Origin of the sequence: Phycicoccus flavus (genome assembly GCF_004025965.2) — a bacterium.
Classification (GTDB): Bacteria; Actinomycetota; Actinomycetes; order Actinomycetales; family Dermatophilaceae; genus Phycicoccus; species Phycicoccus flavus.
In genome coordinates this window covers 1-56,492 of the sequence record NZ_SAYU02000012.1, presented here as the reverse complement: position 1 = coordinate 56,492, position 56,492 = coordinate 1, and the positions used below count along the sequence as shown (strand labels likewise).

The following is a 56,492-nucleotide window of genomic DNA, read 5'->3' as shown; positions in this document are numbered from 1 at the left end:
CGCACCGACCTGCTGGAGGTCGACGTCGACGGCGAGCGCACCGAGCTCCCCGCCCTCGTCGGCCGGCCGCAGCCGGACCTGCTCCTCGTCAACGACGACGACCTCGCCTACGCGAAGATCCGGCTCGACGAGCGGTCGCTGGCCACCGCCCTCGCGCACCCGCGGGGCTTCACCTCCTCGCTGCCGCGCACCCTCGTCCTCGCGTCCGCGTGGGACATGACCCGCGAGGCCGAGATGGGTGCGCGCGCGTTCGCCGAGCTCGTCCTCGCGACCGTCCCCGGCGAGACCGACTCCACCCTGCTGCGCACCCTGCTCGGTCAGCTGCGGACCGCCGTGCACTTCTACTGCGCGCCCGAGCACCGGGAGGCGACGCGCTGCTCCACCCGCGACCGGCTCTGGGAGGCCGCGCGGTCCGCCGCCCCGGGCAGCGACGCCCAGCTGCAGCTCGTGACCGCCGTCGCCGGCTTCAGCAGCGCCGGTGACGACCCCACCCCGATGCGCGCCCTGCTCGACGGCAGCGGACCCCTCGAGGGGCTCCGGGTCGACTTCGAGGTGCGCTGGACCCTGCTCACCGGGCTGGCCGCGGCCGGCGACGTCGACGTCGCCGAGATCGACGCCGAGCTCGCCCGCGAGGACACCGTCACCGGACGCGAGCGCGCCGCCCGGACCCGGGCCGCGATCCCGACCGCCGAGGCCAAGGCCGCCGCCTGGCACACCGCCGTCGAGCAGCGCGGCACGACGAACGCCGTCGTCCAGATGACCGGGCTCGGCTTCGCCCGGCCCGGCACGCCCGCGGACCTGCTCCGCCCCTACGTCGAGCGCTACCACGCGATGCTCGACACCGTCGACGACATCGGCTCCTCGGCGCTCGTCGAGTCCGTCGTCGTCGGCCTCTACCCCCTGCCCCTGGCCGACCGCGAGCTCCTCGACGCGACGGAGCGCTGGCTGGCCGACCACCCGACCGCACCCGCAGCGCTGCGCCGGCTCGTCGCCGAGAACCGCGACCCGGTGCGGCGCGCCCTGACCGCCCAGGAGCGTGATGCCCGTGACTGAGGCCGTGACCGCCCTCACCACCCTGCCCGACCTGTCCGTCCTCGACGCCCGCGTCGTCATGTCCGCGGCGCAGCGCGCCCAGGAGTGGCTGCTGTCCGACGGGCTGCGGGTCCTCGCGACGATCGCCATTGCCCTCGTGGCCCGGTGGGCCCTGCACCGGGTCGTCGGCCGCACCGTCGCCCGGATGACCGAGCGCTCCACCCAGCGGGCCGGCGAGACCGACGCCGAGGGGAACCTGCTGAAGACGACGACCGGCCTGTCCGGCGAGCGGCACCGCGCCCGGGTCCAGACCGTCGGCTCGCTGCTGCGCAGCGTCGGGACCTTCGTCATCGGGATCGTCGCCGGGCTCACCGTCATGGGCCTCATCGGCCTCCCCCTCGGGCCGCTGCTCGCCTCGGCCGGCGTCGGCGGGGTCGCCATCGGCTTCGGCGCCCAGAGCCTCGTCAAGGACTTCCTCTCCGGGATCTTCATGATCTTCGAGGACCAGTACGGCGTCGGCGACGTCGTCGACACCGGCGAGGCCATCGGGACCATCGAGGAGGTCACGCTGCGCATCACCCGGCTGCGGGACGTCGACGGCGTCGTCTGGTACGTCCGCAACGGCGAGATCGTCCGGATCGGCAACCGCTCGCAGGGCTACGGCGCGGCCTGGGTCGAGCTGCCGGTGTCCTACCGCGAGGACATCTCGCGCGTCCTCGGCGTCGTCCGCGGGGTGTGCGAGACGTTCGCGGCCGACCCCGAGTGGGAGCCCAAGCTCATCGAGCCGCCGACCGTGCTCGGCGTCGACTCCATCACCGGGCAGACGGTGACGATCAAGGTGCTCGCCAAGTGCCTGGCCGGCGAGCAGTTCGCCGTCCAGCGCGAGCTGCGCGCCCGGGCCAAGGAGGCCTTCGACGCCGAGGGCATCCAGGGCCCGCCGCTGCCGCCCTTCGCACCCGGGACCCAGCCGTGAGCCTGTACGAGGAGGTCGGCGGCGCCCCGACGTTCGAGCGTCTCGTCCGCGCGTTCTACGAGGGCGTCGCCGACGACGAGCCGCTGCGCGCGCTGTACCCGGAGGAGGACCTCGGCCCGGCCGAGCGCCGGCTGCGGATGTTCCTCACCCAGTACTTCGGCGGTCCGGGCACCTACAGCGAGGAGCGCGGCCACCCCCGGCTGCGGATGCGGCACGCGCCGTTCCCGGTGACCCTCGACATGCGCGACCGGTGGATGCGGCACATGCTGCACGCCGTCGAGGTCGCCGCGATTCCGGAGCCGCAGGCCGAGCAGATGCGCGACTACTTCCTGCGCGCCGCCCACATGCTCGTCAACACCGCCGACGACCCCCACGCCGGCCACCCGCCCCTCACCCCCTGAACTTTCTCGCCTGATCCCGGAACCTTCACCTTCGCCGCCCCACCGAACCCCCGCGAACCCGAACTTCCTCGCCTGATCCCGGAACCTTCACCTTCGCCGCCCCACCGAACCCCCGCGAACCTGAACTTCCTCGCCTGATCCCGGAACCTTCACCTCCGCCGCCCCACCGAACCCCCGCGAACCCGAGCTTCCTCGCCTGACCCCGGAACCTTCACCGTCCTCGGACGACGCCCCGCGTCGGGCGTCAGCCCACGAACGCCACCGCGGCGAGGACGTGGACGACGACGACCGCGAGCACCGACGTCCCCACGAGCACGCGCCCGAGGACCGGCCCGGTCCGCCGCCGCAGCGCCCCCGCGCCGGAGAGCTGCCCGAGGGCCAGCAGGGCCGTGAGCACGAGCCCCGTTCCGGTCCCCCAGTACTGCTCGCCGTCGTTCCATGTCGGGTCCCCCCGGCCGACGGCGACGCCCACGCCGGTCCACAGGAGGAACGCCGCGGGCACCGAGAGGACGACGAGGGCGCCGGTGCCGACGAGCGCGGCGACGACGGCCCACACCGCCGTCCGCCGGGTCGTCCCGCCCCGTGGGCTCGCCCCCCGCGCCATGCACCCATGCTCACACCGCACACGTGCCACCGGCACGGCGCCCACCCTCCACGACCCGTTTCCGACGACGCCGGAGCAGCCACCGACCGGGTGCTGAGAGCACCCCGGCGCCGGTTTCCCCCACGGGCCGCGGATAGGCAACGATGGGGCGGGTGACCGCTGCGACCACGCCGCCCCTGACCGCCGCCGGAACCCTCGTCCACCCCGCCGACTCCCCGGACGCGGAGTGGTGGCGCGACGCGGTCATCTACCAGATCTACCCGCGCTCCTGGGCCGACGCCGACGGCGACGGCATCGGGGACCTGCCGGGCATCACCGCACGGCTCGGCTACCTCGCCGAGCTGGGCGTCGACGCCGTCTGGCTCAGCCCCTTCTACGTCTCGCCGATGAACGACGCCGGCTACGACGTCGCCGACTACCGCGACATCGACCCCCGCTTCGGCACCCTCGAGGACGCAGACGCGATGCTCGCGCGTGCCCACGAGCTCGGCCTGAAGGTGCTCGTCGACCTCGTCCCGAACCACACGAGCAGCGAGCACGAGTGGTTCCGGGCCGCCCTCGCCGCCGGCCCGGGCAGCCCGGAGCGTGCGCGGTACGTCTTCCGCGACGGCCGCGGGACCGACGGCGAGCAGCCCCCGAACAACTGGCCGTCGGTCTTCGGCGGCCGCGGCTGGTCGCGGGTCACCGAGGCCGACGGGACGCCCGGGCAGTGGTACCTCCACCTCTTCGACGTCACCCAGCCGGACCTGGACTGGACGAACCCGGAGGTCCACGCCGAGTTCGAGTCCGTCCTGCGCTTCTGGTGCGACCGCGGGGTCGACGGGTTCCGCGTCGACGTCGCCCACGGGCTGGTCAAGCGCGACGGCCTGCCCGACTGGCACGGCAAGGTCGGCCTCTACGACGACGTCGTCACCGACGACGGCCCGCAGGAGGAGGGGTCGCCGCCCGAGGAGAGCGGGGTGCTCGACCACAACGCCACCTCGGACTCCCCCATGTGGGACCAGGACGGCGTCCACGACATCTACCGCGCGTGGCGCACGGTCCTTGACTCCTACGGCCGCCCCGACCGCATCCTCTGCGCCGAGGCCTGGGTCACCCCCGACACCCGCCTGGCCCTGTACGTCCGCGACGACGAGATGCACCAGGCGTTCAACTTCGCCTTCCTCGAGACGCCGTGGGACGCCGCGCCGCTCGCGGCCGTCGTCGAGTCCTCGCTGCGGGTCAACGACGACGTCGGCGCCCCGACGACGTGGGTGCTGTCCAACCACGACGTCGTCCGGCACGCCTCCCGCCTCGGGCTGGACCAGTCCGGCCCCCGCCCCAACGGCGTCGCGGCGGACGACCCGCAGCCGGACGCCGAGCTCGGCCTGCGCCGGGCCCGGGCGGCGACGGCCATGATGCTCGCGCTGCCCGGCGGTGCGTACGTCTACCAGGGCGAGGAGCTCGGCCTGCCCGAACACACGACGATGCCGGACGAGGTCCGCCAGGACCCCACCTTCCACCACACCCACGGCGAGGTGACCGGCCGCGACGGCTGCCGGGTGCCCATCCCGTGGACCAAGGGCGCGCCGTCGATGGGCTTCGGGCCGGGCGACCACCCGTGGCTGCCGCAGCCCGAGGCCTACGACGACCTCGCGGTCGACCAGCAGGAGGGCGTGCCCGGCTCCACCCTCGAGCTGTACCGCACGCTGCTCCGCCTGCGCCGCGAGCACCGGCTGGGGCGCGCGTCGCTGGCCTGGGACGAGCTGTGCTCCGAGCACGTCGTCGCCTTCCGGGTGTCCGCGCGGGACGGCGACGAGGTCCTCGTCGTCACGACCGTCGGTGGCGACCCCGTGCCGCTGCCGGCCGGCGAGGTGCTTCTCGCCTCGGGCCCGCTCGGCGAGGACGGCACCCTGGGCCCGGACACGACGGTCTGGCTGCGCCCCGCGACGGCCTGAGGTGCGTGCCGCCGACGTCCCCTACCTCGCCGGCGACGGCCCGGTCGGGCTCGCCCACCGCGGCGGGCCCGGGCTGGCCGCGAACGCCGGCGTCGAGAACACCCTCGCCGCCTTCGGGCGGGCCGTCGCGCTCGGCTACCGGTACCTCGAGACCGACGTCCACGTGACGGCCGACGGGCACGTCGTCGCCTTCCACGACGACGTGCTCGACCGGGTCACCGACGCCCGCGGCCGGATCGCCGACCTGCCCTGGTCGCGGGTCCGTGAAGCCCGGGTCGCCGGGACGGAGCCGGTGCCGCTGCTCGCGGACCTGCTGACCGCCTTCCCCGACACCTTCGTCAACATCGACGTCAAGGCCGACGCGGCGCTCGAGCCCACCCTGGCGGTCCTGCGCGCCCACGACGCCCTGGCCCGGGTGTGCCTCGGGTCGTTCTCCGAGCGCCGGATCCGCGCCGCCCGCCGGGCGCTCGGCCCCCGCGTGGCCACGGCCGCCGGGCCGGTCGGCGTCGCCCTGCTGCGCTTCTCCCCCGGCCCGCTCGCCCACCTGCTGCACACGCCCGCCCCGGTGCTGCAGATCCCGGCCGAGCACGTCGTCGCCGGGCGGCGCGTCGCCCTCGTCACGCCGGGTCTGGTCCGCCGGGCCCACGCGCTCGGCAAGCACGTGCACGTGTGGTTCCACGCCGGCGCCAGGGAGGACGCCGCCGAGTTCCACCGGCTGCTCGACCTGGGCGTCGACGGCCTCGTCGCCGACCGCATCGACGTCCTGGCCGCCGTGCTCGCCGAGCGCGGCCACCCGCTCGCTCCCAGGTCGGCGGTCTAGATTGGCGACGATGCGACAGGAGGCGACGCCCGCGGCCACCGGCCCCCTGGATCGCCCCTACCTCGAGGTCACCCTGGCCGCCCTGGCCCTCGTGACCATCGTCGCGTTCGAGTCGATGGCCGTCTCGACGGCGATGCCCGACGTGGCCCGCGAGCTGGACGCCGTCCGGTCCTACGGGTTCGCGTTCTCGGTGATGCTCACGGCGCAGCTGCTCGGCATCGTCGTCGCCGGGGTGTGGAGCGACCGGTCCGGCCCGCTGCCCGGCGCCTTCGTCGGCCAGCTGCTGCTCGGCGCCGGGTCCCTGACGTGCGGGCTCGCCGGGCGGCTCGACGTCTTCCTCGTCGGCCGGGCCCTCACCGGGCTCGGCGGCGGGCTGCTCGTCGTCATGCTCTACGTCATCGCCGGACGGGTCTACCCCGAGACGATCCGGCCGCGCCTGTTCACGTACGTCTCCGCGGCGTGGGTGCTGCCCGCGCTCGCCGGCCCGCCGATCTCGGCCTGGGTCACCGAGACCCTGTCCTGGCGCTGGGTGTTCCTCGGCGTCGTCGTCCCGGTGCTCGTGACGATGGTCGGGCTCTGGCACGCCCAGAAGCGGGTGGACACCTCGGGGCTGCGGGCGGCCGTCAGCTCGCGCGACCACCGCACCCACGTCCGGACGGCCTGGGCGGGGCTCGGGGTCGCCGTCGCGGCCGGCGCGCTGCAGTACGGCACCCACGAGCTCGAGCTGCAGTGGTCGGCGAAGACGCTGCTCGCGGTGCTCGGGCTCGTCGGGGTGGCCGCGGTCGTCCCCGTCCTGCTGCCGCGCGCGACGTGGGTCATGGGCCGTGGGCTGCCGAGCGTCGTCCTCGCCCGGGCGCTGCTCTGCGCCGCCTTCTACGCGGGCATCACCTACGTGCCGCTCTTCCTCGTCGGGCAGCGGGGCGCGAGCCTGCGGACGGCGGGCCTGGCCCTGGCCGTCGGGTCGGTCGGCTGGGCCGTGGGCGCCTGGTACCAGGGGCACGACGCCCTGCACCTGCCGCGGCACCGGCTCGTCGAGGTCGGCGGCGCGCTGCTCGCGCTGGGGATGGGCTGGCTGGCCCTCGTCGCCTGGGCCAACCTCCCGGCGTGGCTCAGCGTCCTGGCGCTGCTGCTCGCCGGGCTCGCCATGGGCACCGGGGTGACGACGACGACCGTCCTCGCCCTCGAGCTCGCGCCCGTCCACGACCACGGCGAGACCTCGTCGGCGCTGCAGCTGTCCGACGTGCTCGGCAGCGTCCTCGGCATCGCCGGCGCCACGGCGGCCTTCGCGGCGGCGCACCACCCGGGCCGGGACAACCCGCTGTTCGGCGCCATCTTCCTCGGGCTCGCGGTGACCGCGGCCGTCGTCGTCCCGGCGGGTCAGCGCATCAGGACGTGACCGCCGACGGCGGTGAGGCGGGTCCACCGGTTCGCCCGGTGCACCCGCACCGGGCTACCGGGGGCGAGGAAGCCGAGCGAGAACGCGGCGAACGCCCCGCCGGCGCGCACGCCGGGCGCCACCTCCTGCGCCCAGACCCGGTCGCGCACCAGCCCGGCGGCGGCGCCGCGCTCCCGGACGGCCGTGCTCACCGTCGCGAGACCGGACCGGGCGGCACGCACGAGGTCGTCCGAGGCGATCTCGCCCGCGACCTCCCACCCGGACCGCGGCGGGGTCACGGCGGACCAGGCCGCGAGCGCGCGGGTGGGCGGCACCGGGAGGTCGGCCGAGCCGGCCGCCCGCGTCGTGCGGTCGGTGACGGCGCCGAGCGGGACGACGGCGTCGCAGTCGGCGGGCTCCAGCAGCCCGAAGGTCCGCAGCCCGAGGACGGTCCCCTCGGCGAGGATGCCGCTGCCCGGCACGACCCCCACCCAGGCGGCGAGGACGTCGCCCGACGCCTGCAGCCGCATCGCGCCCCCCTCGTCGAGGGCCCGGGCCCGGGCGGCGTAGCGACCGAGGTCGTCCAGCGACGCGGCGTCCGCCAGCCGCAGGACGGGGGTCACCGGCGCTCCCACCGGAACGCGACCGGCTCGCCGCGGTGGCGGTCGAGCACGGCGGTCACCTCCCGCGACAGCCGGCGGGGACGCCCGGCGGCGAAGTCGTAGAGGACCAGGCCGGTCTCGGCGACGGCGTAGACGGTCTCCCCGAGGTCCTCCGGGTCGCGCACGACGTAGCCGAGGTCGAACCCGGCGCCGTGGGTGCGGGTCACCCACATGTCGACCCGCACCGGGGCGGGACGGAAGGACAGCGGCGCGCGGTACTCGATGGCGTGCCGGGAGACGACGATGCCCTCGTCGAGCATCGAGGGTCCGTCGCCACCCCACTCGGCGATGCCGATGACGCGGGCGTCCTCGAGCAGCCGCAGGAACTGGACGTTGTTCACGTGGCCGTAGGCGTCCATGTCGGACCAGCGCAGCGGGACCAGGGCGACGTAGGGCTCGGCCATGGCCTCATCCTCGCAGCGATCGCGCAGCGTCCGGACCTAGGGTGGCCCGCGTGACCATCGCCCCCAGGACCGCCGCCCTGCTCGAGCACCGTCTCGCCACCGCCCAGCACGACGGACGCCTGCCGTCCGTCGTCGCCGGGCTCGTGCGCGACGGGGGCCTGGTCTGGAGCGGCGCCGCGGGGACGCTGGACGGCCGGGCCGGAGGGGAGCCCGCGGACGACGACACCCAGTACCGGATGGGGTCGATCACGAAGACCTTCGTCGCCGTGTGCGTCCTGCGGCTGCGCGACGCCGGCCGGCTCGACCTCACCGACCGCTTCGAGCAGCACGTCCCCGGCTCCGACCTCGGCCCCGCGACCCTGGAGCAGCTGCTGAGCCACGCCGCCGGCGCCCAGGCCGAGACCAACGGCCCGTGGTGGGAGCGCACGCCGGGCGGCGACTGGGACGCCCTCGCCGGGTCCCCGGTGGGGCGGCGCTTCCGGCAGGGCCGCCGCTTCCACTACTCCAACGTCGGCTACGGGGCGCTCGGCCGGCTGCTCGAGGTGCACCACGGCACCTCGTGGTCGGAGGTCGTACGCACCGAGCTGCTCGAGCCGCTGGGGATGCGCCGCACGACGACCCGTCCGAGCGGCCGGGCGGCGCAGGGCCTGGCCGTCCACCCCTTCGCCGACGTCCTGCTGCGCGAGCCCGAGCACGACGGCGGCGCGATGGCGCCGGCCGGGCAGCTGTGGACCACGGTGGCGGACCTGGCCCGCTGGGCGACCTTCCTGGCCGGCGACACGGCCGGCCTCCTCGACGCCGCGACGCTCGCCGAGATGTGCGAGCCGCACCACGTCGTCGACGAGCCCGGCCAGCCCTGGACCGGGGCCCACGGGCTCGGCTTCCAGGTCTGGAACGTCGCCGGGGTGCGCTACGCCGGGCACGGCGGGTCGATGCCGGGCTTCCTCGCCGGGCTGCGGGTACGGCTCGACACCGGCGACGGGGTCGTCGGGATGACGAACACGACGTCCTCCCCCGCCCTGCGCGCACTCGACGACGACCTCCTGTCGACGCTGGAGTCCGAGGAGCCGCGAACGGTGACGCCGTGGAGCGCCACCGGCGACGCCGGGCTGCTGGACCTCGTCGGCACCTGGCACTGGGGCGCGTCGACGACGGCCGCCACCCTGCGCGGGGGCCACCTCGTCCTCGGCGAGCCGGGCACCGGCCGCGGCGCCCGCTTCCGCCCCACCGGCGAGGACGCCTGGGTCGGGCTCGACGGCTACCTCACCGGCGAGCCCCTGACCGTCGTACGGCGCCCCGACGGCACGGTGTCGCACCTCGACGTCGCGTCCTTCCGGTTCACCCGGACGCCCTACGACCCCGACGCCGACGTCCCCGGCGGCGTCGACGACCTCGGCTGGCACTGACCCTCCCCGAGGCTGTGGACACCGGGCTCCGGGTGTCGGAGCGCGTGCGTACGGTGGGCGGACCATGACGACACCGCTCGACGCCCCCGCCCCGCCCTCCCCCGAGGTCACCGAGCGCGCCCGCACGGCGCTGCGACGGCTCGTCGGCCGCGACGACGTCGACTTCCGCGACGGTCAGCTCGAGGCCGTCTCGGCCCTGGTCGCCGACCACGCCCGCGTCCTCGTGGTCCAGCGCACCGGCTGGGGCAAGTCGGCCGTGTACTTCGTCGCCACGGCGCTGCGCCGGGCCGAGGGCGCGGGTCCCACCGTCATCATCAGCCCGCTGCTCGCGCTCATGCGCGACCAGATCGCCGCCGCCGGACGCGCCGGCATCCGCGCGGTGACGATGAACTCGGCCAACGCCCAGGACTGGGACGAGGTCCGTCGCGCCCTCGCGGACGACGAGGTCGACGTCCTGCTCGTCAGCCCCGAGCGGCTCAACAACCCCCGCTTCCGCGACGAGCAGCTGCCCGACCTCGCCCGCCGCTGCGGGCTGCTCGTCGTCGACGAGGCGCACTGCGTCAGCGACTGGGGCCACGACTTCCGGCCCGACTACCGCCGCATCCGCGACCTGCTCACCGAGCTCCCCGACGACGTGCCGGTCCTCGCGACGACGGCCACCGCCAACGCCCGGGTCGTCGCGGACGTCGAGGAGCAGCTCGGCGTCGGCGGCCGGCCGGTGCTCACCGTGCGCGGCGGGCTGGCGCGGGACTCGCTGCGGCTCGGCGTGCTGCGCTCGATGTCCCCGGAGCAGCGGCTCGGCTGGCTGCTCGCGCACCTCGACGAGCTGCCGGGCTCCGGGATCGTCTACGCCCTCACCGTCTCGACCGCCGAGGACGTCGCCGCGTCCCTGGCCGAGGCCGGGCACCCCGTCGCCGCGTACACCGGCCGCACCGACCCCGCCGACCGCGAGCGGCTCGAGGGCATGCTGCGCCGCAACGAGGTCAAGGCCCTCGTCGCCACCTCGGCGCTCGGCATGGGCTTCGACAAGCCCGACCTCGGCTTCGTCGTCCACCTCGGCGCCCCGAACAGCCCCGTCGCCTACTACCAGCAGGTGGGCCGCGCCGGCCGCGCCACCGACCGCGCCGACGTCCTGCTCCTCCCCGGGCCGGAGGACCGTGACATCTGGCAGTACTTCGCCTCGGTGTCGATGCCCCGCGAGGAGCAGGCCACCGCCGTGCTCACCGCCCTGGCCGAGGCCGGGCGTCCGCTGTCGACCGCCGCCCTGGAGACCGCGGTCGACGTGCGCCGCACCCGCCTCGAGCTGCTGCTCAAGGTGCTCGACGTCGACGGCGCGGTCCAGCGGGTCTCCGGCGGGTGGACCTCCACCGGCCGGCCCTGGGAGTACGACGCCGAGCGCTACGACCGGGTCGCCGCCACCCGACGCGACGAGCAGCAGCTCATGGTCGACTACGAGCGCACCGAGGACTGCCGCATGGCCTTCCTGCAACGGACCCTCGACGACGACTCCGCCGTGCCGTGCGGCCGCTGCGACGGCTGCGCCGGCCCCTGGTACCCCACCGACGTCCCCGACCGGGTCGTCGGCGCCGCCCGGGAGCGGCTGCAGCGGGTCGGGGTCGCCGTCGACGCCCGCGCGCAGTGGCCCACCGGCATGGACCGCATCGGCGTGCCGGTCAAGGGGAAGATCGCCCCGGGCGAACAGGCCGAACCGGGCCGCGCGCTCGCCCGGCTGTCCGACCTCGGCTGGGGGCAGCGGCTGCGCGAGGTCCTCCGCGAGGACGGACCCGCCTCCCCCGAGCTGCTCCGGGCCTGCGTCCCGGTCCTCGCCGAGTGGGGGTGGGCGGAGCGCCCGGTGGCGGTCGTCGCCATGCCGTCCCGCACCCATCCGCAGCTCGTGCAGTCGCTCGCCGCCGGGCTCGCCGAGATGGGCCGGCTCCGCCCGCTCGGGTCCCTCTCCTACGCGCACGACGGCCCCACCGGCGAGATGGGCGGCAACAGCGCCTACCGGCTGGCCGGCGTCTGGGACCGGGTCGTCGCCGGCCCGGACCTCGCCGCGGCGCTCGACGGGTGCCCGGGGCCGGTGCTGCTCGTCGACGACGTCGTGTCCTCGCGCTGGACCCTCACCGTCGCCGCCCGGGCCCTGCGCCTCGCGGGCGCACCGGGCGTGCTGCCGTTCGCCCTCGCCGTCGACGGCTGAGCCGCCGGTAACCACCGCCGCCGAACACCGCCGCGGAGACCGGCGGGTCGTCGGTCAGACGTCGCCGCCGAGGTAGGCGGCCTTGACCGAGTCGTCACCCGACAGCTCCGCGCCGGTCCCGGACCGGACGATCTCCCCGGTCTCGAGGATGTGCGCGGTGTCGGCGAGCTTGAGGGCCTGGGCGGCGTTCTGCTCCACGACCAGGACCGTCGTCCCCTGCTCGTTGATCTCCTTGATGATGGAGAAGATCTGCTGGATGAGCTTGGGCGCCAAGCCCATCGACGGCTCGTCGAGCAGCAGCAGGCGCGGCCGGGCCATGAGGGCACGGCCGATGGCGAGCATCTGCTGCTCGCCGCCGGACATGGTCCCGGCGATCTGCCGCTCGCGCTCCTTGAGCCGCGGGAAGAGGTCGAAGACGCGGTCGAGGTCCTCGCGGTAGGCGGGCGTCTTGACGTCCTTGCGGACGTAGGCACCCATGTCGAGGTTCTCGCGCACCGACATCCCGACGAACACGCCGCGTCCCTCGGGCGACTGGCTGAGCCGCAGCGCCACCCGCTCGTAGGCCGGGACGTTCGTGATGTCCTGGCCGTCGAAGCGGACCTGGCCCTCGCGCACGGTCCGCAGCCCGGAGATGGTCTTCAGCGTCGTCGTCTTCCCCGCGCCGTTGGCGCCGATGAGGCAGACGATCTCGCCCTCCTGCACCCCGAACGAGATGTCCCGGATGGCCTCGATGTGCCCGTAGTTGACGCAGAGGCCCTCGACCTCAAGAAGCATCCTCATCCACTCCCAGGTAGGCGGCGATGACCGCCGGGTCGTCGCGGATCTCGGCGGGGGTGCCCTCGGCGATCTTCTTGCCGAACTCGAGGACGACGATGCGGTCGGTGACGCCCATGACCAGGCGCATGTCGTGCTCGATGAGCAGGACGGTGAAGCCGCGGTCGCGGACCCGCCGGATCAGCTCCATCAGCTGGACCTTCTCCTGCGGGTTGAACCCGGCGGCCGGCTCGTCGAGGCACAGCAGCTTCGGACCGGTGGCCATGGCCCGGGCGATCTCGAGCCGCCGCTGGTCGCCGTAGGAGAGGTTGGCCGCGAGCTCGTCGGCGCGCGAGGCCAGGCCCATGAACTCCAGCAGCTCCATGCCGACGGTGTGCGCCTCGTCCTCCTCGCGGCGGTGCTTCGGCGTCCTAAACAGCGCGGAGAGCACGCCGGCGGAGTGGTTGGAGTCGGCGCCGACCAGCACGTTCTCCAGGGCCGTCATCGACCGGAACAGCCGGATGTTCTGGAAGGTGCGGGCGATGCCGCGCTTGGTGATGGCGTGGCGCTTGAGCCCGGCCAGGCTCTGGTCCAGGAAGCGCACCTGCCCCGACGTCGGCTGGTACACGCCGGTGATGGCGTTGAAGGCCGTCGTCTTGCCGGCCCCGTTGGGGCCGATCATCCCGAGGATCTCGCCCTCCTCGATGTGGAACGTCACCGAGTCCAGGGCGGTGAGCCCGCCGAAGCGGAGCGTCACGTCGTCGAACTCGAGGATGCGGCGACCGTGCTCGTTCGTCGTCTCCACCTCAGACCACCTGCCTCGGTGCCTCGTCGCGTCCCTCGAGATGCTCGATCTCCTTGTCGGCGGCCCGGGCCCGCAGCGTGCGGCGGGCCGGGACGAGCCCCTCGGGCCGGTACACCGGCAGGATCATCAGGGCCAGGCCGAAGACGAGCAGGCGCCAGTCGGCGAACTCGCGGAAGCGCTCGGGCAGGTAGGCGACGAGGGTGCCGCCGACGACCGCGCCCCACCGGCTGCCCGCGCCGCCGACGAAGACGGCGGCGACGAAGAGGATGGACAGGAGCAGCGGGAAGCTCTGCGGGTTGATGTAGCCGCTCTGGCTGCTGGCGTACAGCGACCCGGACAGCCCGCCGATGGCGGCGCCGAGCGCGAACGCGAGGAGCTTGAAGCGGAAGGTGGGGACGCCCATGAGCTCGGCGGCGTCCTCGTCCTCGCGGGTGGCCTCCCAGGCCCGGCCCACCCGGCTGTCCTTGACGAGCCGGTCGGCGAAGAGGATGAGGATGAGGAAGCTGAGGACGAGCCAGTAGTACGGCACGGCACTGACGGCACCGAACACGAGGAACGGGGTCTCGCGGCCGGTGTCGAGGGAGGGCACGAGGCCGTCCCACTGCAGGGCGGGGATGTTGAACAGCCCGCCGGTGCCGAACGGCGGCTCGGGGTCCGGTCCGATGTTCGGCGGGTGCGGGATGTCCTTGATGCCGCGGGCGGCGCCGACCCAGCCGAGGTTGGTGACGGCCAGCCGGATGATCTCCCCGAAGCCCAGGGTGACGATGGCCAGGTAGTCGCCGCGGACCCGTAGGGTCGGCCAGCCGAGCAGCAGACCGCTGAACATCGTCACGCCGACGGCGACCGGCAGGGCGAGGAAGAACGGCCAGGACGCGTGCAGCGAGGTGAGGACGCCCGTCGTGTACGCGCCGATGGCGTAGAACCCGACGTAGCCGAGGTCCAGGAGGCCGGCGTAGCCGATGACGATGTTGAGCCCGACGGCCACGAGGGCGAGGGCGGCGACACCGAACATCACCCCGCCGAAGTCGATCTGCTGGGTCGTGATGACCGGCGGCCGGATGAGGGGCAGGAGGTACACGAGGATGACGAGCAGCACGGTGAGCGCGATGCGCGCGCCGCGCGGCAGCCTCGCCCACCCGTCGTGCATCCGCTCCAGGCCGGTGCGCACCCCGCGGCCGGCCGTGGCGCCCCCCTCACGCAGACGAGCGGCGGCGCCGGACGACGCGGCGTTCTGCCGGAGGTTCTCCACGACGCCCATCACGCACGCGCCTTTCCGAGCGACTCACCGAGGATGCCGGTGGGTCGGACCAGGAGGATGAGGACGAGCAGGACGAAGGCCACGACGTCCTTCCACTGCGAGCCGAAGATGGCGGCGCCGTAGTTCTCGGTGACGCCGAGGACGAGGCCGCCGACGAGGGCGCCGCGCAGGTTGCCGATGCCGCCGAGCACGGCGGCGGTGAAGGCCTTGACGCCGAAGATGAACCCGGTGTTCTGCCGGGTGGAGCCGACCTTGAGCATGTAGAACGCGGCCGCCGCGCCGGCCATGATGCCGCCGAGGACGAACGTGCCGCGGATGACCCGGGTGGCGTTGACGCCCATGAGGGCCGCCGACTCCGGGTCCTGCGCCACCGCGCGGATGCCGCGCCCGAACCGGGTGCGGCGCACGAACTGGTCGAGCGCGAGCATCATGAGGAGCGAGGCCACGATGACGAGCAGGTCGACGTCCTTGACCCCGTAGCCGCCGATCGTGAAGACCGTCTGCGGCTGGATGGTCACCGGGTTGGGGTAGATGTCCCGGGCGTTGGCGACGTACGGCCCGAGGGCCTCGCGCAGGCCGAACCAGCCGGCGACCCGGTCACGCAGGCCCATGAGCTCGGAGAGCGCGAAGGAGGCGCCGATGGCCGAGATCAGGGCCATGAGCCGTGGTGCCTTGCGCTTCAGCAGCGGCCGGTAGGCGACCCGCTCCAGGAGCAGGGCGATGAGGGCCGACATCGCCATGGCCGCGAGGATCGCCACGACGAGGAGCCCGGCGGTGCCGCCGAGGGTCTGGGTGGCCGGCTCGGTGCCGTGCAGCAGGACGAACACCCAGGCCACGGCGAAGGTGCCGTACATGAAGACCTCGGAGTGCGCGAAGTTAATGAGCTGCAGCACGCCGTAGACCATCGTGTAGCCGAGCGCCACGAGGGCGTAGATCGCGCCGAGCGCCAGGCCCGTGATGCTCAGCTCGATGATGTTGTTGAACAGGAACGAGAAGTTCACCGCACTCCCCTACGAGGGCAGCGACGGCGGCCGAGGGCGGGGCGCGCCCCCGGCCGCTGTCGACGGTCGGATCAGAGCCGGTCGGTCACTCGATGGCGGTCGGGTTCTCGACGTCCATCTTGCCGTTCTTGACCTCGTAGGCGTAGATCTTCGAGGTCTTGATGTCGCCCTTCTCGTCGAACGAGATCGGACCGCTGACGCCCTCGCTGTCGTAGGAGCCGATGAAGTCGTTGATGTCCTTCGGCTCGGTCTTCCCGTCCTTGATGGCCTGGAGGAAGATGTTCGCCGCGTCGTAGGACTGCGTCGTGTAGAGGCCCGCGTCGTTGCCGGTGGCCTCCTTGACCTTGGCGGCGAAGTCGGCCGGGGCCGGGGCGGCGGGGGCGGAGAGGACCGCCCCGTTGGCGGCCTGGCCGGCGACCTTGACGAACGCCGGGTCCTGCGAGCCGTCGCCGGACATGAAGGTGCCCTTCCAGCCCGCCTGGCGCAGCTGCTTCACGAGCAGGCCGGCCTCGGTGTAGTACCCGCCGTAGAAGACCGCGTCGGCCTTGGCCGCGGTCACCTTGGTGACGACCGCGGACATGTCGGTCTGGCCGACCTGGATCTGGTCGGAGCCGGTGACGGCGCTGCCGAGGCTGTCCTTGACGACGGTCGAGAGGCCGACGCTGTAGTCCTGGGCGTCGTCGACGACGTAGACCTTCTTGGCCTTGACCGTGTCCATGAGGTACTTCGCGTCGGCCTCGCCCTGGGCGTTGTCGTTGCCGATGACGCGGTGCCACGTGGTCCAGCCCTGGTCGGTGATCGTCACGTTGGTCGCCGAGGGCGAGACCGACGGCATGCCGGCCTCGAAGAAGGTCTTGCCCGTGGCGAGGGACTCACCGGAGAAGCCGGGGCCCACGAGGCCGATGATCGTGTCGTCGCCGACGATCTGGGTGGCGAGCGCGGGCGCCTTGTCGGGGCTGCCCTGGGAGTCGAACTTCTTCAGGCCCACCTTGCACTCGGCGTCCTTGTTGTACTCGTCGACCGCGAGCTGGATGCCGTTGGTCATGTTGACGCCGAGGGCGCCGGCGTCGCCGGTGAGGGCGCCGAGGAAGGCGAGGTTCTGCTCGGTGCAGTCGCTGCCCCCTCCGCCGCTGCTGCTGCTGTCGCCCGAGCCGCCGCCGTCGTCGCTGCTGCCGCAGGCGGTGAGCGCCAGGCCGGCCGCCATCGCGACGGCCCCGACGCGCCAGGTGCGGGTGGTGCGGTTCATCTGCCCTCCGAGGGGTGTCCTTGCGTGGGAACGCTGTGGGTCCGGCTGCGTCGGTGCAACCGCGGTGGCCGGAAGTTAGCACGACGGACGGCGGCGGCAGCAGAGGTCCGGGAGTGTCGGTGGGCGACGTGACGACATTGTGACCGGCCGGTAGGCGCTCACCGGCGCGGGGGCGTCCGTCCCGGCGTCCCCCGAGGGCCCTGTCGAGGGTCGGGGGTGTGGGCACGGAGGCGTGGGGACGCGGCGTAGCGTGGATGGGTGAGCCAGGAGACCGAGGAACGGGCGTCCACGACGCCGTCGACGCCCGACCCGCAGCGGTGGCGGGTCCTCGGGGTCACCCTGACCGTCGGCTTCATGGTCCTGCTCGACGTGACCATCGTCAACGTCGCCATCCCCTCGATGCGCACCGGGCTGGACACGTCGGCGGGCGCGATCCAGTGGGTGGTCTCGGGGTACGCGCTCGCCCTCGGGCTCGTCCTCGTCATGGGCGGCCGCCTCGGGGACGCCTACGGCCGGCGCCGGATGATGTCCCTGGGCCTGATCGGGTTCGTGCTGGCCAGCGCCACCGCGGGGCTCGCACCGCACGTCGTGGTGCTCGTCGCCGCCCGGCTCGTCCAGGGGTTCGCCGCGGGGCTGCTCACCCCGCAGAGCTCGGGGCTCATCCAGTCCCTCTTCAGCGGCCGCGAGCGCGGCATCGCCTTCGGCCTGTTCGGCCTCACCGTCTCGATCTCCTCCGCCATCGGGCCCATCGCCGGTGGGCTGCTCATCGCCGCCTTCGGCGAGGAGAACGGCTGGCGCTGGATCTTCCTCGTCAACGTGCCGATCGGCGCCGTGCTGCTCGTCGCCATCGCCAGGCTCGTGCCGGGACGCGTCGACGACGACGGCCCGCCCGACACCCGCCTCGACGTCCGCGGCGCGCTGCTGCTCGGCGGCACCGTCCTCGCGCTGCTCTACCCGGTGGTGAGCATCGAGACCGGGCAGCGCTGGCCGCTCGTGCTGCTCGTGCTCGTCCCGGTCCTCGGGGTCGCGTTCGTCCGGCACGAGCGTGCCGTGGTCGCCGACGACGGCGCCCCGCTGCTCGACCTGTCGCTGCTGCGCACGACGCCGGGGTACGCGAGCGGCATCATCATCGGCAGCCTGTACTTCACCGGCTTCACCGGCATCTTCCTCGTGCTCAGCGTGTACTTCCAGGACGGACTCGGGTACTCGCCGCTGCACGCGGGCCTGCTGCTCACGCCGTTCGCCGTGGGGTCGGCGGTGGCCTCGCCGCTGGCCGGGCGGCTCGTCAGCAAGGTCGGCCGCCCCCTCACCGTGGGCTCGCTGGCCGTGATGATCTCCGGCATCGTCGTCCTCGCCGTCCTCGGCCCGGCCTCGGAGGGCAGCCCGTGGATGTGGCTGCTCGTCGCGGCCCCCCTGCTCGTCGCCGGGCTCGGCGGCGGCGCCACCGTGTCGCCGAACATCACCCTCTCGCTCGACGAGGTCCCGACGCGGATGGGCGGCGCGGCGGGCGGCGCCCTCCAGACCGGACAGCGGATCGGGGCCGCCATCGGGGCCGCGGTCATCATGACCGCCTACCAGGTGGCGGTCTCCCGGGTGTCCGACCCCGGGTCGGCGCTGCGCTGGGCGCTCGCGGTGTCGTTGGTGCTGCTGACCTCCGCGCTCGCGGCGGCGGTGTGGTCCTGGCGGCACGAGCCGGACGCCCGCAAGCTCGACGACTCCGACTGACGCGGCGCCGGCGGGTCGACGGGCACCGTGAGCAGCGGGAGGAACGCCTGCACCACCGGCCCGACGAGCAGGGCGTAGACGACCGTGCCGACACCGAGCACCCCGCCGAGGAGCCAGCCGACGGCCACGACGGTGACCTCCAGGGCGGTGCGCACGAGCCGCACCGAGCGCCCGGTGCGGCGGTGCAGGCCGGTCATCAGTCCGTCGCGCGGGCCGGGCCCCAGCTGGCTGCCGATGTACAGGGCCCCCGCGACCCCGTTGCCGACGACACCGAGCAGCATGAGCGGCACCTGCCGCGCGAGCCCCTCGACCGGGGGCACGAGCGCCAGCGTCGCGTCGGTCGCCAGCCCGACGACGAGCGCGTTCGCCACGGTGCCGAGCCCCGGCCACTGCCGCAGGGGGATCCACAGGAGCAGGACGACGAACGAGCTGATGACCACCATCGCGCCGTAGGAGACCGGCACGTGCTGGATGAGGCCGTAGGTGAGGACGCCCCACGGCTCTAGGCCGAGACCGGCCCGCAGGATGAGCGCCATCGTCGCGCCGAAGAGCACGAGGCCGACGACGAGCTGGACGAGCCGGCGCGGCAGACGCCCGGCCCGGACCTGCTGGAGCGGCGTCATCGGGACGAGGGGGACCCGCCGGGCGGTGCCGTGGCGGAGCAGCTGCATCGGGGTCACGCGCTCCAGCATGCGCGCCGGTGGTCTGGTAATCGAGGGCCACTTCTGGGACGGTGGCCTTCGTGTCCGCCCCCGCCTCGGTCAGCGCCGCCCGCACCGCCCGCCTCGTCGGCGACGTGTCCGCGTCGCGTCCCGCCTACCGCGCCCTCGCCGACGCGCTGCGCCGTGCCGTCGCCGACGGCCGGATCCCCGTCGGCGCGAAGGTGCCGAGCGAGCGCGACCTCACCACCGCGCTCGAGGTCAGCCGGACCACGGTCACCCGCGCCTACGACCTGCTCCGGGAGAGCGGCTACCTCGTCTCGCGCCGCGGCAGCGGCTCGGTGACCGCGCTCCCCCACGGCGAGCGTGACCGCGCGAGCGGCGGGCTCTACCACCGCGAGGTCGCCGAGGGCGTCCTCGACCTCACCTGCGCCGCGGGCCGGGCGCCGGCGGGGATCCTCGAGGCGTACGAGCGGGCCCTCGAGCGGCTGCCCGCCTTCCTCGCCGGCACCGGCTACCTCACCGTCGGGGTCCCGGAGCTGCGGGAGGTCATCGCGGCGCGGTACACCGCTCGCGGGCTGCCGACCACCGCCGACCAGGTGCTCGTCACGAGCGGGTCGCTCGCGGCCGTCGGGATCGCGGTCCGCGCCGTCGTCGGCCGCGCGGACCGGGTGCTCGTCGAGAACCCGTCCTTCCCCAACACCGTCGACGCCCTGCGCGGGGCGGGCGCCCGCCTCACGACGCTCGCCGTCGACCCCGAGGGCTGGGACCTGGAGGAGGCGCAGGTCGTCGTCCGGCGCACCGCGGCCCGAGCGGCCTTCCTCATCCCCGACTTCCACAACCCGACCGGGGCCCTGCTGGACGACGCCGGGCGCGCCCACCTGGCCGCGTCGCTCGACCGCGTCGGCACGGTCGCCGTCGTCGACGAGTCCGTCGTCGACATCGACCTCTCCGGGGGCGAGCCCCTGCCGCTGCCGTTCGCGGCGCACTCCCCCTCGGCGCTGCTCGTCGGCGGGGCGTCGAAGTCGCACTGGGGCGGCCTGCGCACCGGGTGGCTGCGCGTCCCCCGGGGCGCGCTCACCCGGCACGTCGAGGCCCGGGTCACCGGCGACCTCGGGGCGCCGGTGCTCGAGCAGCTCGTCCTCCTCGAGCTGCTGCGCGAACGCCCGACCCCCGCCCCCGAGCACCTCGACGCCCTGCGCACCTCGCGGACCGCGCTGGCGCAGGCGCTGCGCCGCGAGCTCCCGGACCTCGCCTTCACGGTCCCCCGCGGCGGGCTCTCGCTGTGGTGCGCGCTGCCCGACGACCTCGGCGCCACCGCCCTGGCCGCCGCCGCCGAGGACGAGGGGCTCGTCCTCGCCCCGGGCCCCCGGTTCGCCGTCCACGGCGGCCTCGACGGGCGGCTGCGGCTGCCGCACGCCCTGCCGCCGGAGACGATGACGGAGGTGGTGACGCGCCTGGCGCGGGCCGCGGCGCGGCTGCGCACCGGGGGGCGGCGACCCGTCGGCCGGGGCGGTGTCCGGGCCGCCTCCGGGCCCCGTCCGATCGTCGCGTAGCCGGGCGGGCCGGCCTGGATAGGGTGACGCGCGTGACCCCCGACCCGCCCTCCTCCCTCGTCGACCTGCTCGCGACGCTCGACCTCGAGCAGCTCGGGTCGGCCCAGGTCCGCGTCGAGCCCCGGCACGTCGACTCCGACCCGGGGATCACGCTGCCGGAGACCTTCGCCGAGGACATCACGCTCTTCCGGGGGGCCAGCCAGAAGCAGCCGCACGGGCGCGTGTTCGGCGGCCAGGTCCTGGCCCAGGGGGTGGTGGCGTCCGGGCGCACCCTCGAGTCCCTCCCGGGTGAGCGACGCCGCCTGCACTCGATCCACGCCTACTTCATGCGCCCCGGTGACGACACCCGGCCGATCACCTTCAGCGTCGAGCGGATGCGCGACGGCCGGTCCTTCTCGACCCGCCGGGTCCACGCCATCCAGCACGGGAAGCCGATCCTGTCGATGAGCGCGTCGTTCCAGGTGCCGGACGACGGTCTGGACCACCAGGACCCGATGCCCGAGGTCCCGGCGCCGGAGTCCGTGCCGTCGCTCAAGGAGGCCCTCGGGTCGGTGGACGACGCGCGGGCCCGGCACATCGCCGACCGCGCCGTCGAGCTGCGGCACGTCGAGGGCAACCTCTACACCGGCGTCGGCGAGCCGGTGGCGGAGCAGCACGTGTGGATGCGCACCGTCGGCGCCCTCCCGGACGACCCGCTGGTGCACGAGGCCGTCCTCGCCTACGCCTCCGACTACAGCCTGCTCGAGCCGGTCATGCGCAAGCACGGCATCCCGTGGACGACCCGGGGCCTGAAGATGGCGAGCCTGGACCACGCGATGTGGTTCCACCGGGCCGCCCGCGCCGACGACTGGGTGCTGTACGCCCAGCGCTCACCGTCGGCGCAGAGCGGCCGCGGGCTCGGGCTGGGCCGGATGTTCGGCGCCGACGGCACGCTCGTCGCCACCGTCGCCCAGGAGGGCATGGTCCGCGTTCCGACCTGACCCAGGCGCGCGCTGGGAGCGCTCCGGGAGCGCTCCGCAAGGGAAACCCGGGGTTCGCGTGGTCGGTCTTCCCTTGCGAACCCCGGCGTTCCCGGATGGGGCGGGAAAGTCGGGACGGGGGTGGGGGTCGGGGGGCGGGGGGGTCAGGGGGTGGGGGGTCGGGGGGCGGGGGGGTCAGGGGGTGAGGGAGACGACTGCGGCGCCGGGGCCGTCGAGGGTCACGGCGCCGTCGGCGACCGAGGCCTCGCCCCACGCCAGCAGCACGTCGGCGGCACCGGGGACCGGCACGTCCAGCCGGCCCTCGTCCAGCGCCACGACGACGGCGTACGGGGCGGAGTCGGCGGGGGCGTGCCGCAGCACGAGGGTCCGGGCCCCCTCGTCGACGGCCACGGTGACGTCGTCGAGGCGGGTGGGTCCACCCGGGAGCAGCCGCGTGCGCAGCCCGATGAGGTCGGCGTACCAGCGCAGCATCCGGGCGTGGTCGGCGTCCTCGACCTCGGACCAGTCGAGGACCGAGCGGTCGCGGGTGGCGGGGTCCTGCGGGTCGGGGACCTCGTCGGCGGACCACCCGTGGCCCCCGAACTCGGCCCGCCGGCCCTCGCGCACGGCGTCGGCCAGCCAGTCCTCGGCGAAGCTCGTGAAGAACTGCCACGGGGTGGACGCGGCCCACTCCTCGCCCATGAAGAGCATCGGCGTCGTCGGGGCCAGCAGGTACAGCGCGGCCCCGGCGGCCTGGAGCCCGGGGTCGGTGACGAGGGCGGAGATGCGCTCCCCCGTCGCCCGGTTGCCGACCTGGTCGTGCGTCTGGAGGTAGCCGAGCAGCCGCCGGGCGTCCAGCGTCGCGGTGTCGACCGGGGCACCCCAGTCGCGGCCGCGGAAGGAGGAGTAGGTGCCGTCGTGGAGGAACCCGCGGGTCAGCACCTTCGCCAGCACCGCGAGCGGTGTCGTCCCGCCGCTGCCGGGGGTCCCGCCGAAGTCGGTGTAGTAGCCCTGGGTCTCGCCGGTCAGGGTGACGTGCAGGGCGTGGTGCACGTCGTCGTCCCACTGCGCCGTCATCCCGCGGCCGCCGTCGGCGGTGGGCGTGACCATGACGGTGTCGTTGAGGTCGGACTCGGCGACGAGGTCCAGCGGCCGCCCGAGCTCGGCGGCGAGCGCGGCGACCTCGTCGGACAGCTCGGCCAGGTAGTGCCGGGGCGAGTCGTCCTTGAGCTCGTGGACGGCGTCGAGCCGCAGCACGTCGACGTGGAAGTCGCGGAACCAGCGGCGCACGCCGTCGAGGAGGAAGGCCCGGACGACGTCGGAGCCGTCGTGGTCGAGGTTGACCGCCGGCCCCCACGGCGTCTCGTGGGCCTGCGTGAAGTAGGGGCCGAAGCGCGCCAGGTAGTTCCCGGAGGCCCCGAGGTGGTTGTGGACGACGTCGAGGCAGACCCCGAGCCCGCGGGCGTGGCAGGCGTCGACGAACCGGGCGAAGCCCGCCGGGCCGCCGGTGGAGTCCTGCACCGCGTACAGGCCGACGCCGTCGTAGCCCCAGCCCCGGTCGGTGGGGAACGCGGCGACCGGCATGACCTCGACGACGTCGACGCCGAGGGCCGCGAGGTGGTCCAGCCGGGCGACGGCGGCGTCGAACGTGCCCTCGGCCGTGAAGGTGCCGACGTGCAGCTCGTAGAACACAGCGCCGAGGCTGCCCGCGCCCTCGCGGGGGCCGCGCCAGGCGTCGTCGGTCCAGGGGAAGGCGCCGGTGTCGACGGTGCGGCTCGGGCCGTGGACGGTGCCGGGCTGCCAGGCGCTGCGCGGGTCCGGCAGCGGCGGGTCCTCGCCGTCGAGGACGAAGGCGTAGTCGACCTCGCCGCTCCCCTCCGGCAGCTCGTGGCGCCACCAGCCGTCACCGGCGGGCGTCATCGGCTCGCGCCGGGGGTCCTCGCCGGACCCGGCCGGGGCCCACTCGAGCTCGACCCGTTCCGGCAGCGGCGCCCAGACCTCGACGACGCGGCTCACGCGGCGTCCTCGTCGTCGGCCCGCACGAGCAGGGCCACCGGGCGCTCGGCGAGCAGGTCGGTGAGGGCGACGGACGACCCGCCGGTCACCTCGCGACCCGAGAGCACCTCGTGCCACGTCCCGGGGGGGACCTCGAGGGCGGCGTCGCCGAACCCGCCGGCCTCCGCCAGCCGGCCGGCCGCCCGCGTGACGACGGTGAGGGCGCGCGGCCCGTCGTCGTCGCCGCGGGCGAAGGCCAGCGCGTGCTCGCTGCCGGTGTCGACCGGCGTGTAGGTGGCGTGCTCGCCGACGAAGGCCCCGGGGTGCGCCCGCCGCAGACGCAGCGTGAGGGCGACGAGCCGCAGCTTGTGGTCGTCGAGGTCGAAGCACGGCTCGTCGTCGTCGACGCGGGAGAGCCGCAGGGCGCGGTCGGCCCAGTCGACGGGACGACGGTTGTCGGGGTCGACGAGCGCGAGCCGGCCGATCTCGCAGCCCTGGAAGACGTCCGGCACTCCCGGCATCGTCAGCTGGACGAGCTTCTGGCCGAGGATGTTCGCGACGACCGACGCCTCGTGCGGCTCGGTCCACGCGTCGAGGTGGGCGTGCACCTCGGGGTCGCGCCCGAGGGCCCGGGCGAAGGCCACGACCTCGTCCTCGTAGTCGGTGTCGCCGTCGATCCATGCGGTGTGCACCTTCGCCTCGCGCACGGCCTTGAGCAGGTACTCCTCCAGCCGGGCGCCGGAGATGGGCCAGGTGCCGACGAAGGTCTGCCAGACGAGGTACTCGGTGGGTGCGTCGACCCGCTCGGTCCGGTGCGGCGCCGCGAGCGCGCGGGCCTGCTCCAGCCACGCCTCCCAGCCGGGCGCGTCCTCGGCGAGGACCATGAGCCGGGCCCGGGTGTCCTCGGACCGCTTGGTGTCGTGCGTCGTCAGCGTCGTCATCGACGTCGGCCAGTCGGCCTGCTGGCGGGCGCACCACTCGTGGAAGGCGGCGGTGTCGATGGCGAGCACCTCGGGGTGCCCGCCCACCTCGTTGGCCCCGGCGAGCCGGAACCAGCGGTAGAACGCGGTGTCCTCGATGCCCTTGGCCATGACCGGCCCGCAGGTCTGCTGGAAGCGCACCCGGAACTCGTCGGCCACCCGTCCGGTGTCGGAGGCGGCCTCGGACACCTCCCGGTCGAGCACGAGCCGGACGACGAGGTCGAGGGCGTCCTCGTCGCTCGGGGCGAGGACTCCGCGGGCCCGGGCGGCAGCGTCGTCGACGACGGCGGCCTGCTCGGGCTCGACCCCACGGCCGGGCACGAGGTAGGCCCGGTAGCGGTCCATCGAGACCAGCAGCGCCTCCAAGGCGCGCCGCAGCGCGGAGGCGTCGGCGTCCGGGACGACCCGGCGCACGAGCCGCATGAGGCGGTCGACCTCGGCGGCCTGGACGTCGTCGACGACGAGCCGCTTGCTGTCGGCGACGACGTCGTCGAGGTCGGTGAGGTCGGGCGCCACCTGCGCCCACAGCCGGTCGAGGGTGCCGGTGGTCTCGGGCGGGGTGAGCACCTGCTGCACCCGCAGCAGGGCGTCGTACCCGGTGGTGCCGGCGCAGCGCCAGGCGTCGGGCAGGCGCTCCTCGCCCTCGAGGATCTTCTCGACGACGACCCAGGCGTCGCCGGTGGACTCCGCGAGGCGCTCGAGGTAGCCGCCGGGGTCGGCGAGGCCGTCGGGATGGTCGATGCGGAAGCCGTCGACCTCGCCGTGCCCGAACAGCGCCAGGAGCAGCGCGTGGGTGGCGGTGAAGACGACGGGGTCCTCGACGCGCACGGCGACGAGCGAGGTGACGTCGAAGAAGCGCCGGTAGTTGAGCGCCTCGCCCTCGCGCCAGCTCGTGAGCCGGTAGCCCTGCGCCTCGACCAGCTGGGGCAGGGGCAGGGTCTCGGTGCCGGACGCCACCGGGAACTCGTGGTCGTAGTAGCGCAGGACGTGGTCGGCGCCGCTCGGGCCGCCGTCGTCGGCGAGGACCAGCTCACCGCGGTCGAGCACCTGCTCGAGGCTGCCGCCGAGCACCGGCATGAGGATCCGCTCGTCCTCGGCGACCCAGTCGACGTCGAACCAGCCGGCGTACGGCGAGCGTGCTCCCTCGCGCAGCAGCGACCAGAAGGGGGCGTTGAGGTGCTCGGGCGACGGCACCGCCATGTGGTTCGGCACGACGTCGACGACGATGCCGAGCCCCGCTTCACGGCAGGCGGCGACGAGCCGCTCGAAGGACCCGCGGCCCCCCGCCTCGGTGAAGACCCGGGTGTGGTCGAGCACGTCGTAGCCGTGCGTCGACCCGGGCGCCGCCTGGAGGATCGGGCTGAGGTAGACGTGCGAGACCCCGAGCGAGGCGAGGTAGGGCACGTGGTCGGCGGCGTCGTCGAAGGTGAAGCCGCCGTGCACCTGGAGGCGGTAGGTGGCCGTCGGGACGACGCGGCCGGGGCCGGGGCGGTGGACCGTCACGTGGCGTCAGCTCCTCGTCGCGCCGGCCGCTCCCGAGGCCGGGGTGGGCGTCTCGCGGGGGTTGCGCAGGACGATGACCGAGCGGGCGGTGACCCGGACGGTGCTGCCCGCCTCGTGCCACTCCGGGTCGACGTGGTCGGCCGCGGTGTCGACCTCGGTGCACCACCGCTCGCCCCACTCGGCGGGCGGCAGCTGGAACTCGTTGTCCTCGTGGTGGGCGTTGAAGAGGACGAGGAAGTCGTCGTCCTGCACCTTGCGGCCCCGCACGTCCGGGCCGGGGATGGCGTCGCCGTTGAGGAAGACCGCCATGGCCCGGGCGGCGCCGTCGGACCAGTCGGACTCGGTCATCGCCTCGCCGCTCGGCTGGAGCCAGGCGATGTCGCCCATGTCCGACTCTCCGCCGTGGTCGGCGCTGCCGGCGAAGAACCGGCGCCGGCGGAACACGGGGTGGTCGTGGCGGATGCGGGCCATCGCGGCGGTGAAGGCGTAGAGGTCGCGCTGGGTCTCGTCGAGGTCCCAGTCCATCCAGGAGATCTCGTTGTCCTGGCAGTAGACGTTGTTGTTGCCGTCCTGGGTGCGGCCCATCTCGTCGCCGTGGGCGATCATCGGCACGCCCTGGCTCAGCAGCAGCGTGGCGAGGAAGTTGCGCTGCTGGCGGCGCCGCAGCTCGATGACCTCGGGGTCGTCGGTCGGGCCCTCCGCGCCGCAGTTCCACGAGCGGTTGTGGCTCTCGCCGTCGCGGCCGTCCTCGCCGTTGGCGTCGTTGTGCTTCTCGTTGTAGGAGACGAGGTCGCGCAGGGTGAAGCCGTCGTGGGCGGTGACGAAGTTGATGGACGCGATCGGCTTTCGGCCGTTGTGCTCGTACAGGTCGCTGCTGCCGGTGAGGCGCGAGGCGAACTCGCCGAGGGTGCTCGGCTCGCCGCGCCAGAAGTCGCGCACGGTGTCGCGGTACTGGCCGTTCCACTCCGTCCACAGGGGCGGGAAGCCGCCGACCTGGTAGCCGCCGTCCCCGACGTCCCAGGGCTCGGCGATGAGCTTGACCTGGCTGATCACCGGGTCCTGCTGGATGAGGTCGAAGAAGGCCGAGAGCTTGTCGACCTCGTGGAACTGGCGGGCGAGCGTGGCCGCGAGGTCGAAGCGGAAGCCGTCGACGTGCATCTCGGTGACCCAGTACCGCAGGCTGTCCATGATGAGCTGGAGCACGTGCGGGTTGCGCATGAGCAGGCTGTTGCCGGTGCCCGTCGTGTCGTAGTAGTGCTCCTTGCGGTCGTCGACGAGCCGGTAGTACGCGGCGTTGTCGATGCCCCGGAAGCAGATGGTCGGGCCCATCTCGTTGCCCTCGGCGGTGTGGTTGTAGACGACGTCGAGGATGACCTCGATGTTCGCCTCGTGCAGCGCCTTGACCATGGCCTTGAACTCGGTGACCTGCTCGCCGCGGTCGGAGCGGGCGTACCCGTTGTGCGGCGCGAGGAAGCCGATGGTGTTGTAACCCCAGTAGTTGCTGAGGCCCTTGGCCTGGAGCGAGGTGTCCTGGACGAACTGGTGCACCGGCATGAGCTCGATGGCGGTGACCCCGAGCTCGGTGAGGTGCTCGATGATCGCCGGGTGGGCGATGGCCGAGTACGTGCCGCGGATCTCCTCGGGGATCTCGGGGTGGGTCATCGTCAGGCCCTTGACGTGGGCCTCGTAGATGACGCTCTCGTGGTACTCGTGCCGCGGCGGGCGGTCGTGGCCCCAGTCGAAGTACGGGTTGGTGACGACGCCGTACATCGTCTTGCCGAGGCTGTCGTCGGTGTTGCGCTTCTTGGGGTTGCTGAACCGGTAGCTGAAGAGCGCCTGGTCGTTCTCGATCTGCCCCTCGACGGCCTTCGCGTAGGGGTCCAGCAGCAGCTTGCTGGGGTCGCAGCGGTGGCCGTTCTCGGGCTCGTACGGCCCGTGGACGCGGTAGCCGTACCGCTGGCCGGGCTGCATGCCGGGCACGTAGCCGTGCCAGACGAAGCCGTCGACCTCGGGCAGGTCGATGCGCGTCTCCTCGCCGTCGTCGTCGACGAGGCAGAGCTCGACGCGGTCGGCGACCTCGCTGAACAACGCGAAGTTGACGCCACTGCCGTCGTAGGTGGCGCCCAAGGGGTACGCCGTCCCGGGCCAGATCTCCACTGCGTGCCTTTCGAGGGGTGTCCGTGCAGGCCAGCCACGCTGCCGGCGCCGCGTCCGCCGGTCGGCCGGACGCGAGGCACCAACCTACCTGCACGAACGTCGCGGCCGTGCCGCCCTCGACAGCACACCCCCCCATCGCGCCCGGAGAGGGCCGGAGGCGCATCGGCGAAACGGCCGACGGTCGGCGCCAGCGCCGTCTACGGTGACCGCCGGACGGGTGGACAGGTGGGCGGGAGGCCGGATGGACGCGGACGCAGCGGGCGGATCGAGCACCCCCGTGACGCGCGAGGTCGTCGTCGACCGAGCCGTACGTCGCCGGTGCCTGCGCGCGGCCAGCCCGGTCGGCGTGCTGGGCGCGGTAGTCCTGGTTCCTGTCGTCGGGCTTCTGCTCGGAGCGCTTCTCGCGCTGGCGTTGCCGGGGGTGTCGTTCCTCGTCGGCCTGGTCGCCGGTCTCGTCGTCGCACCGCTGGTCGTCGGGGCCCTGGTGCTCTCGGCTGTCCTCGACGCCCGACGCTCCCTCCCCCTCGGGACGACCTTCAGGGCCAGGGTCGGCATCGACGCCCTCGCCTTCGGTCCAGTGGGCCAGGAGCTCCCCTACGCCTACGCCGAGATGAGGGCCGTGAAGGCGCAGCGCGGCATGCTGACGTTCTCGACACCGGGAGCCGCGCAGCTGCGGGTGATCCCGGCCGAGCTCCTGGGGGACGGTGATGCCTCGTTCGTCGAGGGGCGGGCCACCGGACGTATCGTGCCCCTGGACCGGCTCGACCCGCAGGCGCGCGAGTCCCTGCTCACCGCGCACGGGTGGACGCCGTCCGAGCACCCGCCGGGACCGGTCGGCGACCCCCCCGCTGCACCGGCGGTCCTCGACGTCACGCTCGCCGACCGGGTCGCGAACGACGCCGCGGCGCTCCTCGCCCGGCGCCGGCTGCCCTGGCTCCTCGCGGCTCCCGGCCTGGTCCTCGCCATCGGCCTCCTCGTCGGAGGCGGCTGGCTCCGCTGGCTCACCAGCGCGACGTTCCTCGTCACGGTGGCGGCCCGGCTCCTCGTGCCGCGGCTGACCCGGCGCGCGGTCCGCAGGGAGCTGCTGCCCCCGGGTCGGGCACCGCACCTCGTGCACCTCGCGCTCGACGACGCCGGTCTGCTCCTGGAGAAGGACGGCACGCCTACCCGGGTGCCGTGGGGGCAGGTGCGCCGGGCGCTGCGGCGCGAGCACGCGCTGGTCCTTCTGGGCCGGGACGTCCGGCATCGACTCGTCGTTCCGGCGGCTGCCGTCGACCCCGACGTGCTCGTCGCCCTCCGCGAGCGCTCCCTCCTGCGCTGAGGGTTCCGGCGGGTCGGAGCCCGAGCACGTGCCCACCGGGCTTGCCGGCCGGCTGAGGATGCGACGTCAGGGCTTGGTCCGCGTCTGCCACCTCGACGTCCGGGGTCTCACGCAGGAGGTCGCTGCCCGGGTGCTCTCGGACCAGCGGGGAGCGCAGTCAGAGGCCGAGGTCGCGGCCGATGAGCTCCTTCATGATCTCGTTCGAGCCGGCCCAGATCTTCGACACCCGGGCGTCCCGCCAGGCGCGGGCGACGCGGTACTCGTTCATGAAGCCGTAGCCGCCGTGCAGCTGCACGCACTCGTCGAGGACCTGGTTCTGCACCTGGGCGCTGAACCACTTGGCCTTGGCGGCGTCGACCGGGGTCAGCCTGCCCTCGACGTGGGCGGCAACGCAGTCGTCGACGTAGGCCTGGGTGACCTCGAGCTGGGTCAGCAGCTCGGCCATCTTGAACTTGTTGTGCTGGAAGGACCCGACCGCCTGGCCGAACGCCTTGCGCTCCTTGGTGTACTCGACCGTCTCGCGGAAGATCTGGAAGGCGTGCGCGGTGTTGGCGACGGCGGCGCCGATGCGCTCCTGGGGCAGGCGCTGCATCATCGCGACGAAGCCCATCCCCTCCTCGCCGAGCCGGTTGGCGTCCGGGACGCGGACGTCCTCGAAGAACAGCTCGGAGGTGTCGGCCTCCTCCTGCCCGACCTTGTCGAGCTTGCGGCCGCGGCTGAAGCCCTCCATGCCGTCCTCGACGACGAGCAGCGTGATGCCCTTGGCACCCTTGGACGGGTCGGTCCGGGCGGCGACGATGACGAGGTCGGCCTGGTAGCCGTTGGTGATGAAGGTCTTGGACCCGTTGAGGACCCAGTCCTCGCCGTCGCGGACGGCGGTGGTCTTCAGCGCCGCGAGGTCGGAGCCGCCGGACGGCTCGGTCATGGCGATGGCCGCGATGAGCTCGCCGTTGGCCATGCCCGGCAGCCAGCGCTCCTTCTGCTCCTGGGTGCCGAGGTCGACGATGTACGGCGGGCAGACGTCGCTGTGGATGCCGAAGCAGGAGGAGACGGCGAAGTTGAAGCCGGCGATGACCTCGGCGGCGATGGCGTTGAAGCGGTAGTCCTCGGCGCCCATGCCCCCGAACTCCTCGGGGATGTCGAGGCCGAACAGGCCCTGCGCGCCGGCCTCCTTCCACAGATCGCGCTCGACCTGCTTGACCTCGAGCATCTGCTCGGCGCGCGGCTTCAGGGTGCGCTCGACGAACTCCTGCACGGAGGCGCGGAAGTCCTCGTGCTCGCTCTCGTACAGGTTGCGCGGCATGGTGCTCCTCGATCTGCTCCGGGTTCGGCGGTGCGCCGGGGTCGACGGCTCGGCCACAGTGTGACTAAGCGCTTGCTTAGTGTGACTCGGGTGAGGCATGCTGTCAACCGTGCCGGGTACCGCTCCGCTGTCCGAGAGCGCCGTCCTCGCCGCCATCGCCCCCGAGGGCGGGCGCGCCGACGGTGGCGCCGGCGACGCCTCCGACACCGCGGTGCGGATCATGCTCGCCGCGGCGGACGCCTTCGCCGCCCGGGGCTTCCCGGCGACGACGACCCGCGACATCGCCTCCCGGGCCGGCCTCTCCCCCGCCGGCGTCTACGTGCACTTCGCGTCCAAGGAGGTCCTGCTCTTCGAGCTGAGCCGCCGCGGCCACGCCCGGGCCCGCGACCTGCTCGTCGCCGCCGCCCGGGACGCCGACAGCCCCACCGCGGCGCTGCGGGCCATCGTCGGCGGGTTCTCGCGCTGGCACGCCGAGCACCACCAGCTCGGGCGGATCGTGCAGTTCGAGTTCCGCCACCTCAGCGACGAGCACCAGGCCGAGGTGCTCGACCTGCGCAAGGAGATCGACCACGTCGTCGCCGACGTGCTGTCGGCGGGTGTCGCCACCGGCGAGTTCGCCGTCGACGACGTGCGCACCACCGCGCTCGCGCTGCTGTCGATGGCCATCGACGTCGCCCGCTGGTACTCCCCGGGGTCCCGGCGCACCCCGGAGGCCATCGAGGCCGCGTACGGCGAGCTCGCCGTCCGGCTCGTCCGCGCCTGAGCCCCGGCGCACGCCCGCCGCCGCCGGACCCGACTGCCCCGACGCGCCCCCGGGTCCCCGTCACCGCGACTACAGTGGCGGCCGGGTCCGCCGCCGGCGGCGCCCACGGCTCGCGTCCCCGAGGTGTCCGACATGTCCGCGCCCCCCCGCATCGCCGGCCCGGCCGCGCCGGTGCGCTCGCGGGCCGACCTGCTCGGCGTCCTGCGCGACCCCGGTGCCGAGCCCACCCGGCTCGTCGACCTGCTGCTCGGCGCGCTCGTGCTCCTGGCCTGGATCCCGCCGCGGATGCCGAGCGGGGTGTCCGTCGGCCTCATCGCCGGCGCCGCCCTCGTCGTGCTCGGCCTCTCCCGGCGACCCGCGTTCACCCTGTCGGGCCCGCAGTCGCGACTCGGCTGGCTGGTCCCGGCGATGTCCCTCGTCCTCGTCTACGCGGTGGCGGTGTCCATCGCGAGCCCGGACACGTCCCTCAACGGCTGGCCCCGCCGGCTCTCCCGGCTCCTCCTCGTCCTCCTGCTCTTCGTCGTCCTCGCGCAGGGGCGGATCCACTACCCCTCGCTCGTGCGCGGGATGGGCCTCGGCCTCGTGGCCAACGCCGTCCTGTTCGAGGTCGGCCTCGCCCCCCGGCCCTACGGCGACTACCTCTCGGGGTTCCTCCTCGACAAGAACGTCGCCGGGCTCGTCTGCGCCGTCGTCGGGCTGCTGCTCGCCGGGCTGGCCCGCACCCCGCCCCGGGCCGCCCTCGTGCTCGGGGTCACCGTGGTCCTGCTGTGGCTCACCGGGTCGCGCACGTCGCTGGCCGCGCTGGGCTGCGGCATCGCCTGGTTGTGGCTGCGCCCGCGGCTCGGGGTGCTCGGGCGCATCGTCCTCGTCGCGGCCCTCGCCTTCGTCGTCGAGTTCGTCGAGGCCAACTACGCCCGGATCGGCGTGTTCGCCGGCCGGTTCGGGTCCGACCAGCTCCGCGAGCGGATCGACGACGCCTCCTACGAGAAGGTGCGGGAGACCCCCTGGACGGGGTCGGGGCTCGGCGAGGCGTACGTGCGCGTCGACGGCGACACCTTCTTCTTCCACAACTCGTACTGGGCCGCCTTCGTCGAGGGCGGCTGGGTCCTCGTCGTCGCCTACGCCGCGGTGACCCTGCTCGTCGGCGTCGGCCTCCTCCGCGCGGGCCGGACGACGCGCCCCTGGGCCGCGGCCGAGGCGGCCAACCTCGCCGTCCTCGTCTGCGCGCTGCGGCTCGGCGAGGTCTTCGGCACCACCGTGGCGATGACGGCCCTGGCCGCCGGTGTCCTCGGCCTGCTCGCGACGCGCACGGGGGCCGACGGGCCGCCCGTCCCCGAGGAGGCCCCACCGCCGGTCGCCTCTACGCTGACGCGGTGACTGCGACTCCCGGACACGGCGGCTCGGCCTCGATCGCGACCCCGGACTACTGGTGGTACGTCGCGCGGTCCGACCTGCTCGAGACCGCGCTCGGTGAGCACGCCGGGTCGCCCGCGCTGGCCCTCGACCTCGGCAGCGCGGACGGACCGAGCGCGTCCTGGTTCCGCGAGGCCGCGGTCCGCACGGTGTCGCTGGACATCGACCCCCGGGGCCTCGACGCCGCGGGGGTGTGCGGGTCGGCACTGGCGCTGCCCTTCGCCGACGAGACCTTCGACGCCGTGGCCGCCTTCGACGTCCTCGAGCACTGCGCGCCGGAGGCCGACGCCCTGGCCGAGATCCGCCGGGTGCTGCGGCCCGGCGGGCGTCTGCTGCTGTCGGTCCCCGCGTACTCGTGGGCCTGGAGCGACTTCGACGTCGCCAACGGCCACCACCGTCGCTACACGCGGCGGCGGACGGTCGCCGCGCTGCGCCGCGCGGGCTTCGCCGTCGAGCGCGCGACCTACGGCTTCACGACCGTCTTCCCGCTCTTCGTGGCCGAACGCCTGGTCCGCAAGGTCTCGCGACGCGGGGCCCGTGGTCCGGTCGACATCGTCGAGGTGCCCCGGGTCCCGCGGGCCCTCAACACGGCGCTCACCGCGATGTGCCGGGTGGACCGCGGCGCCCTGGCCCGGCGTGACCTGCCGTTCGGCTCCTCGGTCTTCGCGGCGGCCACCCGCCGGCCCTGACCCGGCCGGCCGCCGTCAGGCGCCGGGGTCGAGCGGCCCGCCCGAGGTGACCCGGGCGCGGACGTCGGCGGCGGTGGCGGCCAGGCCGGCGACGAGGGTCGTCGCGGCGAGCGACTGCACCTGCGGCCAGCGCACCGAACGCAGGCGCAGGTCGAGCACCTGCCCCCGGCCTCCCGGCGCGGTCACCGTGCGCAACGGACGGTGGAAGGCCCGCCGGGCCTCGCCGACGAGGTGACCGACGGTGACCGGGCGTCCCGAGGCCAGCACCTTCGGCACCGCCGTGCCCGGGGGCTCGCGGCGGACGAGCTCGGTGCACCGCAGCACCATGGCGGCGAGGTCGGCGGCGTAGACGTAGTCCCGGATGGTGTCGAGCGAGACGAAGACCGGCAACGGGCGCCCCGTCGCGTCGGAGAGGCACAGCTGCGAGAGCAGGCCCTGCGGCTTGGCCAGGGTCTGGCCCGGGCCGTAGACGTTGGCCAGCCGGCCGAGGACCGCCCGCAGCCCGGTGGCGGCGATCGCCTCCGTGAGCGCGGCCTCCATGGCGAGCTTGGTCCGTCCGTAGGCGACGAGCGGCGCCGGCTCGGTGTCCTCGTCGAAGGGCGGGTGGGACGACCCGGCGTAGAGGCCGCCGGCCGAGGAGGCGAGGAAGACGACGCCGTCCTCGCCGGGGACCGCGGTCTCCGCCAGCCCGGCCACGAACCGCTCGAAGACCCGCTGCTCGGCCAGCAGGTCCTCCTCCGGGGTGGCGACGACGCCCGCCCCGGCGCACCAGGCGAGCAGCCACGGCCGTCCGGCGCGGACGGCCCCGAAGTCCGCGAGGTCGCGCTCCAGGGTCGCCGCGGCGTCGTCCTCCTCCGACCACGGGACGACCGAGGTGCGCACCTCCCAGCCCCGCTCGTGCAGCAGCGCGACGAGGTGCCGGCCGACGAGCCCCCGGGACCCCAGGACCCAGGCGACCGGCTCGCTCACCCGGTCCCCGCGGGGGCGTCCCGGGTCTCCGGAGCGGGGTGATGCGCGGTCGGCGGCGCGGACGGCGGGGCCGACGCGACTGCGGCCCGGGGGTCCGTCGCCGCCGGGACGTCGGCCCCGGACCGGGTCTCGCGCCCGAGCGGGCCGTCCATCCGGTCCCGCACGGGCAGGTAGAGCGGCTTGCCCATCGCCATGTTCACCGACATGCCGACGTACTCGGCGATGACGCCGAGGGCGAAGAGGATCGCCCCGGTGGCCGCCATGAGCAGCACCATCGTCGAGGTCCACCCGGGCGCCTGCCACCAGCGGGCGGCCTTGCCGGCCACGAGCACGACCGCGATGAGCGGGGCGAGGACGACCGCCCCGATGCCGGTGACGCTGACCCACCGCAGCGGGGTCGTGCCGCTGGACAGGACGAGCCGCCAGAAGTGGGAGAGCAGGCGGCGCAGGTCGTAGCCGGAGGGCCGGTCCCCCTCGTCGCGCATCCGCACCGGCGCGGTGGTCACCCGGCGCGCGACCCAGGAGATGGCGACGTCGAGGTAGATGCCGGGGCCGGCGTAGGCCGCCACGGAGCGGGCGACCTCGCCGAGGACGAGCCGGAAGCTGTTGAAGTCGGCGGCCGGTGCGCCGCGCGCCATCTTCGTGACGAACCACTTCGCGCCCCGTGAGGCCAGGTTGCGCCGGAACCCGTGCGGCGGCGGGTTGCTCGGGCGGGCGTACACGACGTCGGCCTGGGCGTCCAGGGCGCGGTCCAGCAGGACCCCGATCGCGCCCGGGTCGTGCTGGCCGTCCTCGTCCATCGTCACGACCCACTCACCGCCGGACGCGGAGATGCCGGCCAGCGTCGCCGCGTGCTGGCCGAAGTTGCGGCTCAGCCAGACCGGACGCACCCACGGGTGACGGGCCGCGAGGTCGCGGATGACCGTGTCCGAGCCGTCCGGGCCGCAGTCGTCGACGAGGACGACCTCGTCGACGACGAAGAGCCGGCCGCCCGGCGTGCGGCCCTGCTCGCGGAGCACGGCGATCTCGCCGACGACGTCGGCGAGGGTGCGCGCGCCCTGGTAGACGGGCACGACGACCGACACGCGGTGCGGCGCCGCGGCGCCGGTCGGGGTCTCCACGCCGCACACCCTAACGGCGCGCCCCGCCGCCGGAGGTCAGTCCCGGGTGAGCTTGCGGTAGGTCACCCGGTGCGGGCGCGCGGCGTCCTCGCCGAGCCGCTCGACCTTGTTCTTCTCGTAGGCCTCGAAGTTGCCCTCGAACCAGTACCAGGCGGCCGGGTCCTTCTCCGTGCCCTCGTAGGCGAGGATGTGCGTCGCGACCCGGTCGAGGAACCACCGGTCGTGGCTGATGACGACGGCGCAGCCGGGGAAGTCCAGCAGCGCGTTCTCCAGCGACCCCAGCGTCTCGACGTCGAGGTCGTTGGTCGGCTCGTCGAGCAGGAGGAGGTTGCCGCCCTCCTTGAGGGTGAGCGCGAGGTTGAGCCGGTTGCGCTCGCCCCCGGAGAGGACGCCGGCCTTCTTCTGCTGGTCCGGGCCCTTGAAGCCGAACTGGCTGACGTAGGCGCGGCTCGGGATCTCGACGTTGCCGACCTGGATGTAGTCGTGGCCGCCGGAGACGGTCTCCCACAGGTTCTTGCTCGGGTCCAGACCGCCGCGGCTCTGGTCGACGTAGGAGATCTTCACGGTGTCGCCGACGTCGACCGAGCCGGCGTCCGCGTCCTCGAGGCCGACGATGGTCTTGAAGAGCGTCGTCTTGCCGACGCCGTTGGGGCCGATGACGCCGACGATGCCGTTGCGCGGCAGGGTGAAGGACAGCCCGTCGATGAGGACCCGCTCGCCGAAGCCCTTGCGCAGGTCCTTGACCTCGATGACCTTGCTGCCCAGGCGCGGGCCCGGCGGGATCTGGATCTCCTCGAAGTCCAGCTTGCGGGTGCGCTCGGCCTCGGCGGCCATCTCCTCGTACCGGGCGAGGCGGGCCTTGGACTTGGTCTGCTTGGCGCGGGCGTTCGAGCGCACCCACTCCAGCTCCTCGGCGAGGCGCTTGGCGAGCTTGGCGTCCTTCTTGCCCTGGACCTCCAGCCGGGCCTGCTTCTTCTCCAGGTAGGTCGAGTAGTTGCCCTCGTAGGGGTAGGCCCGGCCGCGGTCGAGCTCGAGGATCCACTGCGCGACGTTGTCCATGAAGTAGCGGTCGTGCGTCACGGCGACGACGGCGCCCGGGTAGGCGGCGAGGTGCTGCTCGAGCCAGAGGACGGACTCGGCGTCGAGGTGGTTGGTGGGCTCGTCGAGCAGCAGCAGGTCCGGCTTCTGGAGCAGCAGCTTGCACAGGGCGACCCGGCGGCGCTCACCACCGGAGAGGACGCTGACGTCGGCGTCCGGCGGCGGGCAGCGCAGCGCATCCATGGCCTGCTCCAGCTGAGAGTCCAGGTCCCAAGCGTCGGCGGCGTCGATGGCCTCCTGGAGCTGGCCCATCTCGGCCATGAGGGCGTCGAAGTCGGCGTCCGGCTCGGCCATCTCGGCCGAGATCTCGTTGTAGCGGTCGAGCTTGGCCTTGATCTCGCCCGCGCCCTCCTCGACGTTGCCGAGGACGGTCTTGTCCTCGTTGAGCTCCGGCTCCTGCATGAGGATGCCCACCGAGTAACCCGGCGTGAGCCGCGCCTCGCCGTTCGAGGGCTGGTCCAGGCCCGCCATGATCTTCAGGACCGAGGACTTGCCGGCGCCGTTCGGGCCGACGACGCCGATCTTGGCGCCGGGCAGAAACGAGAGCGTGACGTCGTCGAGGATGACCTTGTCGCCGTGCGCCTTGCGGGCACGCGACATCACGTAGATGAACTCGGGCATGGAGCCCAGCCTATCGACGGCCGTCCACGGCTCCGAATCCGTCGCGGCCGCTGCCGGATGCGCCGCGCCGGCGCCGGTGTCGCAGGACGGGGACGGCGACGAGGAGCAGGAGCCCCAGCACCCAGGGCAGGGACCACAGCACCCACAGCGGGCGGGGCGCCGTGACGGCGGGCGTCCCCTCGCCGACCGGGCGGGTGCGGGCCCAGAGGAGGAACGCGTCGCCGACCGGCAGGACCCCCGCGGCGTAGCGCCGCTGGCCCGCCGCCTGGACCGGCAGGCCCGCGACCTCGGCCTGGGCCAGGAGGTCGCGCGCCAGCCGCTCGTCGCCCGCGCGCCGGGCCGCCGCGAGGGCGACGGCGGTCGCGGACAGCGAGACCCCCGCGACGAGGGGTCCGGAGTCGACGTCCCCACCCCCGGGGGTCCCGCGCGGGTACTCCCGCACCCCGATCGCCCCGACCACGCGGGTGACGAAGGTCGCGACGAAGCGCGGGTAGTCCGCCGCCGCCGCCTCGGGGTCGGCGTCCGGCCAGAACACCTGCGCCAGTGCCGACGAGCTGCCGCGCGGCCCCTCCAGGCCCGTCCCGTCCGGCGCGACCCGGTGCGGCAGCAGCCGCGTCACCGGGTCCCGGTGGAGCTCGACCCGGGCGACCCACCGCCGCAGGGTGCCGGCGGTGCCGGGCACCGGCTCCACGCGGTCGGCCCGGGCCAGGGCCGCCGCGGCGACGACCGTGTCGACCGGCCACGCCTGCCCCGGGTAGGCCTGGAGGAAGCCGCCGGCGGACCGGTCGAGGGCGTCCCGCAGCCGGGTGGCCCGCGCCCGCATCGCGTCGCGCTCCGCCGGCGTGCCGTCGAGCCCGGCCACGTCGGCCTCGAGCAGCAGCGTCCAGGCCTCGGCGAAGACCCCGTGCGGGAGCTCGGCCGTGGCCGGGAACGTCGCGAGCAGGTCCCGTGACCGCAGGTCGGCCAGACGGCGTCGGGCCACCTCGAGCGCCGCGGTCCGCTCCGGTCCGGAGGCGCCCTGCGCCGTCGCCGTGCGGGCCAGGCCGTCCAGCACGGTCGTGAAGAACGCGCCCTCGGGGAACAGCCCCTGCATCCGCCCCGCCGCGTCGTGGTGGTCCAGCTCGGAGCCCAGCCACCGCAGCTGGCCGCTCACCCGGGCCGCCTCGCTCCCGGACCCCGTCGCGTACCAGGCGGTCCGGCCCAGCCCGGCGACGAGCACCACGACCAGCGCCCACCACACCGCGCGACGGACGACCCCTCCCCCCGACCGTGGCACCCGGCCAGGGTAGGCCCGAGGTCGGGCCCTGGGGCCCGGGTGCCCAGCACGGTTCGCCGCTAGCGTGCCGGTCATGCTCCGGAGGGGAGAAACCGTGACCCGTCGACGAAGGACCGCCGCCGCGACCGCGAGGCCCGCGGGCGTCGGTGCGGCCGAGCGCGGCGGATCGTGCGAGCGGGGTGGCGCGAGCGTCGAGTTCGTGGGGATGGCTCTCGTCGCCGGCGTCTGCGTCGCGGCGATCGTCGGCGTCGTCGGCGTCGGCCCGGTCACCTCGGCCATCGGCTGCGCGTGGCAGCAGGTGACCGGCGGCGGGTCGTGCACGACGTCGAGCATCACCGGTCCGGTGGGCGCGAGCGCGGACGACGGCGACCGCCGCGACGCCGAGCGCGACACCCGCGGCAACCGCCGCGACGACGCGCGCGGCGACCGCCCGAGCGACGAGGACCCCGGCACCCCGCCCGAGGGCGGCACCGAGGGCAGCGACGCCTATCCCGGTGGCCTCGGCCCTGGCGTTCCGGGGACCACCGTGCCCGGCGGGCAGCAGCCGCCGCCCTGGACCCCACCGGACCAGGGGGCCGGCCCCTACGCCGGGGAGGACCCCTCGATCCGTGACCGCGCGACCCTGGCCGCGGCCGAGGCGGCCGCGAACGCGCTGTCCGGGACCTGGCCGGACGCCGCCCGCAACCTCCTTCACTTCCTTGGCAACTCCGGCGAGACCTACGAGCAGGACGTCGACTCGATGCTGGAGTCGAGCAGTGCGCTGACGGAGGCCGTCGACGCCCAGCAGCTGAACCTCGCCGCGCTCGCCGTCGAGCAGGCCCGGGCGGCCGGCGCCACCGGACCGATGACCTTCCCGGTGAACACCCCGTGGAACGGGGTCTACATCACGAAGGACGACTCGGCGAACTGGTTCTACGCCCTCGGCGGCATCTCGTACAACCAGACCGGGTCGGTCACCGTCACCCCACCGGCCTCCCCCGGGGAGCCGTGGACGTACACGACGACCACCCAGGTGAACATCCGCGACCGGTACAACTGGGACGGCGGGAAGTCCACGCGGATCGGGCCGCTGACCATCACCGACGAGCAGCTGGCCCGGCTGCACCGGGTGGGCCTGGCCCAGGAGTTCACCGCCGTGGGAACCTCGTCGACCCAGAACTCGTCAGGAGAGGTGCCATGACCCGTCTCCGCCCCGGCCCCGCCCTCGTCGTCGCGACCTGCGTGGCCCTCACCCTCGCCACCGGGGCCTGCGGGCTGTCCGACGACGCGGCAGGCGCCCGCCCGGACGCCGCCGGCAGCACCCCGACCTCGGAGTCACCCTCCGCCTCCCGGTCCTCGTCCGCGGCGGACTCGCCCGAGGCGGTCCTCGGGCTCGCCGGCCTCCAGCTGCCGCCGGGCGCCGGTGGCGCCCAGGTCGAGACCCGCACCGGACTCCCGGAGAACGTCGAGGAGGCCTACCGGGTCACCTTCGTCGTCGACCGGGGGGCCGCGCTCGGCTTCTGCGCCAGCGGCGGCCTGGGCGGCGACCTCCCCGCGGTGGCGCTGACCGCGGACCAGACCGAGGCCCTCGGTGTCGAGGGCACGCCGGCGCAGGGGTCGCGGATCTGCGCCTCGCAGTGGCCCGAGAACCCCGCGTGGCAGCGCACGGTCCTCATCGAGCCGGACGACCCGACCACGGTGCACGTCGGCCTGGAGCGCTGGAGCCGCTGACCCGCCGGGCTCAGGCGGCCTCGGTGGGCCGGGTGAGCGGCCCGGAGTCGCCGACGCCGGTCGCGGCGGGCCCGCTGGCGTCGACGACGTACACGTCGCGCTCGGGGTCGCCGAACCCGCCGCCGGCCGCTCCCCCGCCGCCACCGGCGGCCGCGGGTGCGAGGTCGCCGTTGCGGGTGTAGGCCGTGACGCCCCACCGCAGGTCGTGCCCGAGGCCGGAGGCGTCGAGCTCGACCGAGGCGCCGTACGAGCCGTCCTCGCGCCGGAACTGCCGGACCCGCTGCTTGCCGGTGACGACCACCGGGTGGCCCTTGCGCAGGCTGCGGGCGGCGTTCTCGCCCATCCCGCGGAACACCGAGACCTCGTAGAAGCTCGGGTCGGAGTCGACCCAGCGGCCGGGCTCGGCGCGGTCGGGGTGGCGCTCGGACTGGGCGATCCGGAAGCTGGTGAACGGGCCGTTGCGGCTCGGCTTGACGACGGGGTCGGCGACGAGCCGCCCCTGGACCGTCACGTGGGTCTCGTACATCTCGGTCTCCCTCCCGCGGGCCGTCCCTCGGCCCGCAGGGTCCACGCTGCGCCCCGGCGGCGGCCCGCGGAACGGGGCACCACCGATCTGTGGACGACCGACCGCGTCCCGGCCGCCTGTGGACGAGCGCGCCCGGGCCGGGTCGCGGTCCGCGGCGACGACGCACCGGCGACCGCCTCACCTGTCGGGTCGCGGAAACCGGCGCGGGTCGCGGCAGTCTCCGCGACGGGCGACGACATCCGCGACCTCACAACGCGAAACCGGGGCTCCGCCGGCGCCCACCGCCGCCGCGCGAGCGCTCAGACGTCGGCGGCGTGCCGCAGCGCCTCGCGGGTGGCGGCGTGCCGGTCCAGGACCCGGCGCACCGGGGCGAGGATCTCGTCGTCGGCCACCGTCTCGATGGAGGAGCGCAGCCGCGCGTCCATGACCGCGCCGCGCCGGCGGGCCCCGATCCGGGCGAGCCAGGCCGACAGCGCGGCGAGCAGGGGACCGAGCACGAGCCCGCCGAGCAGGAGCAGGAACGGCACCGGCAGCACCCCGACGGCCGGGGCGTCGGGCAGCAGCGCGTCCAGCTGGAGCCAGCCCGCGACGGCGTACGCGACCAGCCACAGCGCCCCGGCGATGGCGGCCCAGGCGAGGACGAGCTGGACGAGCCCCACGACCCGCCACCACACCGGCCGCCGGGCGTGCAGCGAGGTCCCGACGACCGCCTGGTCGAGGGCGTCGCCGAGCTCCGGTCCCGGCGGGGTGGCGGCGCGCTGCACGGCCTCGGCCCACGGGGTCGGCAGGTCGGCGCCCGCCCCGTCCGCCACGCGCCGTGTCGCGAGCTCGACCGCCGCGCGGGCGGCGGGTGAGGGCGGCGGCAGCGAGGAGCGGCCGAGCACCGAGCGCACGTCGGACTCGGTGACGCCCACGTCCCGGCCGTCGAGCCGCAGCCGCCGCAGCGGCCGGGCACGCAGCCGGTGCACCCAGCGGGTGAAGGGCCAGCTGGTGTCTGCGGCCGCCTCCATGCGGTAGTCGCGTCGCACGGCCTCGACGACGGCCGGCACGCCGGCGCTGCGGGCCAGGGCGTCCAGCAGCTCGGACCGGGAGGCCTTCGCCACCCCGCCCTCGCCGGTCGCGACGTGACCGGACAGCGTCCCGGCCGCGGTGCGGACGTCCGCGGCGAGCCGGGCGCGGGCCATCGCCCGGCCGGCGACGGCGTTGGCCAGGCGCTGGCGCAGCTCGTCGACACCGGCTCCCGTGCGGGCCGACGTCGCGAGCACGGTGGCGCCGGGCAGCCCGTCGCGCTCCATGAGGCGGACGAGGTCGGTGCGCAACCGGCCGAGGTCCTCGGGGGCCAGCCGGTCGGACTGGTTGAGCACGGCCATGGTCACGACCTCGTGCGAGGACAGCGTCGCGACGTGGTCGTCGTGGAGCCGGGAGTCGGCGTACTTCTGCGGGTCGGCCACCCAGACGAACAGGTCGACGAGCTCGAGGACGCGCTGGGCCTCGTCGCGGTTGGCGGTCTCCCGCGAGTCGACGTCGGGCAGGTCGAGGAGGACGAGCCCGTCGAGCGAGCCCACCTGGGGACCAGAGTCGTCCGCCCCCAGGAGGTGCCGCGACCCGACGCCCAGCCAGTCGAGCAGCTCGCCGGCGGGCTCCGTGCCCCAGACCGCCGCCGTTGGCGTGCTGGTGGTCGGACGCCGCACCCCGACCTTGGCGACGTCGGTGCCGACGAGGGCGTTGAAGAGCGAGGACTTGCCGCTGCCGGTGGCCCCGGCCAGCGCGACGACGGTGTGGCCCCCGGCGATCGAGGTGCGCCGCTCGACCTTGGCGACGACGTCCCGGGCGCGGGCGCGCTGCGGCTCCGGGAGCTCCTCGCCCCCGGCGTCGACGGCCGCGGCCAACGACGCCGACGCCGCCGCGAGCCGCTCCGGCGACACCGCGGCACCGCCGCGGGCGGTGCCCGTCCGCACCGGGCTCACGAGGCCACCCGTGCGAGCCGGGTGGCGGCGGACTCGATCCGGGACGCCTGGTCCTGCGGGGCGGTGTGCTCGGCGAGGGCCGCGGTGAAGCGGGCCCGCTCGTCGTCGTAGAGCTCGTCGACGAGGGTGAGCAGCCGGTCGCGGGCCTTCGCGGCCATGTCGCGGACGGCCTGGTCGCCGAAGATCGCCTCCAGGACCCGCTGCGCGAGGATCGCGGTGCCGCCGGCGATGCCGACCTCGGCGCCGACCAGCCCGCCGGTCTGGGCGAACGCGACGAGCATGAGGAACAGCCCGATGGCGTTGACGCCGTACGCGGCGACCCGGGCGTTGGTGCGGCGGCCCTGGCCCTCGGTGCGGACGAGGTCGAACACCTCGCCCTGCCAGGCCCGCACGAGCCGCTCGACCCCCGCGGTGGAGGCGGAGGTCGTCGCGCCGAGGCCGTCGCCGGACGCGAGCACCGCCGGGCCCCCGGGCATCCGGCGCCAGGCGCGGGCGGTGTCGGAGGTGGCGGCCTCGAGGTTGGCGAGCACGAGCGCCGCGACCCCGGTGTGCAGGGCCTCGCCGAGGGTGTCGACCGGCGCCGGGGTGCCCTTGATGGCGGCGCTGATCCGGTCCCGCCAGCGGGCGATGGTCGACTCGACCTGCTTGAAGAACTCGCCGGTGCCGACGAACTCCTGCCACCGGGCCAGCACCTCGCCCCGGAGCAGGGTGCCGTCGGTCATCCCGTCCGACACCCGGCGGCGGGCGAGGTCGAAGGACTCCTGGGCCGCGGCGGCCAGGGCAGCGGCGGCGGCGTCCTGCGCCCGGCTGGCCGTGGCGAGCTCGTCGGCCCGGCTGCCGAGCGAGGCGACCGCCCCGCGCAGGGTCTGGCTGACGACGATGTCGCGGGCCCGCGCGTCCCCGGCGAGCGCCTGCAGCCAGTCCCGCAGGCGGGTGAACGTCCAGGCCGGCAGCCGGCCGTCCTCGAGCGCGACCTCGGGGACGCTGAAGATCGGCGAGGTCGACAGGCCCTGCTCGCGGAGCATGGACGCCAGGTGCGGTCGGATCTCGTCGACGGCCTCGGGCGGCACCCGGTCCAGGACGATGGCGACGGCGGTCCCGCGCTCGGAGGCGGTCCGCAGCAGGTCCCAGGGCACGGCGTCGGCGTAGCGCGCGGCGGTGGTGACGAAGATCCACAGGTCGGCCGCCGCGAGCAGCTGGTTCGCGAGCTCCCGGTTGGCGGAGACGACGGAGTCGATGTCCGGGGCGTCCAGCAGGGCCAGACCGGACGGCAGCGCCGCCGACGCGGTGAGGCGGACCGTGCCGGGCTGGTCCTCCCCCGTGTCGTGGCCGGACAGCCGCGCGAGGCCGGGGAGGACCCGGTCGCCCTCGAACCAGTGCCCGTCGTCGGGGTGGTGGACGAGGACCGGGGAGGTCGTCGTCGGACGGAGCACCCCGGAGCGGCTCACGGGCTCGCCGACGACGGAGTTGACGAGGGTCGACTTCCCGGCGCCCGTCGACCCGCCGACGACGGCGAGCAGCGGGGCGTCGAGGGAGCGCAGTCGGGGCAGCACGTAGTCGTCGAGCTGGCCGAGCAGGCGGCGGCGGGTGGTCTCGGCCGCGTCCCGTCCGGGGACGTCGAGAGGCAGCCCCGCCGCCTCGACCTGCGCCCGCAGGGCCTCGACGGCGGAGACGAGTGCCTCCACGTCACGGTCCGCGCCCACGTCGACAGCCTAACGACGCCGCCGGGGGTCGCCGTACATTCACCGGGGCGTGGGCATGATGTCGGGGTGCGCCTGTTCGTCGCGGTGCTCCCGCCGGAGGAGGTTCGCGAGGACCTCGACGCCTTCCTCGACCCCCGCCGCGACGTGTCCGGGCCGCGCTGGGCACCGCCGGAGCAGTGGCACGCGACACTGGCCTTCGTGCCCGCCGCGCCGGAACGGACGGTGGAGCCCCTCGTCGAGGCGTGCACCACGGCGGCCGCACGGTTCGCCCCGGTGCCCCTGGCGCTGGCGGGCGGCGGGTGCTTCCCCGACGTCACGCGGGCCCGGGTGCTCTGGGCCGGCTTGTCCGGCGGCGAGGCCCTGTCCGGGATCGCCGGGGCGTTGCGCGCGGCCGCGGCCACGGTCGGGGCCGCACCGGACGGCGGCCGGTTCCGGCCGCACGTCACCCTCGGCCGCTTCGGCCGGCCGGGGGACGCGACCCGCTGGGTGCGGGTCCTCGACGCCTACCGGGGTCCGCCCTGGACCGCCGAGGAGGTCGTCCTCCTGGAGTCGCACCTGCCCCGCGAGCGAGGGCACCGGCCGCGCCACGAGGTCCTGGCCCGCGTCCCGCTCGGCGGCTGAGGCGCGTCGACACCCAGCGGCGAGGCTCAGTCCGAGGGCCGCCGCACCTCGGCGTAGACCGTCTCCGGGATCCGGTCCGGCGAGTCCGGCGCCCGGCCGAGCAGCGGGGAGCTGCCGCCGGGGGTGACCTCGGCCCCGGGGAACCCGCCCTCCTGGAGCACGAGGCGGAGCGTCTCGGCGTCGTAGGCGGAGACGTGGGCGTGCTCCTGGAAGACCTCGCGCAGCACGAGCATCCCGGTGGGTCGGCCCCAGCGACCGGCGGCGAGCGCCTCCGGGTCGTCCGCGTAGGACCGGGCGTACATCCCGGCGTCGGGCACCCCGACCCGCAGGACGCCTCCCGGGCGCAGCGCGCGGCGGGCGTGCCCGAGCACGGTGAGGGTCTGCGAGTAGCGCAGGTGCTCGAAGACGTGCTCGTAGAAGACGGCGTCCACCGACCCGTCCTCGAACGGCAGCGGCCGCAGGATGTTCCAGTCGAAGTCGCCCGCGGCACCGACGAGGTCGGAGTTGATCCACCCCTCGATCCGGGTCCAGCCACAGCCCAGGTGCAGGCGGACGGGCGACGCCGCCTCGGCGAGCGCCCGGGCCTTGCGTCCCTCCCGTCGCGCGAGCGCGTCCGTCGCGAGCACCTTGGCGCGGAGCCGCGTGGCCGGGGGCATGACGTGCCGGAGGGCGTCCGCGAAGGGGACGGTCGAGCGGCCGTAGGGCGTCTCGTACTTGTCGATGTACCAGCGCAGCGCGGCCCCGCGCTCCAGCTCCTCGGGTGCGGGGGCGGGCTGGTCGTCGTCGGTCTGGTCGGGCCGTGCTGCCGGTTCCATGCCGGAACCCTAGTGCGCCGGCTCCGCCGACGCGGCGCCGTCGGCGCGCCGCCGGGCGGTCCGGCCGCGAGCGCCCCCGGCAGGACTCGAACCTGCGACCTCGAGATTAGAAGGCTCTTGCTCTATCCGGCTGAGCTACGGGGGCCCGGCGCTCGCGCGCCGCGCCCAGTCTAGGGACGGGCGGCGAGGGAGCGGCTGCGGACGAGGGCCGCCTCGGCCAGGGCGGCGGCGACGTCGGGCACGACCGAGTCGTCGAACGCGGCCCGCGGCGAGTGGTTGTCGTCCGCGTCCTGGGGGTCCTCGGGCACGCAGGCGGAGACGAACAGGTACGCACCGGGCACCTGCTCCAGGACGAAGGACATGTCCTCGGACCCGGCCTCGGGGTGGGGCATGTCGGCCCAGCGGTCCTCGCCGAACAGGTCGACGACGACCTCGCGGAAGGCGGCGAACTCCGTGGCGTCGTTGACGGTGACCGGGTAGCCGACGGGGATGTCGACCTCGGCGGTCAGCCCGTGCGCCTCCGCCACCGAGCGCGCCACCCGGGTGAAGACCTCGTGGGTCCGGGACCGCTGGGCGGGGCTGAAGGTGCGCAGGGTCGCGGCGATCCGTGCGTCGTCCGGGATGATGTTGTCCTTGGTGCCCGCGGCGATGGCGCCGACGGTGAGCACGACGGGGTCCCACACCGAGAACTGCCGGGTGAGGGCGACCTCCCAGGCCAGCACCGTCTCGCAGGCCACGGGCACCGGGTCGCGGGCGCGGTCGGGTGCGGAGCCGTGGCCCCCGCGGCCGCGCACGACGACGTGGACCTCGTCGGCGGCGGCCATGATGGGTCCGGGGCGGCCCCACCACGTCCCGCGGGCGTGCTCCGCGGAGGTCACGTGCACGGCGTACGCGACGTCCACCCGCCGTCCGGCGGCCTCCAGCAGCCCCTCGGCGAGCATGTCCCGCGCCCCGGCCTCGCCCTCCTCGCCGGGCTGGAACATGAGGACGACGTCCCCGACCAGCCGCTCCCGCTGCTCGGCGAGCACCCGGGCGGCGCCGACGAGGGCCGCGACGTGCAGGTCGTGCCCGCAGGCGTGCATGACCCCGGCCCGCTCCGAGCGGTAGGGCACGTCGGTCTCCTCCGCGACCGGCAGGGCGTCCATGTCGCCGCGCAGGAGCACCACCGGACGCTCGCCGTCGCACGGCGCACCGCCGCGCAGGACGGCGACGACCGACGACAGCCCGCGACCGGTGCTCACCTCGAGGTCGAGGTCCGCGAGCGCCTCGAGGACGGCGGCCTGGGTGTCGGGCAGGTCCAGTCCGATCTCGGGCGCGCGGTGCAGCCGGCGCCGCAGCGCGACGAGGTCCGGGCCGATGCGACGGGCGATCTCCGTGGACGAGGGCACGGGCGTCATCGTCCCACCGGCATGCCGACGAACTCGTGGCGGCGGGCCGACAACGTCGTGAGGAGGCGGCGCTCCTCGTCCAGGGCCGAGGCGTCCGCGGCGTCGTGCTGCATCCGCCGCCGCAGGAGGGCGAGCTCGCTCGCGGTGTCCTGGAAGGCGCGCATCGCGGCCAGCCCCCGGCTGCCGGCGTTGACGCGGGCCCACATCCGCGCCTCGCGGCGCGCCGGCATCGACGACAGCATCGCCACCTCACCGGCCGAGACCCACCCGGCGTCGGCGTAGGGCCGCAGGAAGTAGCCGATGAGCCGTCCCTCGCGTCGCCGGACCCACACGACGAAGGCGACGAAGGTGAGGAAGACCGGGACCTCGACGAGGACGTAGACGACGACGAGCCCGGAGCCGCCCGACACCGCGGCGAGGTTCCACAGCCCGTGCGCGAGGACCGCGAGGACGTAGCCGCCGACCGGTGCGAGGACCTTCGGCGCCCACCCGCGGCTCGTCGCGGCCACCCCGACCCCGACGCCGGTGAGCACGGTGAACATCGGGTGGGCGAAGGGCGAGAGCAGGCAGCGGGCGACGAAGGTCGCGGTGAGCGCCTCACCGCCCCCCTCGGTGTAGGCCTCCGCGAGGTACTGGATGTTCTCGGTGAACGCGAACCCCGCGGCGCAGACGCCGGCGTAGACCATGCCGTCGGTCAGTCCGTCGAACTCGCGCCCGAGGAACCGCCAGACGAGGACGACGAGCAGGCCCTTGAGCCCCTCCTCCACGACCGGTGCGACGAGGACGGCCGTCGTCGCGAGCGCGGCGTCGGGGTCGGTGGCGGTGCGCAGCACGGCCATGGCGCTGGTGTTGAAGACGGCGGCGACGAGGGCGGCGACCAGCGCGCCCCAGAGGAAGGCCCCGACGAGGTAGCGCGTCGGCTCGGCCTCGAACCGGTCGAGCCACATGAAGGCCGGGATGACGATGGCGAGCGGGACGACGGCGACGGCCAGGGCGAGCAGGGCCGTCTGCACCCCGAAGGCCGCGCCGAGGTAGGCGGAGACGACGAGCGCGGCAACGAGGAACCCGAGCCCGGCGACGCCGGTGATGACCACCGAGCGCAGCGTCGAGCGCGACGACCTGCCCCCGTGCGGCGACCCCGCCGTCCGCGCCCCGTGCACCCCGCTCACGGCATGGACCCTAGCGCCAGAGTCCCCGAGCGCCCCCGGTCGCCCGCGGGGTTGCCTAGCATGGCGCGCATGCCCAGCCCCTCCGACCGCGCCCTGTCCGACCGGATCGTCTGGATCGACTGCGAGATGACCGGCCTGTCCCTCGAGGCCGACGCCCTCGTCGAGGTCGCGGCCCTCGTCACCGACTTCGAGCTCACGGTCCTCGGCGACGGCGTCGACGTCGTCGTGCGCCCGCCGGACGCCGCGCTGGCGCAGATGGGCGACTTCGTCCGCCGGATGCACACGACGTCGGGGCTGCTCGAGGAGCTCGCCGCCGGGACCACCCTGGAGGAGGCCGAGGCGCGCGTCCTGGACTACGTCCGCGAGTGGGTCCCCGAGGCCGGCAAGGCTCCGCTCGGCGGCAACACCGTCGCCACCGACCGGGCCTTCCTCGCCCGGGACATGCCGGGCCTGGAGAGCCACCTGCACTACCGGATCATCGACGTCTCCTCGATCAAGGAGCTGTCCCGGCGGTGGTACCCCCGGGCCTACTTCTCCGCACCGACGAAGTCCGGCGGGCACCGGGCGCTGGCGGACATCCGCGAGTCCATCGCCGAGCTGCGCTACTACCGGGAGGCGGTCTTCGTCGAGCCGCCGGGCCGTCCGACCGACGAGCTGCGCGGCCTCGCCGCCCGCCACGTCGTCGACCACGACGCCGGCCCGGCGGGCGGTGACGAGCCCGGCGAGGGCGTGGTCGGGAGCACCCCCGGGTAGCCGGTACGATGGTCCGCGCTGCGGGCGCACGACCTCCGGATGTCACGGACGGCATGCGCCCGCCGTGGTGGGTGTAGCTCAGCTGGTAGAGCATCGCGTTGTGGTCGCGAGGGTCGCGGGTTCAAGTCCCGTCACTCACCCCAGGGCACCGCCCCGGTCCGTCCCCGGACCGGGGCGGTCCGCGTTCCGGCTCGCCGGGGCGGGTCTCAGCCGGCGGGCAGGTCCATCGGGCGGGCGTCGCGCAGCATCGGGTGCTCCCGGTCCTTGTCCGAGAGGATCGCCCGCTCCAGCGGCACCGGCCAGCGCACCCCGAGGTCCGGGTCGGCGAGGTTGACGAAGGTGTAGCGCTCGTAGGCGTCCGGGGTCCAGTGCCGGTTGACGCTGTAGAGGTACACGACGTCCTCGAGGCACTGGTAGGAGTTCCCGACGCCCGCCGGCAGGAACACGGCGACGTCGGGCCGCAGCTCGACCTCGACGACCGTGCCGTAGGTCGGTCCCCGGCGCAGGTCCACGTACGCGCCGTGCGCCCGGCCGGAGACGATGGAGACGTACTTGTCCCACGGCTCGGCGTGGAACCCGCGGGTGACCCCGGTGACGCTGGCGGCGACGTTGGTCTGGACCACCCGGAACCCCGGCGGGAGGCCGGCGGCCTCGAGCTTCTCCTGGTGGAACTTCTCCTGGAACCAGCCCCGGGCGTCGTCGACGCGGGTCACCTCGAAGGTCAGCAGCCCGGGGACGGCGGTCTCGGCGGCGGTGAACTGGGTGCTAGCGGCGGCCACGGGCGGCAGTGTCTCACCGGTCAGGGACGCCTGTCACACTGGCGTGCATGTTCTCCCGCCGGACCACCGCCGTCATCACCGCCCTGCTCGTGGCCCTCGTGACCGTCGCCCTCGTCGTCTCGGCCGTCCCCGTCTTCGCGCACCCGGCGGCGGCGCTGCCCGCCCACGCCCAGCTCACCGGGACCGCTCCGCGCGACGGGTCCACGGTCCGCACCGCGCAGGAGGTGCGCCTGACCTTCAGCGAGGACGTGAACCCCCGCTTCCTGCAGGTCACGGTCGAGGGTCCGGACGGCGACGAGACGGACGGCGACGCGACGACGGACGGTGGCCAGGTGCGCCAGGCCCTCGTCGACGACCTGCCGGCGGGTGAGCACACGGTCACCTACCGCGTCGTCAGCGTCGACGGGCACCCGGTCTCGGGCACGTTCTCCTTCTCGACGACGGCGACCCCCCGCTCCGCCTCCCCCACGGCGTCGCCGAGCACGTCCGCGGACCCGACGGCGACGCCCACCCCCACCGGACCGTCCGCCGAACCGAGCCCGGCGACGGCCCCCACGGCGGAGGTCCAGGGCTCGTCGTGGACGCTCCCGCTCGCCCTCGTGGGGCTCGTCGCGGTGGTCCTCGTGGCCGTCGTGCTGCTCGCCCGGCGGCGGGTCCGCGGCGGCGACGGACCCCCGCCGGACTCCCCCTGACCGGATTTCACGACCGGGGCGGGCGGCTGATAATGTCTCCCGTCGCGCGCCATTAGCTCAATTGGCAGAGCAGCTGACTCTTAATCAGCGGGTTCGGGGTTCGAGTCCCTGATGGCGCACCACCGCTCGCCCGAGCACGAGGCTCCCCGGTCCCCGGGGAGCCTCTCCCGTCTCCGGACCCGGGAGGACCCATGGCGCGCCCGGCGCTCGCGGCTTCCGTGGTCGTCCCGTCCTACCGCGGCGCCCACCGGCTGCCCGCCCTCCTCGCCGCCCTCGCGGCCCAGGACACGACCGAGCCGTGGGAGGTCGTCCTCGTCGTCGACGGGGACACCGACGGCAGCGAGCGGGTGGCGAAGGCGCACCGGGGGCCGCTGGACCTGCGGGTGGTGGTGCTCCCGGAGAACCTGGGGCGGGTGACGGCCCTCAACACCGGGTTCGACGCGGCCCGGGGTCGGGTCCTCGTGCGGTGCGACGACGACCTCGAACCCGCGCCCGGCTACGTCGCCGCCCACGTCGCCGCCCACGCCGGCCGGGAGGTCGGCGCCGTCGGTCTCTACCGCAACGTCTTCCCCGAGACGCCCTTCGCCCGTGTCTACGGCCGCCGGGCCGACACCGCCCTGCGCGAGGCCGCGTACGCGAGCGCGGAGTCCACCCGGTGGCGCTACTGGGCCGGCAACGCCTCGGTCACCCGCGAGGCCTGGGAGGAGGTCGGGCCCTACGACACCGCCTACCGGGCCTACGGCTGGGAGGACGTCGACTGGGGGTACCGGCTCGCGGCCACGGGACGGCCCGTCGTGCTCGACCCGGCGCTGGAGACCGTCCACCGGCTCGTCGCGACGACGACGGGCCTGCGCGCCCGCCGGGCCTTCTACAGCGGCAGCGCGCGCGAGATCTTCTCGGCCAAGCACGGCAGGGTCCTCGCCGAGCCGGAGCCCACCGGGGCCTGGGGGCGGCTGGTCCGCGGCACCGCCCGCAGCCTCAGCGAGAGCCGCCTCGGCCTGGCCGCCGACGCGGTGGACCGGCTGCTCCCGGTGCTCCCGGACGCCGCCGGCCGCAAGGCCGTCGCCCTGCTCGTGGAGTCCGGGCACCGGGCGGGCGGGCGCATCGCCCGGGTGTCGGACCCCACGGCGGTGTGACCCCGCCCTCCGGCCGGCCCGCGGCTCAGAGGTACAGCCCGGTCGAGCCCTCGTCGACGCGCTGGGCGGCCACGGCGTGGATGTCCCGTTCACGCAGCAGGACGTAGTCCTTGGCCCCGATCTCGACCTCGGCACGGTCCTCGGGGTCGAAGAGCACCCGGTCGCCCGGCTCGACGTGCCGGGCGACGGGACCGGCGGCCACGACCGCGGCCCAGGCGAGCCGCTTGCCGACGCTGGCCGTCGCCGGGATGACGATGCCGCCCCCGGACCGGCGCTCGCCGGTCTCACCCTCCAGCGACACGAGCACCCGGTCGTGCAGCATCCGGATCGGGAGCCGGCTGCGCGACTCGCCCACGCTCAGCGTCGTCGCCAGGCGCGGAAGGCCAGCGCCCCGCCGACGACGGCCACCACGGCGACGACGGCCGCGAGACGCTCGACGCGCAGCTCGCCCTCGGGCGTCTGCGCGACGTCGGCCCAGCGGGCCTTGGCCTTCTCGACCTCGCGGGCGAGGATGTTCTTGGGGTTGGCGGTCTCGACCAGCTGGTCGACGGTGCGGGCCAGGCGTTCCCGGCGGGCGACGACCTCGGCCTCGAGCTCGGGGATGGTCTTCTGCTCGCTCATCGCCGACTCACTCCCCGAGCCCGAGGTCACGCCGCAGCTTGGCGACGTGGCCCGTGGCCTTGACGTTGTACCAGGCGTGGCTCACGGTGCCGTCCTCGGCGAGGACGACGGTGCTGCGGATGACGCCCTCGACGGTCTTGCCGTACAGTTTCTTCTCCCCGAAGGCGCCCCACGCGGTCATCACCGAGCGGTCGGCGTCGGAGAGCAGCGGGACGGTGAGGTGCTCCTTCTCGCGGAAGGTCGCGAGCTTCTCCGGGGTGTCCGGCGAGATGCCGAGCACGGTGTAGCCGTCCGTGGCCAGGGCGTCGAGGTTCTCGCTGAAGTCGCAGGCCTGGGTGGTGCACCCGGGCGTCATGGCCGCGGGGTAGAAGTACACGATGACCTTCCGGCCGCGCAGGTCGCCGAGCGTCACCTCCGACCCGGTGTCGTCGGGCAGGGTGAAGTCGGGCGCGGTGTCGCCCGGAGCGAGCCGGTCGGCCACGGGTGCCTCCTGTTCGTCGGTGGTCCACCCGCCGTCGGCGGTGGCCGGTCCCAACCTAACGGACGGGACGGACCCGCCGGTGTCGTGCGCAAGGCGGGACTCGAACCCGCACACCCGAAGGCACCAGGACCTAAACCTGGCGCGTCTGCCAGTTCCGCCACTTGCGCGTGCCCGGCGAATCGTATCGGCCCCGCGGAGGCGCCCCCGGGGGTGTGCCACACTCGCGCCATGCGCCGGCTGCGAGTGCTCGTCGTGGCTCCGGTCCTGCCGCACGAGGACACGCCACACGCCGGCGGGCGCTACGTCCTCGCTCTCGAGCGCGAGCTCCGGCAGCACGCGGACGTCGTCCTCCTCACCCGCAACACGCCGTCCACGCGAGAGGCCGAACCCGCCCGTCGGACGCTGGGTCTCCCCTACGCGATGGCCCGGCGCGCCCGGTCGCCGGTGGTGGGGGCCCTGCGGCGGCTGGGCGCCCTCGTCGACGACCACCTGACCCGGCGGGACCCCGGGGCGGCGTCCGTCACGTTCGTCGCCGAGGTGCTCACCGATCCCCGACTCCGGGACCTGGTGCGGACCGCGGACGTCGTCGACCTGCAGTGGGACGAGATGGTCCGGCTCCTACCGGTGCTGCGACTGCTGAACCGCGGGGCCCGGTTCGTGGGCACCTACCACGACGTGCAGTCCCAGCGCTTCGAGCGCCTGGCCGCGTCCGCCCCGGACCCGGGGGACCGTGACCGCTACGCCCGGGGCGGGCGGACAGCCCGTCGCCGCGAGGCGCGCCTGCCGGCGCGGCTCCACCGGGTCCTCACGTTCAGCGACAAGGACGCCGACCTGCTCCGGTCGGCCCGCCCCGAGGCGCGGGTGACCGTCGTCCGTCCCCCGCTGGACGGGACCCGGGGGCGTCGCACCCAGGACCGGGACGACACCACGGACCGCTCCGTCGGTTTCGTCGGGTACCTGGCCCGGGCCGAGAACGAGGACGGCCTGCGCTGGTTCCTCGACGAGGTCTGGCCCCTGGTGCGCGCGGGGGTGCCGGACGCCACGCTGACCGTGGCCGGGGCCGGGGCGTCGGACGCGTTGGGGTCCGCGGTCGCCGCCGCCGAGGGGGTGTCGCTCGAGGGGTTCGTGCCGGATCTGGAGGCGTTCTGGGCGGGCCGCGCGGCGGCCGTCGTCCCGCTGCGTCAGGGCGCGGGAGTGAAGTTCAAGACCGTCGAGTCCCTCGTCGCGGGAGTACCGACCGTCGCGACCGGCGTCGGCGCGGAGGGTGTCGGGCCGGCAGAGTGGTTCGCCGCCGTGGTCGACGACGCCGGGACCATGGCCACCGAGCTGGTCCGGGTGCTGCGCGACCCGAGCGGGGCGCGCGGCCGGGCGGCCGCACGCGCTGCGGACGTCGCGCGCGCGTTCTCGTCCGAGACGTTCTCGACGACCGTGCGGGAGGTCTACGTCGAGGACGGGCGGGAGTCGCGGGTCAGCGCCGCCGGCCCGCCTTGAGGGCGGCTCCACCGACGCGGCTGACGGCGGGCCAGGCCACCTCGGGGACGTACCGTCGCCACGGCAGCACCGGCTCCGGCCGCGGCAGCGACCAGAAGCGGAGGAGGTCCAGGTCGTTGACCCGTTGCACCTCCGAGCGCACGACGCCCGTGTCGGCGAGCTCCTGCAGCGCGGGCTGCCACCTCGCGGGGTCGCCGAAGGTGGCGTAGAGCTTGAACGGCGAGATCGCGAAGGGCCTCAGCCCGTCACGCAGGACCGCCTGCCAGGCCGCCGCCGCCACCCCGGGGGTGTGCTCGCTGCGGATGTCGTCCAGGACGAGGACCCCGTCGTCCTGGAGGATGCGGTGGGCGGCCTCGATGTCCTGGACCACGTGCTCGTACAGGTGCGAGGCGTCGACGTGGACGAAACGGTGGGTCCCCGGGGGGACGTGCTCGACGACGGTCTGGCTGAACCCCCGGACGACGACCGGCAGGGTGCCGTGGACGCGCCGGTAGTTGTCCTCGAACGCCGCCTGGGTCAGGCCCGGGTAGGAGTCCGCGTTCTCGGCGGCGTTGGACGCGTCGTCGGCCTCCTGGCCGAAGAGGTCGACGACCGTGAAGGTCTCGCCCGCGCCCAGGGAGGAGCCGATGAGGACCGCGCTGCGCCCGTAGAACGCGCCCAGCTCGGCCAGGTCACCCGGCAGCTCCGCGGCCGTGCGGGCCAGGAGCGCACGGAACGCCGCGATGTCGGGCTCGTGGAACGCGCCGACGATGGACTCCAGCTGTGCGGTGGTCACCGGGTTCATGAGAAGGACCCCTCCGTTCGTCGGGAGCATCCTGCCGTACTTGCGCCGCGGGCGCGTCGTGCGTTCAGGGGCAGGGCACCCCGAGGCGACGGGACTCGCGGACCTTGCCCGCCTCGAAGGCGACCTGCGTCAGCCACCGGCGCCGTGCGTCCGGGCCCCCCGTCGCCGGGAACCGGGAGAGCAGGACGAGCTCGTGCCGCAGCCGGGCGCGACCGGTCCGCGGCCTCGCGTCGGAGGGCCGGTACCGGGCGTGCAGCGTCGCGTGCCCACGGCCGGCGTTGAACTGCTGGCGCAGGAGCCGGCGCAGGTCGGCGCGGATCCGGTAGTGCACGAGGGCGTCGGGCACGTACGCGGCGACGTAACCCGCCTGCCGGGCACGCCAGGCGAAGTCGATCTCCTCCGCTCCCGGCGGGTAGTCCTCCGGGTAGGCCCCGGCGGCCTCGAAGACCTCCCGGCGGAACGCGGTGTTGCAGCCGATGGGGTAGGCCAGGCCCGACCACGAGACGAGCAGCCCGTCGGAGCGTCGCGGGATGGCCGTCCACGCCGCCGCGGGCCCGGAGAGGGTGCCGGTCTCGAAGGAGCCCCCCACGAACGCCTCGGTCTCCAGCGCGGCCAGCAGCGCCGCGACCCATCCGGGACCCACGACGTCGTCCGCGTCGCAGATGAGGATGCGGTCGGAGCGGGCCGCACGGACGCCCTCGTTGCGGGCCACGGAGACACCCCGCGCCCGGGACGCGTCGACGATGCGCAGGCCGGGCAGGCGTCCGGTCCACTGCTCGACCAGCGCCCGCAGGTCGTCGGTGGACCCGTTGTCCGCGACGACCACCTCGCAGTCGGCGATGCCCTCCTGGGCCGCCAACGCGGCGAGCTGCTC

General features: G+C 74.7%; 50 protein-coding genes, 4 tRNA genes and 1 pseudogene (1 of these 55 running past the window's edge). 24 read left to right on the top strand and 31 right to left on the bottom strand.

Translation table 11 applies throughout. The annotated features are described in order from the left end of the window. The 3 genes in view from pepN to EPD83_RS05675 are tightly spaced (each overlapping or abutting the next) and all read left to right on the top strand, a layout consistent with a single transcriptional unit that may run on beyond the window. On the top strand, window positions 1–1,053 hold the 3' end of the coding sequence (pepN, locus tag EPD83_RS05685) for an aminopeptidase N (RefSeq protein WP_165566325.1). Its footprint begins 1,497 nt before the window's first position; the window shows 1,053 of its 2,550 coding nt (coding positions 1,498–2,550); its start codon lies beyond the left edge, outside the window; its stop codon occupies window positions 1,051–1,053. Next, a complete protein-coding gene (locus EPD83_RS05680; protein ID WP_407676015.1) occupies window positions 1,040–2,005 on the top strand; it encodes a mechanosensitive ion channel family protein in 966 nt (321 codons plus the stop codon). The genes pepN and EPD83_RS05680 overlap by 14 nt, the downstream gene beginning before the upstream one ends. Then, window positions 2,002–2,406, top strand: coding sequence for a globin (locus tag EPD83_RS05675; RefSeq protein ID WP_128366552.1), 405 nt, complete (start codon window positions 2,002–2,004; stop codon window positions 2,404–2,406). Before EPD83_RS05680 ends, EPD83_RS05675 begins: the two co-directional genes overlap by 4 nt. Before the next feature lie 244 nt (window positions 2,407–2,650). Here EPD83_RS05675 and EPD83_RS05670 read toward each other — a convergent pair whose 3' ends face one another. Then, on the bottom strand, window positions 2,651–3,010 hold the full coding sequence (locus EPD83_RS05670) for a hypothetical protein (RefSeq protein ID WP_128366551.1): 360 nt from the start codon (window positions 3,008–3,010) through the stop codon (window positions 2,651–2,653). Between the two features lie 143 nt (window positions 3,011–3,153). Between EPD83_RS05670 and EPD83_RS05665 the strand changes: the two genes are divergently transcribed. Genes EPD83_RS05665 through EPD83_RS05655 form a run of 3 tightly spaced genes read left to right on the top strand, consistent with a single transcriptional unit; the run spans window position 3,154 to window position 7,163 of the window. Further along, on the top strand, window positions 3,154–4,947 hold the full coding sequence (locus EPD83_RS05665; RefSeq protein ID WP_165566324.1) for a glycoside hydrolase family 13 protein: 1,794 nt from the start codon (window positions 3,154–3,156) through the stop codon (window positions 4,945–4,947). A gap of 1 nt (window position 4,948) precedes the next feature. Then, on the top strand, window positions 4,949–5,767 hold the full coding sequence (locus tag EPD83_RS05660; protein ID WP_165566323.1) for a glycerophosphodiester phosphodiesterase family protein: 819 nt from the start codon (window positions 4,949–4,951) through the stop codon (window positions 5,765–5,767). A 10-nt stretch (window positions 5,768–5,777) separates the two neighbouring features. Continuing rightward, a complete protein-coding gene (locus EPD83_RS05655; RefSeq protein ID WP_128366023.1) occupies window positions 5,778–7,163 on the top strand; it encodes an MFS transporter in 1,386 nt (461 codons plus the stop codon). Here the strand turns inward: EPD83_RS05655 and EPD83_RS05650 are convergent. Then, window positions 7,145–7,765 (bottom strand): hypothetical protein, encoded by a 621-nt coding sequence (locus EPD83_RS05650; RefSeq protein WP_128366024.1) that lies wholly within the window; start codon window positions 7,763–7,765, stop codon window positions 7,145–7,147. The two genes, EPD83_RS05655 and EPD83_RS05650, sit on opposite strands and share 19 nt — an antisense overlap. Further along, window positions 7,762–8,208 carry an acyl-CoA thioesterase gene (locus EPD83_RS05645; protein ID WP_128366025.1) on the bottom strand — a complete coding sequence of 149 codons (447 nt, stop codon included), beginning with the start codon at window positions 8,206–8,208 and terminating at the stop codon, window positions 7,762–7,764. The genes EPD83_RS05650 and EPD83_RS05645 overlap by 4 nt, the downstream gene beginning before the upstream one ends. Window positions 8,209–8,258: 50 nt before the next feature. On the opposite strand from EPD83_RS05645, the gene EPD83_RS05640 reads away from it, so the two are divergent. Together EPD83_RS05640 and EPD83_RS05635 are read left to right on the top strand one after the other, a co-directional pair. Continuing rightward, window positions 8,259–9,614, top strand: a complete 1,356-nt coding sequence (locus EPD83_RS05640) for a serine hydrolase domain-containing protein (RefSeq protein ID WP_128366026.1) — start codon at window positions 8,259–8,261, stop codon at window positions 9,612–9,614. A gap of 64 nt (window positions 9,615–9,678) precedes the next feature. Further along, complete coding sequence (locus EPD83_RS05635; RefSeq protein WP_128366027.1) at window positions 9,679–11,811, top strand: RecQ family ATP-dependent DNA helicase; 2,133 nt, start codon at window positions 9,679–9,681, stop codon at window positions 11,809–11,811. 54 nt (window positions 11,812–11,865) lie between these two features. Here the strand turns inward: EPD83_RS05635 and EPD83_RS05630 are convergent, their stop codons facing one another. From EPD83_RS05630 to EPD83_RS05610, 5 genes are all read right to left on the bottom strand, one after another. Next, the gene (locus EPD83_RS05630) at window positions 11,866–12,585 is read right to left on the bottom strand and encodes an ABC transporter ATP-binding protein (RefSeq protein WP_128366029.1); all 720 of its coding nucleotides are present in this window, start codon (window positions 12,583–12,585) and stop codon (window positions 11,866–11,868) included. Beyond that, complete coding sequence (locus tag EPD83_RS05625; protein ID WP_205859425.1) at window positions 12,575–13,369, bottom strand: ABC transporter ATP-binding protein; 795 nt, start codon at window positions 13,367–13,369, stop codon at window positions 12,575–12,577. Before EPD83_RS05625 ends, EPD83_RS05630 begins: the two co-directional genes overlap by 11 nt. Window position 13,370: 1 nt before the next feature. Beyond that, window positions 13,371–14,627, bottom strand: a complete 1,257-nt coding sequence (locus tag EPD83_RS05620; RefSeq protein ID WP_235950358.1) for a branched-chain amino acid ABC transporter permease — start codon at window positions 14,625–14,627, stop codon at window positions 13,371–13,373. Beyond that, window positions 14,627–15,628, bottom strand: a complete 1,002-nt coding sequence (locus EPD83_RS05615) for a branched-chain amino acid ABC transporter permease (protein ID WP_128367369.1) — start codon at window positions 15,626–15,628, stop codon at window positions 14,627–14,629. Before EPD83_RS05615 ends, EPD83_RS05620 begins: the two co-directional genes overlap by 1 nt. Window positions 15,629–15,713: 85 nt before the next feature. Beyond that, window positions 15,714–16,874, bottom strand: coding sequence for a branched-chain amino acid ABC transporter substrate-binding protein (locus tag EPD83_RS05610; RefSeq protein ID WP_128367370.1), 1,161 nt, complete (start codon window positions 16,872–16,874; stop codon window positions 15,714–15,716). Between the two features lie 354 nt (window positions 16,875–17,228). Here EPD83_RS05610 and EPD83_RS05605 point away from each other — a divergent pair. Next, window positions 17,229–18,416, top strand: a pseudogene (locus tag EPD83_RS05605) (MFS transporter); the annotation flags it as partial. 29 nt (window positions 18,417–18,445) lie between these two features. On the opposite strand, the gene yczE reads toward EPD83_RS05605, so the two are convergent. Next, window positions 18,446–19,270, bottom strand: a complete 825-nt coding sequence (gene yczE / locus EPD83_RS05600) for a membrane protein YczE (protein WP_235950363.1) — start codon at window positions 19,268–19,270, stop codon at window positions 18,446–18,448. A 71-nt stretch (window positions 19,271–19,341) separates the two neighbouring features. Between yczE and yczR the strand changes: the two genes are divergently transcribed. Continuing rightward, on the top strand, window positions 19,342–20,814 hold the full coding sequence (yczR, locus tag EPD83_RS05595; protein ID WP_128368361.1) for a MocR-like transcription factor YczR: 1,473 nt from the start codon (window positions 19,342–19,344) through the stop codon (window positions 20,812–20,814). A gap of 32 nt (window positions 20,815–20,846) precedes the next feature. Then, window positions 20,847–21,794 carry an acyl-CoA thioesterase gene (locus tag EPD83_RS05590; RefSeq protein ID WP_165566322.1) on the top strand — a complete coding sequence of 316 codons (948 nt, stop codon included), beginning with the start codon at window positions 20,847–20,849 and terminating at the stop codon, window positions 21,792–21,794. Between the two features lie 174 nt (window positions 21,795–21,968). Here the strand turns inward: EPD83_RS05590 and treZ are convergent, their stop codons facing one another. From treZ to glgX, 3 genes are read right to left on the bottom strand one after another with little or no spacing between them, the layout of a single operon-like run. Then, a complete protein-coding gene (treZ, locus tag EPD83_RS05585) occupies window positions 21,969–23,789 on the bottom strand; it encodes a malto-oligosyltrehalose trehalohydrolase (protein ID WP_165566321.1) in 1,821 nt (606 codons plus the stop codon). Beyond that, window positions 23,786–26,251, bottom strand: coding sequence for a malto-oligosyltrehalose synthase (gene treY / locus EPD83_RS05580; RefSeq protein WP_128366477.1), 2,466 nt, complete (start codon window positions 26,249–26,251; stop codon window positions 23,786–23,788). The genes treZ and treY overlap by 4 nt, the downstream gene beginning before the upstream one ends. Window positions 26,252–26,257: 6 nt before the next feature. Then, a complete protein-coding gene (gene glgX, locus EPD83_RS05575) occupies window positions 26,258–28,408 on the bottom strand; it encodes a glycogen debranching protein GlgX (RefSeq protein WP_128366476.1) in 2,151 nt (716 codons plus the stop codon). A 241-nt stretch (window positions 28,409–28,649) separates the two neighbouring features. On the opposite strand from glgX, the gene EPD83_RS05570 reads away from it, so the two are divergent. Further along, a complete protein-coding gene (locus EPD83_RS05570; protein ID WP_165566320.1) occupies window positions 28,650–29,729 on the top strand; it encodes a hypothetical protein in 1,080 nt (359 codons plus the stop codon). 157 nt (window positions 29,730–29,886) lie between these two features. On the opposite strand, the gene EPD83_RS05565 is transcribed toward EPD83_RS05570, so the two are convergent. Beyond that, the gene (locus EPD83_RS05565; protein WP_165566319.1) at window positions 29,887–31,032 is read right to left on the bottom strand and encodes an acyl-CoA dehydrogenase family protein; all 1,146 of its coding nucleotides are present in this window, start codon (window positions 31,030–31,032) and stop codon (window positions 29,887–29,889) included. Window positions 31,033–31,141: 109 nt separating this feature from the next. Here EPD83_RS05565 and EPD83_RS05560 point away from each other — a divergent pair, with 109 nt between their 5' ends. The 3 genes from EPD83_RS05560 to EPD83_RS05550 all read left to right on the top strand — a co-directional run bounded on the left by EPD83_RS05560 (window position 31,142) and on the right by EPD83_RS05550 (window position 33,897). Then, a complete protein-coding gene (locus EPD83_RS05560) occupies window positions 31,142–31,795 on the top strand; it encodes a TetR/AcrR family transcriptional regulator (RefSeq protein ID WP_235950357.1) in 654 nt (217 codons plus the stop codon). A 132-nt stretch (window positions 31,796–31,927) separates the two neighbouring features. Continuing rightward, window positions 31,928–33,172, top strand: coding sequence for an O-antigen ligase family protein (locus EPD83_RS05555; RefSeq protein ID WP_128365820.1), 1,245 nt, complete (start codon window positions 31,928–31,930; stop codon window positions 33,170–33,172). After that, window positions 33,169–33,897: a class I SAM-dependent methyltransferase gene (locus EPD83_RS05550; RefSeq protein ID WP_128365821.1), complete on the top strand. Its 729-nt coding sequence runs from the start codon at window positions 33,169–33,171 to the stop codon at window positions 33,895–33,897. Before EPD83_RS05555 ends, EPD83_RS05550 begins: the two co-directional genes overlap by 4 nt. A gap of 15 nt (window positions 33,898–33,912) precedes the next feature. Here EPD83_RS05550 and EPD83_RS05545 read toward each other — a convergent pair whose 3' ends face one another. From EPD83_RS05545 to EPD83_RS05530, 4 genes are read right to left on the bottom strand one after another with little or no spacing between them, the layout of a single operon-like run. Then, the gene (locus EPD83_RS05545; RefSeq protein WP_128365822.1) at window positions 33,913–34,866 is read right to left on the bottom strand and encodes an NAD-dependent epimerase/dehydratase family protein; all 954 of its coding nucleotides are present in this window, start codon (window positions 34,864–34,866) and stop codon (window positions 33,913–33,915) included. After that, complete coding sequence (locus EPD83_RS05540) at window positions 34,863–35,987, bottom strand: glycosyltransferase (protein ID WP_205859424.1); 1,125 nt, start codon at window positions 35,985–35,987, stop codon at window positions 34,863–34,865. The genes EPD83_RS05545 and EPD83_RS05540 overlap by 4 nt, the downstream gene beginning before the upstream one ends. Before the next feature lie 36 nt (window positions 35,988–36,023). Further along, window positions 36,024–37,706, bottom strand: a complete 1,683-nt coding sequence (ettA, locus tag EPD83_RS05535; RefSeq protein WP_128365823.1) for an energy-dependent translational throttle protein EttA — start codon at window positions 37,704–37,706, stop codon at window positions 36,024–36,026. A gap of 10 nt (window positions 37,707–37,716) precedes the next feature. Beyond that, window positions 37,717–38,982, bottom strand: coding sequence for a hypothetical protein (locus tag EPD83_RS05530; protein WP_128365824.1), 1,266 nt, complete (start codon window positions 38,980–38,982; stop codon window positions 37,717–37,719). 205 nt (window positions 38,983–39,187) lie between these two features. Between EPD83_RS05530 and EPD83_RS05525 the strand changes: the two genes are divergently transcribed. Both EPD83_RS05525 and EPD83_RS05520 read left to right on the top strand, forming a co-directional pair. Continuing rightward, window positions 39,188–40,162 carry an ICP22 family protein gene (locus EPD83_RS05525; protein WP_165566317.1) on the top strand — a complete coding sequence of 325 codons (975 nt, stop codon included), beginning with the start codon at window positions 39,188–39,190 and terminating at the stop codon, window positions 40,160–40,162. Continuing rightward, window positions 40,159–40,692 carry a hypothetical protein gene (locus EPD83_RS05520; protein ID WP_165566316.1) on the top strand — a complete coding sequence of 178 codons (534 nt, stop codon included), beginning with the start codon at window positions 40,159–40,161 and terminating at the stop codon, window positions 40,690–40,692. Before EPD83_RS05525 ends, EPD83_RS05520 begins: the two co-directional genes overlap by 4 nt. Window positions 40,693–40,702: 10 nt before the next feature. Here EPD83_RS05520 and EPD83_RS05515 read toward each other — a convergent pair whose 3' ends face one another. From EPD83_RS05515 to EPD83_RS05505, 3 genes are all read right to left on the bottom strand, one after another. Continuing rightward, complete coding sequence (locus EPD83_RS05515) at window positions 40,703–41,218, bottom strand: single-stranded DNA-binding protein (RefSeq protein ID WP_165566315.1); 516 nt, start codon at window positions 41,216–41,218, stop codon at window positions 40,703–40,705. A 299-nt stretch (window positions 41,219–41,517) separates the two neighbouring features. After that, the gene (locus EPD83_RS05510; RefSeq protein WP_165566314.1) at window positions 41,518–43,185 is read right to left on the bottom strand and encodes a GTPase; all 1,668 of its coding nucleotides are present in this window, start codon (window positions 43,183–43,185) and stop codon (window positions 41,518–41,520) included. Then, the gene (locus EPD83_RS05505; RefSeq protein WP_128365829.1) at window positions 43,182–44,888 is read right to left on the bottom strand and encodes a dynamin family protein; all 1,707 of its coding nucleotides are present in this window, start codon (window positions 44,886–44,888) and stop codon (window positions 43,182–43,184) included. Before EPD83_RS05505 ends, EPD83_RS05510 begins: the two co-directional genes overlap by 4 nt. 66 nt (window positions 44,889–44,954) lie before the next feature. On the opposite strand from EPD83_RS05505, the gene thpR reads away from it, so the two are divergent. Continuing rightward, on the top strand, window positions 44,955–45,509 hold the full coding sequence (thpR, locus tag EPD83_RS05500; RefSeq protein ID WP_165566313.1) for an RNA 2',3'-cyclic phosphodiesterase: 555 nt from the start codon (window positions 44,955–44,957) through the stop codon (window positions 45,507–45,509). Between the two features lie 26 nt (window positions 45,510–45,535). Here the strand turns inward: thpR and EPD83_RS05495 are convergent, their stop codons facing one another. The 4 genes from EPD83_RS05495 to EPD83_RS05480 all read right to left on the bottom strand — a co-directional run bounded on the left by EPD83_RS05495 (window position 45,536) and on the right by EPD83_RS05480 (window position 48,881). Further along, window positions 45,536–46,324 (bottom strand): class I SAM-dependent methyltransferase, encoded by a 789-nt coding sequence (locus EPD83_RS05495; RefSeq protein WP_128366147.1) that lies wholly within the window; start codon window positions 46,322–46,324, stop codon window positions 45,536–45,538. Window positions 46,325–46,395: 71 nt separating this feature from the next. Continuing rightward, window positions 46,396–46,469 (bottom strand) — tRNA-Arg (locus EPD83_RS05490). A gap of 25 nt (window positions 46,470–46,494) precedes the next feature. Continuing rightward, window positions 46,495–47,721 carry a M20 metallopeptidase family protein gene (locus EPD83_RS05485; RefSeq protein ID WP_128366146.1) on the bottom strand — a complete coding sequence of 409 codons (1,227 nt, stop codon included), beginning with the start codon at window positions 47,719–47,721 and terminating at the stop codon, window positions 46,495–46,497. Continuing rightward, on the bottom strand, window positions 47,718–48,881 hold the full coding sequence (locus EPD83_RS05480; RefSeq protein WP_235950356.1) for a PrsW family intramembrane metalloprotease: 1,164 nt from the start codon (window positions 48,879–48,881) through the stop codon (window positions 47,718–47,720). Before EPD83_RS05480 ends, EPD83_RS05485 begins: the two co-directional genes overlap by 4 nt. Before the next feature lie 69 nt (window positions 48,882–48,950). Here EPD83_RS05480 and orn point away from each other — a divergent pair, with 69 nt between their 5' ends. Together orn and EPD83_RS05470 are read left to right on the top strand one after the other, a co-directional pair. Further along, window positions 48,951–49,634, top strand: coding sequence for an oligoribonuclease (orn, locus tag EPD83_RS05475; RefSeq protein WP_235950355.1), 684 nt, complete (start codon window positions 48,951–48,953; stop codon window positions 49,632–49,634). Window positions 49,635–49,701: 67 nt separating this feature from the next. Further along, window positions 49,702–49,777, top strand: a tRNA-His gene (locus EPD83_RS05470). Window positions 49,778–49,840: 63 nt separating this feature from the next. Here the strand turns inward: EPD83_RS05470 and EPD83_RS05465 are convergent. Then, complete coding sequence (locus EPD83_RS05465; protein ID WP_128366144.1) at window positions 49,841–50,413, bottom strand: dTDP-4-dehydrorhamnose 3,5-epimerase family protein; 573 nt, start codon at window positions 50,411–50,413, stop codon at window positions 49,841–49,843. A gap of 47 nt (window positions 50,414–50,460) precedes the next feature. Here EPD83_RS05465 and EPD83_RS05460 point away from each other — a divergent pair, with 47 nt between their 5' ends. From EPD83_RS05460 to EPD83_RS05450, 3 genes are all read left to right on the top strand, one after another. After that, complete coding sequence (locus EPD83_RS05460) at window positions 50,461–51,105, top strand: copper resistance CopC family protein (RefSeq protein ID WP_128366143.1); 645 nt, start codon at window positions 50,461–50,463, stop codon at window positions 51,103–51,105. 46 nt (window positions 51,106–51,151) lie between these two features. Continuing rightward, window positions 51,152–51,227: transfer RNA gene (locus EPD83_RS05455), tRNA-Lys, on the top strand. A gap of 69 nt (window positions 51,228–51,296) precedes the next feature. Next, window positions 51,297–52,241 carry a glycosyltransferase family 2 protein gene (locus EPD83_RS05450; RefSeq protein WP_128366142.1) on the top strand — a complete coding sequence of 315 codons (945 nt, stop codon included), beginning with the start codon at window positions 51,297–51,299 and terminating at the stop codon, window positions 52,239–52,241. A 25-nt stretch (window positions 52,242–52,266) separates the two neighbouring features. On the opposite strand, the gene EPD83_RS05445 is transcribed toward EPD83_RS05450, so the two are convergent. The 4 genes from EPD83_RS05445 to EPD83_RS05430 form a co-directional block, all read right to left on the bottom strand. Next, window positions 52,267–52,563: a GroES family chaperonin gene (locus EPD83_RS05445; protein WP_128366148.1), complete on the bottom strand. Its 297-nt coding sequence runs from the start codon at window positions 52,561–52,563 to the stop codon at window positions 52,267–52,269. Window positions 52,564–52,598: 35 nt separating this feature from the next. After that, window positions 52,599–52,862, bottom strand: a complete 264-nt coding sequence (locus EPD83_RS05440) for a DUF3618 domain-containing protein (RefSeq protein ID WP_128366141.1) — start codon at window positions 52,860–52,862, stop codon at window positions 52,599–52,601. A 7-nt stretch (window positions 52,863–52,869) separates the two neighbouring features. Further along, entirely contained in the window at window positions 52,870–53,343 is a 474-nt protein-coding gene (bcp, locus tag EPD83_RS05435) for a thioredoxin-dependent thiol peroxidase (RefSeq protein ID WP_128366140.1), read from the bottom strand. Window positions 53,344–53,428: 85 nt separating this feature from the next. Continuing rightward, window positions 53,429–53,510: transfer RNA gene (locus tag EPD83_RS05430), tRNA-Leu, on the bottom strand. 61 nt (window positions 53,511–53,571) lie between these two features. Here EPD83_RS05430 and EPD83_RS05425 point away from each other — a divergent pair. Further along, on the top strand, window positions 53,572–54,834 hold the full coding sequence (locus EPD83_RS05425; protein ID WP_165566312.1) for a glycosyltransferase: 1,263 nt from the start codon (window positions 53,572–53,574) through the stop codon (window positions 54,832–54,834). Here EPD83_RS05425 and EPD83_RS05420 read toward each other — a convergent pair. Together EPD83_RS05420 and EPD83_RS05415 are read right to left on the bottom strand one after the other, a co-directional pair. Continuing rightward, window positions 54,812–55,609, bottom strand: coding sequence for a class I SAM-dependent methyltransferase (locus EPD83_RS05420; protein WP_164896891.1), 798 nt, complete (start codon window positions 55,607–55,609; stop codon window positions 54,812–54,814). The genes EPD83_RS05425 and EPD83_RS05420 overlap by 23 nt on opposite strands. A gap of 73 nt (window positions 55,610–55,682) precedes the next feature. Beyond that, window positions 55,683–56,492 (bottom strand): glycosyltransferase family 2 protein (locus EPD83_RS05415; protein WP_165566311.1); only part of this gene is annotated, 810 nt, incomplete at its 5' end.

Coding starts and splice junctions, on each gene's coding strand:
- EPD83_RS05680 (WP_407676015.1), top strand. CDS start 1,040: ATGCCCGTGACTGAGGCCGTGACCGCCCTCACCACCCTGCCCGACCTG.
- EPD83_RS05670 (WP_128366551.1), bottom strand. CDS start 3,010: ATGGCGCGGGGGGCGAGCCCACGGGGCGGGACGACCCGGCGGACGGCG.
- EPD83_RS05665 (WP_165566324.1), top strand. CDS start 3,154: ATGGGGCGGGTGACCGCTGCGACCACGCCGCCCCTGACCGCCGCCGGA.
- EPD83_RS05655 (WP_128366023.1), top strand. CDS start 5,778: ATGCGACAGGAGGCGACGCCCGCGGCCACCGGCCCCCTGGATCGCCCC.
- EPD83_RS05645 (WP_128366025.1), bottom strand. CDS start 8,208: ATGGCCGAGCCCTACGTCGCCCTGGTCCCGCTGCGCTGGTCCGACATG.
- EPD83_RS05635 (WP_128366027.1), top strand. CDS start 9,679: ATGACGACACCGCTCGACGCCCCCGCCCCGCCCTCCCCCGAGGTCACC.
- EPD83_RS05630 (WP_128366029.1), bottom strand. CDS start 12,585: ATGCTTCTTGAGGTCGAGGGCCTCTGCGTCAACTACGGGCACATCGAG.
- EPD83_RS05620 (WP_235950358.1), bottom strand. CDS start 14,627: ATGGGCGTCGTGGAGAACCTCCGGCAGAACGCCGCGTCGTCCGGCGCC.
- EPD83_RS05610 (WP_128367370.1), bottom strand. CDS start 16,874: ATGAACCGCACCACCCGCACCTGGCGCGTCGGGGCCGTCGCGATGGCG.
- yczE (WP_235950363.1), bottom strand. CDS start 19,270: ATGCAGCTGCTCCGCCACGGCACCGCCCGGCGGGTCCCCCTCGTCCCG.
- EPD83_RS05570 (WP_165566320.1), top strand. CDS start 28,650: ATGGACGCGGACGCAGCGGGCGGATCGAGCACCCCCGTGACGCGCGAG.
- EPD83_RS05565 (WP_165566319.1), bottom strand. CDS start 31,032: ATGCCGCGCAACCTGTACGAGAGCGAGCACGAGGACTTCCGCGCCTCC.
- EPD83_RS05555 (WP_128365820.1), top strand. CDS start 31,928: ATGTCCGCGCCCCCCCGCATCGCCGGCCCGGCCGCGCCGGTGCGCTCG.
- ettA (WP_128365823.1), bottom strand. CDS start 37,706: ATGCCCGAGTTCATCTACGTGATGTCGCGTGCCCGCAAGGCGCACGGC.
- EPD83_RS05525 (WP_165566317.1), top strand. CDS start 39,188: ATGGCTCTCGTCGCCGGCGTCTGCGTCGCGGCGATCGTCGGCGTCGTC.
- EPD83_RS05520 (WP_165566316.1), top strand. CDS start 40,159: ATGACCCGTCTCCGCCCCGGCCCCGCCCTCGTCGTCGCGACCTGCGTG.
- EPD83_RS05515 (WP_165566315.1), bottom strand. CDS start 41,218: ATGTACGAGACCCACGTGACGGTCCAGGGGCGGCTCGTCGCCGACCCC.
- EPD83_RS05495 (WP_128366147.1), bottom strand. CDS start 46,324: ATGGAACCGGCAGCACGGCCCGACCAGACCGACGACGACCAGCCCGCC.
- EPD83_RS05485 (WP_128366146.1), bottom strand. CDS start 47,721: ATGACGCCCGTGCCCTCGTCCACGGAGATCGCCCGTCGCATCGGCCCG.
- orn (WP_235950355.1), top strand. CDS start 48,951: ATGCCCAGCCCCTCCGACCGCGCCCTGTCCGACCGGATCGTCTGGATC.
- EPD83_RS05460 (WP_128366143.1), top strand. CDS start 50,461: ATGTTCTCCCGCCGGACCACCGCCGTCATCACCGCCCTGCTCGTGGCC.
- EPD83_RS05450 (WP_128366142.1), top strand. CDS start 51,297: ATGGCGCGCCCGGCGCTCGCGGCTTCCGTGGTCGTCCCGTCCTACCGC.
- EPD83_RS05445 (WP_128366148.1), bottom strand. CDS start 52,563: ATGCTGCACGACCGGGTGCTCGTGTCGCTGGAGGGTGAGACCGGCGAG.
- EPD83_RS05440 (WP_128366141.1), bottom strand. CDS start 52,862: ATGAGCGAGCAGAAGACCATCCCCGAGCTCGAGGCCGAGGTCGTCGCC.
- EPD83_RS05425 (WP_165566312.1), top strand. CDS start 53,572: ATGCGCCGGCTGCGAGTGCTCGTCGTGGCTCCGGTCCTGCCGCACGAG.